At 50.8% G+C, this 40703-nt stretch carries 32 protein-coding genes and 5 pseudogenes; 19 read left to right on the forward strand and 18 right to left on the reverse strand.

All coding sequences use genetic code 11. From position 1 onward, the window contains the following. Window positions 1-75: 75 nt before the first annotated feature. Window positions 76-1035: pseudogene (locus ABZJ92_RS08465) on the reverse strand (serine hydrolase); the annotation flags it as partial. Window positions 1036-1280: 245 nt separating this feature from the next. On the opposite strand from ABZJ92_RS08465, the gene gstB reads away from it, so the two are divergent. Then, a complete protein-coding gene (gstB, locus tag ABZJ92_RS08470; protein ID WP_001295292.1) occupies window positions 1281-1907 on the forward strand; it encodes a glutathione S-transferase GstB in 627 nt (208 codons plus the stop codon). Here gstB and yliI read toward each other — a convergent pair. Both yliI and bssR read right to left on the reverse strand, forming a co-directional pair. After that, a pseudogene (gene yliI, locus ABZJ92_RS08475) lies at window positions 1904-3018 on the reverse strand (aldose sugar dehydrogenase YliI). The gene gstB and the pseudogene yliI overlap by 4 nt on opposite strands. 110 nt (window positions 3019-3128) lie before the next feature. Further along, window positions 3129-3512, reverse strand: coding sequence for a biofilm formation regulator BssR (gene bssR, locus ABZJ92_RS08480; protein WP_000497137.1), 384 nt, complete (start codon window positions 3510-3512; stop codon window positions 3129-3131). A 212-nt stretch (window positions 3513-3724) separates the two neighbouring features. On the opposite strand from bssR, the gene rimO reads away from it, so the two are divergent. Beyond that, window positions 3725-5050: a 30S ribosomal protein S12 methylthiotransferase RimO gene (gene rimO / locus ABZJ92_RS08485; RefSeq protein ID WP_000049388.1), complete on the forward strand. Its 1326-nt coding sequence runs from the start codon at window positions 3725-3727 to the stop codon at window positions 5048-5050. Window positions 5051-5096: 46 nt separating this feature from the next. Here rimO and ABZJ92_RS08490 read toward each other — a convergent pair whose 3' ends face one another. The 7 genes and pseudogenes from ABZJ92_RS08490 to iaaA form a co-directional block, all read right to left on the reverse strand. After that, window positions 5097-6425 (reverse strand): GGDEF domain-containing protein, encoded by a 1329-nt coding sequence (locus tag ABZJ92_RS08490; RefSeq protein WP_000086920.1) that lies wholly within the window; start codon window positions 6423-6425, stop codon window positions 5097-5099. Window positions 6426-6432: 7 nt separating this feature from the next. Then, window positions 6433-8775 (reverse strand): annotated as a pseudogene (locus ABZJ92_RS08495) (sensor domain-containing phosphodiesterase). 177 nt (window positions 8776-8952) lie between these two features. Continuing rightward, window positions 8953-9864, reverse strand: coding sequence for a glutathione ABC transporter permease GsiD (gene gsiD / locus ABZJ92_RS08500; protein ID WP_001236054.1), 912 nt, complete (start codon window positions 9862-9864; stop codon window positions 8953-8955). A 2-nt stretch (window positions 9865-9866) separates the two neighbouring features. Beyond that, window positions 9867-10787 (reverse strand): glutathione ABC transporter permease GsiC, encoded by a 921-nt coding sequence (gene gsiC, locus ABZJ92_RS08505; RefSeq protein ID WP_000967687.1) that lies wholly within the window; start codon window positions 10785-10787, stop codon window positions 9867-9869. 17 nt (window positions 10788-10804) lie between these two features. Further along, window positions 10805-12343 carry a glutathione ABC transporter substrate-binding protein GsiB gene (gsiB, locus tag ABZJ92_RS08510; protein WP_000090147.1) on the reverse strand — a complete coding sequence of 513 codons (1539 nt, stop codon included), beginning with the start codon at window positions 12341-12343 and terminating at the stop codon, window positions 10805-10807. Window positions 12344-12362: 19 nt separating this feature from the next. Then, window positions 12363-14234 carry a glutathione ABC transporter ATP-binding protein GsiA gene (gene gsiA, locus ABZJ92_RS08515; RefSeq protein ID WP_001120569.1) on the reverse strand — a complete coding sequence of 624 codons (1872 nt, stop codon included), beginning with the start codon at window positions 14232-14234 and terminating at the stop codon, window positions 12363-12365. Then, on the reverse strand, window positions 14221-15186 hold the full coding sequence (gene iaaA, locus ABZJ92_RS08520) for a beta-aspartyl-peptidase (protein ID WP_000513761.1): 966 nt from the start codon (window positions 15184-15186) through the stop codon (window positions 14221-14223). Before iaaA ends, gsiA begins: the two co-directional genes overlap by 14 nt. Window positions 15187-15389: 203 nt before the next feature. On the opposite strand from iaaA, the gene moeA reads away from it, so the two are divergent. Both moeA and moeB read left to right on the forward strand, forming a co-directional pair. Continuing rightward, window positions 15390-16625, forward strand: coding sequence for a molybdopterin molybdotransferase MoeA (gene moeA, locus ABZJ92_RS08525; protein ID WP_000397398.1), 1236 nt, complete (start codon window positions 15390-15392; stop codon window positions 16623-16625). Further along, on the forward strand, window positions 16625-17374 hold the full coding sequence (moeB, locus tag ABZJ92_RS08530; RefSeq protein ID WP_000829250.1) for a molybdopterin-synthase adenylyltransferase MoeB: 750 nt from the start codon (window positions 16625-16627) through the stop codon (window positions 17372-17374). Before moeA ends, moeB begins: the two co-directional genes overlap by 1 nt. A 178-nt stretch (window positions 17375-17552) precedes the next feature. Here moeB and fsa read toward each other — a convergent pair whose 3' ends face one another. After that, on the reverse strand, window positions 17553-18215 hold the full coding sequence (gene fsa / locus ABZJ92_RS08535; RefSeq protein ID WP_000424888.1) for a fructose-6-phosphate aldolase: 663 nt from the start codon (window positions 18213-18215) through the stop codon (window positions 17553-17555). 130 nt (window positions 18216-18345) lie between these two features. Between fsa and ABZJ92_RS08540 the strand changes: the two genes are divergently transcribed. The 4 genes from ABZJ92_RS08540 (at window position 18346) to ABZJ92_RS08555 (ending at window position 24061) form a co-directional block, all read left to right on the forward strand. Beyond that, entirely contained in the window at window positions 18346-19245 is a 900-nt protein-coding gene (locus ABZJ92_RS08540) for a glycyl-radical enzyme activating protein (protein WP_000576964.1), read from the forward strand. Window positions 19246-19250: 5 nt separating this feature from the next. Then, a complete protein-coding gene (locus tag ABZJ92_RS08545) occupies window positions 19251-21683 on the forward strand; it encodes a glycyl radical protein (RefSeq protein WP_000209313.1) in 2433 nt (810 codons plus the stop codon). Between the two features lie 145 nt (window positions 21684-21828). Next, window positions 21829-22644, forward strand: coding sequence for a sugar-phosphatase YbiV (gene ybiV, locus ABZJ92_RS08550; protein ID WP_000114270.1), 816 nt, complete (start codon window positions 21829-21831; stop codon window positions 22642-22644). A gap of 151 nt (window positions 22645-22795) precedes the next feature. Beyond that, on the forward strand, window positions 22796-24061 hold the full coding sequence (locus ABZJ92_RS08555; protein WP_000168813.1) for a DUF1479 domain-containing protein: 1266 nt from the start codon (window positions 22796-22798) through the stop codon (window positions 24059-24061). Window positions 24062-24301: 240 nt separating this feature from the next. On the opposite strand, the gene ABZJ92_RS08560 is transcribed toward ABZJ92_RS08555, so the two are convergent. Next, a complete protein-coding gene (locus ABZJ92_RS08560) occupies window positions 24302-25894 on the reverse strand; it encodes an ABC-F family ATPase (protein WP_000961469.1) in 1593 nt (530 codons plus the stop codon). Between the two features lie 218 nt (window positions 25895-26112). On the opposite strand from ABZJ92_RS08560, the gene ldtB reads away from it, so the two are divergent. Next, window positions 26113-27033 carry a L,D-transpeptidase gene (gene ldtB / locus ABZJ92_RS08565; RefSeq protein ID WP_001056377.1) on the forward strand — a complete coding sequence of 307 codons (921 nt, stop codon included), beginning with the start codon at window positions 26113-26115 and terminating at the stop codon, window positions 27031-27033. A 57-nt stretch (window positions 27034-27090) separates the two neighbouring features. On the opposite strand, the gene ABZJ92_RS08570 is transcribed toward ldtB, so the two are convergent. Together ABZJ92_RS08570 and mntR are read right to left on the reverse strand one after the other, a co-directional pair. Further along, window positions 27091-28209 carry an anion transporter gene (locus ABZJ92_RS08570; protein WP_000056462.1) on the reverse strand — a complete coding sequence of 373 codons (1119 nt, stop codon included), beginning with the start codon at window positions 28207-28209 and terminating at the stop codon, window positions 27091-27093. Further along, the gene (gene mntR, locus ABZJ92_RS08575) at window positions 28206-28673 is read right to left on the reverse strand and encodes a manganese-binding transcriptional regulator MntR (protein ID WP_000091007.1); all 468 of its coding nucleotides are present in this window, start codon (window positions 28671-28673) and stop codon (window positions 28206-28208) included. The genes ABZJ92_RS08570 and mntR overlap by 4 nt, the downstream gene beginning before the upstream one ends. A gap of 185 nt (window positions 28674-28858) precedes the next feature. On the opposite strand from mntR, the gene mntS reads away from it, so the two are divergent. Beyond that, window positions 28859-28987 carry a manganase accumulation protein MntS gene (gene mntS, locus ABZJ92_RS08580; protein WP_001001761.1) on the forward strand — a complete coding sequence of 43 codons (129 nt, stop codon included), beginning with the start codon at window positions 28859-28861 and terminating at the stop codon, window positions 28985-28987. Window positions 28988-29258: 271 nt separating this feature from the next. Further along, window positions 29259-30842: a phosphoethanolamine transferase gene (opgE, locus tag ABZJ92_RS08585; protein WP_001054680.1), complete on the forward strand. Its 1584-nt coding sequence runs from the start codon at window positions 29259-29261 to the stop codon at window positions 30840-30842. A gap of 47 nt (window positions 30843-30889) precedes the next feature. On the opposite strand, the gene ompX is transcribed toward opgE, so the two are convergent. Both ompX and ABZJ92_RS08595 read right to left on the reverse strand, forming a co-directional pair. Further along, a complete protein-coding gene (ompX, locus tag ABZJ92_RS08590; protein WP_001295296.1) occupies window positions 30890-31405 on the reverse strand; it encodes an outer membrane protein OmpX in 516 nt (171 codons plus the stop codon). Between the two features lie 52 nt (window positions 31406-31457). Continuing rightward, entirely contained in the window at window positions 31458-31523 is a 66-nt protein-coding gene (locus ABZJ92_RS08595) for a protein YliM (RefSeq protein WP_120795379.1), read from the reverse strand. Between the two features lie 234 nt (window positions 31524-31757). On the opposite strand from ABZJ92_RS08595, the gene rhtA reads away from it, so the two are divergent. From rhtA to ybiO, 6 genes and pseudogenes are all read left to right on the forward strand, one after another. Next, on the forward strand, window positions 31758-32645 hold the full coding sequence (gene rhtA / locus ABZJ92_RS08600) for a threonine/homoserine exporter RhtA (protein ID WP_005048475.1): 888 nt from the start codon (window positions 31758-31760) through the stop codon (window positions 32643-32645). Between the two features lie 298 nt (window positions 32646-32943). Beyond that, complete coding sequence (gene dps / locus ABZJ92_RS08605) at window positions 32944-33447, forward strand: DNA starvation/stationary phase protection protein Dps (protein WP_000100800.1); 504 nt, start codon at window positions 32944-32946, stop codon at window positions 33445-33447. A 403-nt stretch (window positions 33448-33850) separates the two neighbouring features. Next, window positions 33851-34597 (forward strand): glutamine ABC transporter substrate-binding protein GlnH, encoded by a 747-nt coding sequence (glnH, locus tag ABZJ92_RS08610; RefSeq protein WP_000843867.1) that lies wholly within the window; start codon window positions 33851-33853, stop codon window positions 34595-34597. Between the two features lie 138 nt (window positions 34598-34735). After that, a complete protein-coding gene (glnP, locus tag ABZJ92_RS08615) occupies window positions 34736-35395 on the forward strand; it encodes a glutamine ABC transporter permease GlnP (protein WP_001159065.1) in 660 nt (219 codons plus the stop codon). Beyond that, window positions 35392-36114, forward strand: coding sequence for a glutamine ABC transporter ATP-binding protein GlnQ (glnQ, locus tag ABZJ92_RS08620; protein ID WP_000569086.1), 723 nt, complete (start codon window positions 35392-35394; stop codon window positions 36112-36114). Before glnP ends, glnQ begins: the two co-directional genes overlap by 4 nt. A 260-nt stretch (window positions 36115-36374) precedes the next feature. Continuing rightward, window positions 36375-38599, forward strand: a pseudogene (gene ybiO, locus ABZJ92_RS08625) (mechanosensitive channel protein). Here ybiO and rlmF read toward each other — a convergent pair. Continuing rightward, the gene (gene rlmF / locus ABZJ92_RS08630; RefSeq protein WP_001343936.1) at window positions 38596-39522 is read right to left on the reverse strand and encodes a 23S rRNA (adenine(1618)-N(6))-methyltransferase RlmF; all 927 of its coding nucleotides are present in this window, start codon (window positions 39520-39522) and stop codon (window positions 38596-38598) included. The pseudogene ybiO and the gene rlmF overlap by 4 nt on opposite strands. A gap of 275 nt (window positions 39523-39797) precedes the next feature. Between rlmF and mcbA the strand changes: the two genes are divergently transcribed. Continuing rightward, entirely contained in the window at window positions 39798-40058 is a 261-nt protein-coding gene (gene mcbA, locus ABZJ92_RS08635) for a DUF1471 family periplasmic protein McbA (protein ID WP_000710620.1), read from the forward strand. Window positions 40059-40322: 264 nt separating this feature from the next. Continuing rightward, a pseudogene (locus ABZJ92_RS08640) lies at window positions 40323-40628 on the forward strand (TonB-dependent receptor plug domain-containing protein); the annotation flags it as partial. Window positions 40629-40640: 12 nt separating this feature from the next. On the opposite strand, the gene ABZJ92_RS22445 reads toward ABZJ92_RS08640, so the two are convergent. Then, on the reverse strand, window positions 40641-40703 hold a 63-nt coding region (locus ABZJ92_RS22445), incomplete at its 5' end, for a hypothetical protein (RefSeq protein ID WP_369812015.1).

The following is a 40703-nucleotide window of genomic DNA, read 5'->3' on the forward strand; positions in this document are numbered from 1 at the left end:
TTTTTCTGCTCATTATTAGCTCCTTCTGATGCCATTCTATTTCAGGAAGGAGTGTCCGTTAAACTCAGGCTACCTCACGGAGCCCGCTTCGCCTGCCCCGAGATTCACTTCGATCTTATCACCAAACCAGACGCGCTGAGTCACAAAGGTGGCATCAGGTTTAATTGGCGTCACAGTTTCAAAGAAGCGGAAACCCCAGGTCAATAATTTCTCAGACTCATTAAAACGGATACGGTCAGTTTTCGCCCCCAGCACTACGGAGATTAAACGCATATCACCCTGGGTAGCCGAAGCAACCAGATTATATCCCGCACCTGCCGTGGTTCCTGTCTTCATGCCATCAACATTCAGATTGCTGCTCCACAGCAGACGGTTACGGTTAGGCTGACGAATTTTGTTGAAGGTGAACTCTTTCTCTTTATGAATGGCGTACTCTTCCGGCACATCGTGGATCAATGCTTTACCCAGCAATGCCATATCGCGCGCGGTACTGAACTGCCCCGGCGCATCCAGGCCGTGCACCGTCTGGAAGGTAGTGTTGGTCAGCCCCAGTTTTTTGGCATAACCATTCATCAGACCAATAAAGGACTCCTGGCTCCCGGCAACGTAATCTGCCAGCGCAATACAGGCGTCATTACCGGACTGGATAATCACACCTTTGTTCAAGTCTGCCACCGAAACCTGATCGCCCGGTTTGAGGAACATTACCGATGAACCACGCAGTGCCGGATTTCCCGTCGCCCAGGCATCTTTACCGACCGTCACCATATCGGTGAGTTTAATCTTATCGGCCTTAAGCGCCTGCCCAACCACATAGCTGGTCATGATTTTAGTCAGGCTCGCAGGATCCAGTTTCTCATCCGCATTGCCTTCTGCCAGCACTTTACCGCTGGCGTAATCCATTAAAATCCATGCACGCGCATCCACGCTCGGCGCTTCAACGGTTTGTTCGGCCGCGAATGCCGTTGGGGCAAAAAGGAATAAAAATGCAGAACCCGCTGCAAGACCACGAAGGAGAGAGGAGTATTGCGTCATAAATGCCACCCGAGTATCCATTCAAAAAAATACGTTATATCGCCGTATGATAAGTTCGGTGATTAATAACGCACACACAAACTTAAAGAAACCGTAAGTTGGTAAAGTTTTTAAAGTTTATGCAATATCCTGCCGCTTCGCTGCTTCTGGTGTCATTTTTTTGCCAGCTGTTGCTTAAAAGTTAACTTTACTTCACCATCGGAGTCCTGTTCAGTCTGTGGCTGCCTGTCGGAAAAGGGGTGAGTATGATTACGCTGTGGGGTCGGAATAATTCAACTAACGTAAAAAAAGTATTGCTGACGCTCGAAGAACTGGAACTACCTTATGAGCAAATTCTCGCGGGCCGTGAGTTTGGGATAAATCACGATGCTGATTTTCTGGCGATGAACCCTAACGGGCTGGTGCCGTTGTTGCGTGACGACGAAAGTGATCTCATTCTTTGGGAATCAAACGCCATTGTCCGCTATCTGGCGGCACAGTACGGGCAAAAACGCCTGTGGATCGACTCACCGGCACGTCGTGCGGAAGCGGAAAAATGGATGGACTGGGCAAACCAGACGCTCAGTAATGCTCATCGCGGGATCCTGATGGGATTAGTCAGAACACCACCGGAAGAGCGCGATCAGGCCGCCATTGATGCCAGTTGCAAAGAGTGCGACGCCCTGTTTGCCCTGCTCGATGCGGAACTGGCAAAAGTAAAATGGTTCTCTGGCGACGAGTTTGGTGTGGGCGATATCGCTATCGCACCGTTCATCTACAATTTGTTTAACGTTGGCCTGACCTGGACACCGCGTCCAAATCTGCAACGCTGGTATCAGCAACTCACTGAACGCCCCGCAGTGCGCAAAGTGGTGATGATTCCCGTTAGCTAATTGCGTGGGCTAACTTTAAGTAATTCCCCACTGGACTCGTCGGTGAGAACGTATAAATAACCGTCGGGTCCAGTGCGAACATCACGAATTCGCTGCCCTCTGTCCGTTAAAATACGGCCATCTTCTGTCACTTTGTCGCCGTTGACGCTCATCACAATGACATCTTTATCTTTCAGCTCCCAATAAATAATTTTTGCTGCCACTGGGGGAATTTATCGCTGTTATAGAAGGCCATGCCGCTCACAGCGGGCGAATCTTTCCAGTAAAAAACAGGTTGCTCGGTCCCGGCGACGATCTCCCCTTTCGCTTCCGGTATCTTAAAGCCTGAATAGTTGATTCCCCAGGTTGCCAGCGGCCAGCCGTAGTTTTTGCCTTTTTGCGGGATATTAATTTCATCACCACCGCGCGGGCCATGTTCATTCAGCCACAGTGCATTACTCCACGGATTCATCGCCATTCCTTGCGGATTACGAATGCCATAAGACCAGATCTCGGCGCGCGCACCGGATTCCTTTATAAAAGGATTATCATCCGGGATTTCGCCCTGGTCGGTCAGACGCACCAGTTTGCCCTGTAATTTATCCAGATCCTGCGCCGTCGGGCGCTGATTGTTTTCGCCCAGAGCAATAAAAAGATAACCTTTACCGTCGAATACCAGCCGCCCGCCAAAATGGTTGCCGGTAGACAGTTTTGGCATCTGGCGGAAGACGGTGCGGAAGTCGGTCACTTTTGAGAGATCATCACTTAAGCGGCCATAACCCACAGCAGTTCCGGCTTTGCCATCATCGCCAACTTCGGAATAACTTAACCAGATGCGGCGAGACTGAGCAAAATCAGGCGCTAAAACCACGTCCAGCAGGCCGCCCTGCCCGTGCGCCCAAACGTCCGGAACTCCGGAAAGCGGCGCAGATAATCCTTTTCCTGCTTGCCAGTGACGCAACTCGCCGCCGCGCAGAGTGATTAACATACCGTGATTATCGGGTAAAAAGGCCAGTGCCCAGGGATGGTCGAGTTTGTCTTGCAGTACTTCGACATTTACCGTTGCAGGAGCCGCCCAGAGAGCGGAAGAAAGACAAATAAGGGGCACAAGGAAAAAGGATTGTCGATGCATAACGCCTCCGGATTGACTCTGGCTTAAAGCGTAGTCAGTGGAGGAGATAACAAATTCATTTTTACAAAAACTTAAACATGAAGGGGGAGACGCTTTCTCCCCCTTAGTTTTCAGGCCTTCTCAAGCATGGCGTGCTTCTGCAGGCTCTGGATACTCAGCGTTAAGCTCATCAGACAATTTTCAAGCTTATCGGCGTTGACGGTAATAACAGTCGGGCAATCATGGTGCCCACTCATCAAACATACTGCGGCTGTCGCTAATGCTTCTTCAGCATGATGAAGAGCACTCCACTCTTCCTGATCCAGATGAAGATTCAACCGCAGCGATTTATCGTGCAGTTCGCGATTCAGTTTAAAAAAGTTATCTCGTAGATGATTGCTTTCGCTGACGGACATGTATCCTTTTGCCTTCCTCAGTTGCACGTATGCAGCGAGGTCAACGCGTGCGTCGATCAACCGGTTCAGCAGATCGATTCGCTGTCTGTCAACGAACATACTTCGATCCTCCTCTTTCCAGCCTTGTTGCAATTAAATAGTATGGCTATTTTTTGAGCAAAATGCTGTCCAGGATCAATTCTTCACGCCGAATTAACAAAATTTACATTTCCTTCGCCTCCGCCAGCGAATGAGATTGCGATACAAATTTTATCCAGAACTCTGTAGAATCCCTGCCCTGACCTTTCCTGTAACTGAATATTTTTTAAGCTATGAGCAAAGTAACTCCCCAGCCGAAAATCGGCTTTGTTTCCCTTGGCTGTCCGAAAAACCTTGTCGATTCAGAGCGTATTCTCACCGAACTCCGCACTGAAGGTTATGACGTGGTACCGAGCTATGACGATGCGAACATGGTGATCGTCAACACCTGCGGCTTTATTGACAGCGCGGTACAAGAATCACTGGAAGCCATTGGTGAAGCGTTGAATGAAAACGGCAAGGTAATTGTGACCGGTTGTCTGGGGGCAAAAGAAGATCAGATCCGCGAAGTCCACCCGAAAGTGCTGGAAATCACCGGGCCTCATAGCTATGAGCAGGTTCTGGAGCACGTTCATCACTACGTGCCAAAACCGAAACACAACCCATTCCTGAGCCTGGTGCCAGAACAAGGTGTGAAACTGACGCCGCGTCATTATGCCTATCTGAAAATTTCGGAAGGCTGTAATCACCGCTGCACCTTCTGCATTATTCCGTCTATGCGCGGCGACCTGATGAGCCGTCCGATTGGCGAAGTGTTAAGTGAAGCGAAACGTCTGGTAGATGCGGGCGTTAAAGAGATTCTGGTGATCTCGCAGGATACTTCCGCCTATGGCGTTGATGTTAAACATCGTACTGGCTTCCACAACGGCGAGCCGGTAAAAACCAGCATGGTCAGCCTGTGCGAACAGTTATCGAAACTGGGGATCTGGACACGTCTGCACTACGTTTACCCTTATCCGCATGTGGACGACGTCATCCCACTGATGGCAGAAGGCAAAATCCTGCCGTATCTGGACATTCCGTTGCAGCACGCCAGCCCGCGCATTCTCAAACTGATGAAGCGTCCGGGTTCTGTAGATCGCCAACTGGCGCGCATCAAACAGTGGCGCGAAATCTGCCCGGAACTGACCCTACGCTCAACCTTTATTGTCGGCTTCCCTGGCGAGACGGAAGAAGATTTCCAGATGCTACTCGACTTCCTGAAAGAAGCACGTCTGGATCGCGTTGGCTGCTTTAAATACAGCCCGGTTGAAGGTGCAGACGCCAATGCCCTGCCTGACCAGGTTCCGGAAGAAGTGAAAGAAGAACGCTGGAACCGTTTCATGCAGCTGCAGCAGCAGATTTCCGCCGAGCGCCTGCAAGAGAAAGTGGGCCGTGAAATTCTGGTGATTATCGACGAAGTGGACGAAGAAGGCGCGATTGGTCGCAGCATGGCAGATGCACCGGAAATCGACGGCGCGGTTTATCTCAATGGTGAAACCAACGTTAAGCCGGGTGATATCCTGCGTGTGAAAGTCGAGCACGCCGATGAGTACGATTTGTGGGGTAGCCGGGTTTAATTAATTCAGGCCGGGCAAAATCATTTGTCCGGCCTGCGAATAATGATTACTGCCAGCTAATCTGTGCCCTGCCGTTTTTCTTACTCTTATACAGCCGCTCATCCGCCAGCATTTTCAAGCGTTCGACGGTAGTACATTCATTTGAATGCGCTACACCGATACTGGTGCTTAAATTAATGCTTCCCACCTGGAAATGAACGATTTCTTTTAGTATCGATAGCAACTCTTCCAGCGTGCCGCCAGTATAAATCACCGCAAATTCGTCACCTCCGAAGCGGTAGACTTTACCTTTATCTACCGGGATCTGTGATTTAAGGATTTTCACCACTTTCATCAACACTTCATCGCCCAGCAAATGACCGAAGGTGTCGTTAATGTTTTTGAATTTATCGACGTCAAACAGACACAAATAACCGCCTTTTTCCGGCAGCGCTTTTAAATCTTCATCAAAGGATTTTCTGCCCATTGCTTTGGTCAGGTCGTCCAGGAACGCCGAGTTATACATACTGTAGAGTTTTTTGACATCGGCAGCCGAAAAGAAAAGCCCGCCATCCAGTACGCGTTCAAAATGGTTATTAATGATGGCTTCTTTCTCCACAATACCACGATTAATCACTCTGCGTACCAGATAGAGGCAACTGGCACCCAATATCACTGCCACCAATGCGGCAAAGAAAATAATCAATGTACAAACCCGCAAATAAACATCTTTTTTATACGCAAATACGTACAATCCGGTCGGCAAATAGGCGAAGTGCTCCATCGCTTCCGAAACGGTGAAGATGGCGTTTTTAGCATTATATTCATCACCGGTCACCGGTTTACCGTTCTTAAATAGAGAGAACATCAGGTTCTCGCTGTCCATCACCAGCGATTTTGACAGTAAAGAAAAACGCTCCAGACCAAGCAAAAATATCAGACTACGATTGTGAGTTACCGGATAGAGGTAATAGACGAAGGTTTTACCGTCAAAAGAGATAAACCCTGTATTTTTGACATGTCGATACTTCACAACCTGCATAATATCTGCACAATAATTTTTCTCGAACTCCTTTACCTGAATACATTCGTCACTGGAAATCAGATAAGGACCGACATCGTACAAATAAGAGGGGGAAACCGAGTCGGCGTAAGCTGTGCGCAAACCAACCAACAGCTGTTCCTCCGTGGGATTTAGCGTGTTGATAAGATCAATTGCCACGCTACGCCGATATTCAGCAATATTTGCCACCGCAAAAGCAGTATCAATAACGGACTGTTTCAGGCTATACACCCGTTCCTTTACCATTTGAGTGTAGATCCCGCAGGCAACTGCTGAAATCATGATAAAAATCAGCAGACTGACTGTAAGTACGAACTTATTGATTCTGGACATACGTAAACTACTCTTTTACTAATTTTCCACTTTTATCCCAAGCGGAGAATGGCATGGGTTTCTGGTACAGATACCCCTGAGCCTGAACACATCCTAATTTAATTAATTCGCGCGCAACGTCTTCGCTCTCTACGCCTTCCGCAATCACCGGGATCCGGTTATAGCGTGCCAGATCGAAAATAATGCGCACAATTTTTCCCGCAGTACCGAAAATATCGCCGGTAAATTGCGAGTCCACCTTTATGCTGTCTGGATTAATTTCATAAAAACGTTTCAGGTTTGACAAACCGGTGCCAAAGTCATCAATCGATATCCGTACCCCTTGTTTACGCAGTTGTTCAATATTGAGATAAAAATGTTCATTAATTCGCTCGATCACGGTTTCAGTGATCTCAACACAGAGGCTGTTCGCCTTCAGGCCATTTTCTTTCATGATGGTGGTAAAACGCTCATGAAAGTGCGGTTCGTTTAACTGCCAGGGCGAAACATTAATATGCAGTAAGAAATCATCCTTCAGCGACGCACGTTGACTAAAATGTCTGAATTAACCCATTGCCGTTTTAATAATCTGATAACCCAGCTCATTGATAAACCCGATATCTTCAGCAATGGTAATGAACTTCAGCGGTGAAATGATCCCCCGCTCCGCAGAAACCCAACGGCACAACGCCTCCGCGCTCAGAATGGCGCGGGTGTTAATATCAACGATCGGTTGATAGACGAGGAATAGTTCGCCAATTTCCATTGCATGGCGAATATTACGCGCAATCCAGATATTCTCTTCTATTTCGTTGAGTTTCGCGTCATCACAGAAAATAAACTCGGAGAACATATGGTCACGGATACTGGAAATCGCCAGTTTCAGTTTTTCTGCGTAACTCCAGGCGTTTTCCCCCTGCAAAGGTTCACAAATGGCAGACTTATGGATGCGCAGATTGCGGTAGCCAAAGCTGCTGTCAAAATCGTTTACCATCGCTATTTTACGGGTAAATGTCTGTACATTTTCCCGACACAGAAGTAAATAGAGATCGGCATTGAATGTCACGATATCGCAGCATTGCGCATATTTCTCGGCAATTCGCTGACACAATTTCCTGACGATTTTATTGCGTTCATCAACACCAAACACCGCCTCCACGGCTTCCAGACCACACAGTTTGATGATCCCCACAGCCAGATACTGATTATTGTTGGACTCAATAATCGCCATATTTTTAATAAAACCGCTTTCCTGATCGTAAGAGATCAGTGAGAGCAATTTATTTGACCGTTCAATTTCGGCATCTTTCATTTCCGCGATCGAATTTTTGATGCTGATAATCTCTTTCGCATCGCCTTCGCGAATTTTCAGAGCCTCGATCTGATCCGTTGAGTCGGGCAAAAACGCCAGCGTATTAACCAGCTCGGTCATTTCAGAAAATTGCCGACGGAACACACGAGTGGTCATGAAATATACCACCAGCAACACGATAATAATGAACGCAAACGGTAGATAAAAAAGTTTATCTGATGCGTTCAATAAATTACCGCCAGGATAATAAAAATAGATTTCGAACAATGCATTATTTGGCACTGCTGATGTCTTTGCAATATACTCCGTATCGACAGAATCAATAATATTATAATTACCTTCGCTATTATAAATAATCAGTTTTTCACGAGCGAGTTGATTCTTGGCAATGATCTCATGACCTTGTTTCAAAAATAGAACTTCATCATTAGCGCTGATTTGATCAAGATACTCGTTCAGATACCGCCAGTTTAAATCGACATGAATTTTATCTACCGCTAACAAATCGTGATCTTTGCCGTTGATACGTAGCGTAAAAGAGATACATTTTTTACCCGGACGATCAAAGCAATTGTATGCCGGATTCCAGCTGTTGTTAGAGTCATCTGAAGCCACCGACCACGGTCGTTTCGATGGGTTAAAATCGGCAAAAATAACCCGCCCTGACTCGTCGACAAGCGGTCCATTTACTTGTTCCTGATGATAAACAACGATTTTATCATTCGCCCTCCGCGAAAAGAGATAATATTTATTATCATCAAGTACCAGTCCCACCGAGTCTAAAAATGGCATCATTTCCATTTTCAGAATCACGGCGCGTTGAATCTCCTCTGTATTTTTTAATAAATACAGTGAGTCCTTTAATGTCAGGGCCGAACGTTCAATATCTTTAAAGAAATAGCCAACGTTTTTCTGAATAAGTTCAAAGCGGCTATCGGCACGTTTTACCGCGCGTTCCGATACCAGTTGATAGTTAATCATGAAAAAAAGACCAATAAATGACAGTGCTGCCAATAAAAATAAAATTATCAGCCTTATCTTTTCGTATAAACTCAGCATGTTAATACATTTAACAAAATAACTATCTGAACGCTGTGCCGCTGCAAAAATAGTCCCTTGCTGCGGCTTTTTAACCAAATTACCCGATTCTACAAAATCAGCAGAAAGTTACAACACTTGCTTAGGGCAATAATTTCCTGTGAGGTGATTACCCTTTCAAGCAATATTCAAACGTAACTATCCTTTAATTTTCGGATCCAGCGCATCGCGTAAACCATCGCCCAACAAATTGAACGCCAGTACGGTCAGAAAAATAGCCAGGGCCGGAAAAACAGCGACATGCGGCGCGATAACCATATCCGCTCGTGCCTCATTGAGCATTGCTCCCCACTCTGGTGTCGGCGGCTGCGCACCGAGGCCGAGAAATGACAGGCTGGCGGCAGAGATAATCGAGGTGCCAATGCGCATGGTGAAAAACACCACGATAGAAGAGACGGTCCCAGGCAGGATATGACGCAATAAAATGGTCATATCGCTGGCACCAATACTGCGTGCTGACTCAATAAAGGTTTGCTGTTTCAACACCAGCGTGTTGCCGCGCACCAGGCGGGCAAACGCGGGGATGGAAAAAATGGCGACTGCGATAATCACGTTAGCAATGCCGCTTCCCAACACCGCAACAACAGCGATCGCCAGTAAAATACCCGGGAAGGCAAACAGCACATCGCAAATGCGCATGATCAGCCGATCCCACCAGCCTTCATAATATCCAGCCAACAAGCCCAGCAACGTCCCTATCGCCACACCGATAAACACGGCAAACACGCCCGCCGCCAGCGAGATTTGCGCACCAACCAGGACACGGCTGAAAATGTCGCGCCCCAGTGAATCGACGCCAAACCAGTGCTGCAAAGAAGGTCCGTTATTCAGATTGTCATAATCAAAATAATTTTCGGCGTCATAGGGAGCGATCCAGCGTGCAAAAATGGCCACCACAATCAATAAAATAACGAATAATGCGGCGGTCATCGCCATATGCTGACGGCGAAATCGTCGCCAGAATTCATGCCACGGTGTACGTACCTGGTCAGGTTTGACCAGTGGCATGGCGTTTAACACCGCCTGACGTCGCCAGTTAAATAGTCGCATCCTTACTTGTACCTGATAGCCGGGTTAATGGCGGCGTAAAGCACATCCACCACTAAGTTGATAAGAATAAATTCCAGCGAGAAAAGCAGAATTTCCGCCTGAATCACCGGGTAATCGCGCATTTCTACAGAGTCAACGAGTAAGCGTCCAAGTCCGGGCCAGTTGAAAACTTTCTCCACCACGATAGAACCACCGAGCAAAAAGCCAAACTGTAAGCCCATCATGGTCACTACCGGGATCATCGCGTTGCGTAGCCCGTGTTTGAGGACAACCCAGGTTTCGCTCACCCCTTTCGCCCTCGCGGTACGCATATAATCTTCGCTTAAAACGTCGACAAATGACGCACGGGTAAAGCGCGCCATCACGGCGGCCACTGCCGCGCCGAGCGTCAGGGAGGGTAAAATGTAGTGCTGCCAACTGTCTGCTCCCACAGTAGGCAGCCAGCCCAGTTCAACGGAGAATACCTGAATTAAAAACATCCCCAGCGCAAATGCCGGAAACGAGATCCCCGACACCGCAATGGTCATACTCAATCGATCCGGCCAACGATTACGCCAGACGGCGGCGATAATTCCCGCCGCCATACCAAATATCACCGCCCAGACCATACTGGTTATGGTCAGCCATAGCGTTGGCATAAAGCGGCTGGCAATCTCATCGGCAACCGGACGACGCGACACCATCGACAGGCCAAAATCCCCCTGCACAGCATTGCTGATATAGTGCCAGAACTGGTGATACAGCGGCTGATCCAACCCCAGCTGCTGACGCACCAGTTCTATAACCTGCGCATCAGCTTCGGGCCCGGCAATCAATCGCGCCGGATCGCCGGGCAGCATGTGGACAAATAAAAACACCAGCACCGAGACGATAAACAGCGTCGGAATCAACCCCAGTAATCGTTTGATAACGTAATAAAGCATTCCACTCCCTGCGTTGCTTATTGCAAATCCGCGTCTTCAAAGCTGAAGCCGGTATCTGGCATGATCCAAAAACCGGTCAGGTTTTTACTGTGTGCCGACACCAGTTTTTCTACCACCAGCGGGATCCACGGCGATTCTTGCCAGATGATATCCTGCGCCGCCTTATATAAGCGGGTCTTTTCCGCCGGATCATTCGTTTTCAGTGCCTGAGCCAGGAAGTCATCCACCTGTTTATTGCTGTAAAACGCGGTATTAAACAGCGTCGGTGGCCAGTTTTGCGAGGCAAACAGCGGCGATAGTGCCCAGTCGGCTTCGCCGGTTGAAGCCGACCAGCCAGTGTAGAACATCCGCACGCCACTCTCTTTTTGCCCTTTACCTTCAACTTCTGCCGCCCGCTGTCCGGCATCCATCGCGGTCACCTGGGCTTTAATCCCGACCTGCGCTAACTGCTGCTGGGTAAATTGCAGCACTTTCTGCGCGGTGCTGTGGTTATGTGACGACCACAGCGTGGTACTGAAACCGTTGGGATATCCCGCCTCTTTCAGTAATTCGCGCGCTTTCACTGGATCGTAAGGCCACGGTTTATAACTTTGCGCGTAGGCGATACTTGGCGGTACCACACCAGTAGCTGGAGTTGCATAGCCCGCAAAGGCAACTTTCACCAGCGCCGGACGGTTAATGGCGTAATTCAGCGCCTCACGGACCTTCGGGTTATCGAACGGCTTTTGCGTCACGTTCATACTGATATAACGCTGCATAATTGACGGACTGGCCATCAACTCGATATTTTTGTTTTTCTCCAGCAGTGTGGCCTGCTCGTAGGGAATGGGGAAAGCAAACTGCGCTTCACCGGTTTGCAGCATTGCCGCGCGGGTGTTGTTATCCGCCACCGGACGCCAGGTTATGCTGTCCAGTTTGGGCAATCCTGGCTGCCAGTAACCCGCGAATTTTTTCACCTTCACAAAATCGGTCTGATTCCAGGTATCCAGTTCATACGGTCCGGTTCCCACCGGATGAAAACCAATCTCCTTGCCATATTTTTCCAGCGCTGTCGGTGAAATCATCGCGGTCGCCGGATGGGCAAGAATATTAATAAACGCTGAGAACGGCTGTTTGAGGGTAATCTTTACCGTTGTCGGATCGATCGCCTCCGTTTTGGCAATATTCTTATACAGGTTATAGCGTTTAAGATGATTCGCCGGATCGCTGGCCCGGTCCAGATTCGCTTTTACCGCCACTGCGTTGAAATCGGTGCCATCCTGGAATTTAATTCCTTCCCGCAATTTCACGGTGTAAGTAATGCCGTCATCGGAAACGGTATAACTCTCCGCCAGCACGTTTTTCAGTTTCATCTCTTTATCCAGACCGAACAGCCCCTGGTAAAACGATTTCGCTACGGCCTGAGATAACGTGTCATTCGCGTCATACGGATCGAGCGTGGTGAAATTCGATCCTACCGCCACCACCACATCTTTGGCAGCGAATGCACAAGATGCCATCAACGCTGTCGCAATGCCCAGCGCCACTAACCCACTACGGTGTACAGCTCTTGCCATTTTATTCTCCGCCTGAATGTTATCTACGCATGAATGCGTATTCTGATTGTGGTTGTGCGACGTAATGCCCCGGCCCGACGCATTGCAACGAGACGGCTGCCACCTCTTCGCCACGCAGATGAATATTGCTGGGAAGATCGTCCGACAGCAGTACACGCTGCGGTCGTTGTCGGGACGGTTCAGCGACCGGAACTGCCGCCAGTAATTTACGCGTATAAGGATGCTGCGGGTTTTCGAAGACCGCGCACCGTGAACCAATTTCAACAATTTGCCCGAGATACATCACCGCCACACGATGACTAATCCGCTCTACCACAGCCATATCGTGGGAGATAAACAGATACGCAATGCCGAAATCACGCTGGAGATCGAGCAACAAGTTGATAATCTGCCCGCGAATAGAAACATCCAGCGCCGAAACGGCTTCGTCGGCAATGATCACTTTTGGATTCAATGCCAACGCGCGAGCAATGCAGATGCGCTGGCGCTGACCGCCGGAAAACTCATGCGGGTAACGCCAGGCATGTTCAGGTAACAGGCCCACGCGCTCCAGCAACCACGCAACGCGTGCAGCCGCGTCTTTACCTGGCAATAAACCGTGTACACGCAGCGGTTCGATAATCGAATCACCGATGGTCTGACGTGGGTCCAGCGAAGCGTAAGGGTCCTGAAAAATAAACTGAATATCCCGGCGCAATGCCTGAAGTTTGCCAGGTGACAAGGTATCGATTCGCTGACCGTTAAAGATAATTTCGCCGCCCTGCGATTCGACCAGGCGCAGCAACGCCCGCCCGGTAGTGGATTTACCGCTGCCAGACTCGCCCACCAGCGATAGCGTTTCGCCAGGCCAGAGATCAAAACTGACTTTCTCAACGGCATGCACTTCCCGCGTTACGCGATTCAACAAACCGCTGCGCAAAGGGAAACGGGTGACAAGATTACGCACCCGTAAAACAGGTTCGCCATCCACCACCGTTTTCTGCTCGATGGGGGGTTCCTGTTTCGCTGGATGTTCAAGCGATATCAATGGGAAACGTCGGGGATAATCTAACCCTTTCATCGCACCAAGTTGCGGAACAGCAGCTAACAGCGCACGGGTGTAAGGATGTTGCGGTGCATGAAAAATCTGTTCGACGGTACCCGTTTCCACCGCCTCGCCCTGATACATCACCAGTACCCGATCGGCAATCTCTGCCACCACGCCCATATCGTGAGTGATAAAGATAACGCCCATCGACATCTCTTTTTGCAATACTTTGATTAATTGCAGGATCTGCGCCTGAATAGTGACATCCAGCGCGGTGGTTGGCTCATCGGCAATCAGCACCGCCGGGCGGCATGACAGCGCCATCGCAATCATCACTCGCTGGCGCATCCCGCCAGAGAGTTGATGCGAATAACGTGAAAGAATGGTTTGTGCCTCCGGAATGCGTACCTGATCCAGCATCCGCTTCGCCTCGACCATCGCTTCTTCACGACTGGCGTTCTGATGCAGACGAATTGATTCGGCAATCTGTTCACCCACAGTAAATACTGGGTTCAGCGATGTCATCGGCTCCTGAAATATCATCGCCATATCCGCACCGCGCACATGGCGCATTTGTGCAGCGCTCTGCTCGCTAAGTTCAATCACATCACGACTGCGCCGCCGCAACAGCATTTTATCGCACTGTACTAAACCGCCCGCCTGTTCCAACAGACGCATCAATGCCAGCGCAGTCACTGACTTACCGGAGCCGGATTCGCCTACAATTGCCAGCGTCTCACCGCGTTGCAGACTAAAAGAGAGATTGCGGACCGCAGCTATTTTCTGCTGGTCCTGCATAAAGGCAATATTAAGATTTTCAACCGCCAGCACATTACCGGCATCAAGTTCATCACTGTGTGGCAACGGTGTCCCCTTTTTCACGGTAGATACCGGTGGTTGGCGTATCGCCTGCGTAGCCCCAGGCGCGATACATTCCTTCGGTGTTAAACGGTAGCGCGACATTCCCTTCATGGTCGATAGCGATTAAGCCACCGCTACCGCCAAGCGCAGGGAGTTTTTCCATTACTACCCGCTCGCAGGCTTCCGCGAGACTTAATCCGCCGTAATCCATTAACGCGGCGATGTCATATGCCGCCAGCGCGCGGATGAAGACTTCGCCTGTGCCGGTACAAGAAACCGCCACACTGGCGTTATTGGCGTAGCATCCGGCACCCACTAAGGGACTATCGCCAACTCGTCCGGGTAATTTATTGGTCATTCCGCCTGTGGACGTGGCTGCCGCCAGATTGCCGTCTAAATCCAACGCCACGGCCCCCACGGTGCCCATTTTCTGTTTTTCATCCAGTGGCGCACCGCTATGGTCGAGGACTGTTGCCCCTTCCTCGCGCGCTGCCAGTAGTTGTTCATAACGCAAAGGCGTGGAGAAAATCTCCGGTGAGACGCGCTCCATGCCATGAGCAAACGCAAAATTTTCTGCCCCTTCGCCAATCATCATCACATGCGGGCTTTGCTCCATCACCAGCCGGGCGGCAAGAACCGGATTACGCAGATGACTAACGCCCGCCACCGCACCGGCTTTCAGGGTGTTACCATCCATCACACAGGCGTCCAGTTCATGGGTTTCATCACGCGTAAAGACAGCGCCAATTCCGGCGTTAAACAGTGGACACTCTTCCAGCAGACGCACCGCTTCCGTCACCACATCCAGCGCACTTTCGCCGGCTTCCAGCATTTTCTGCCCGGTTTCAACAATGGCAGACAACGCCTCGATGTAGCGTAATTCCTGTTGCAGACTCATCTGCGCGCGGCTAATTGCACCTGCGCCACCATGAATTGCAATGACTGCTTTGCCCATAGTATTCGTCCATTAAGGGTGGCTCGCCACTTTTGCTATAAATATCAGAATTTTTATGAATTACTCATTCAATTTTTGAATATAGAAAGATGGATATGGCATGTAAAGGCAGGAGCCAACGCTACGCCCGAGGTGGCATACAGTCTATGGCGTTTTTCTGACATAATAGGCAAATTCGATTTTGCCTCCGCAGGAGTGTTTTCATGGAATTTACCACCGGATTGATGTCGCTCGACACCGCGCTTAATGAGATGCTTTCTCGCGTTACCCCACTGACCACCCAGGAAACGCTGCCACTGGTTCAGTGTTTTGGTCGTATTCTGGCGAGCGATGTCGTTTCGCCACTGGATGTCCCGGGGTTTGATAACTCCGCTATGGACGGCTACGCGGTGCGTTTAGCCGATATTGCCTCCGGGCAACCGCTGCCCGTTGCCGGTAAATCCTTTGCCGGTCAGCCATACCATGGTGAATGGCCTGCGGGTACCTGCATTCGTATTATGACCGGTGCGCCGGTGCCGGAAGGCTGCGAAGCGGTGGTGATGCAGGAGCAGACTGAACAAACGGACAATGGCGTGCGTTTTACTGCTGAAGTGCGTAGCGGGCAAAATATTCGCCGTCGCGGTGAAGATATCTCTGCAGGTGCGGTTGTTTTCCCGGCGGGAACTCGCCTGACTACCGCAGAGCTGCCAGTAATTGCTTCACTGGGGATTGCCGAAGTTCCGGTGATTCGTAAAGTGCGTGTAGCGCTTTTTTCTACCGGTGATGAACTCCAGTTGCCCGGTCAGCCGCTGGGCGACGGCCAAATCTACGACACCAACCGTCTCGCCGTACACCTGATGTTAGAACAGCTGGGTTGCGAGGTAATCAACTTAGGGATTATCCGCGACGATCCACATGCCCTGCGCGCCGCATTTATTGAAGCCGACAGCCAGGCGGATGTAGTGATCAGTTCCGGCGGTGTTTCAGTGGGTGAAGCGGATTACACCAAAATGATTCTTGAAGAGCTGGGGGAGATCGCCTTCTGGAAGCTGGCGATTAAACCAGGTAAACCGTTCGCGTTCGGTAAACTCAGCAATAGCTGGTTCTGCGGCCTGCCGGGCAACCCGGTTTCAGCGACGCTGACCTTCTATCAACTGGTACAGCCTTTGCTGGCAAAACTAAGCGGCAACACCGCCAGCGGCCTGCCCGCGCGCCAGCGCGTACGCACAGCGTCCCGCCTGAAAAAAACGCCAGGACGTCTTGATTTCCAGCGCGGCGTGCTGCAACGCAACGCCGACGGTGAACTTGAAGTGACGACCACCGGACATCAGGGTTCACATATATTTAGCTCCTTTAGTCTCGGCAACTGCTTTATCGTGCTGGAACGCGATCGCGGCAATGTGGACGTGCGCGAATGGGTGGAAGTAGAACCGTTTAACGCGTTGTTCGGAGGCCTGTAATGGCGGAACTCAGCGATCAGGAGATGCTGCGCTACAACCGGCAAATCATTCTGCGCGGTTTTGATTTTGACGGTCAGGAGGCGCTAAAAGATTCTCGTGTGCTGGTAGTCGGCCTCGGTGGACTCGGCTGCGCAGCTTCGCAGTATCTGGCAAGCGCCGGTGTCGGCAACCTGACGCTGCTCGACTTCGACACGGTTTCGCTCTCGAATCTGCAACGCCAGACACTGCACAGTGATGCCACGGTCGGGCAACCGAAGGTGGAATCCGCCCGTGACGCCCTGACGCGGATCAACCCACATATCGCGATTACGCCAGTCAATGCACTGCTAGATGACGCAGAACTTGCAGCATTGATTGCTGAACACGATCTGGTGCTCGACTGTACGGATAACGTTGCGGTACGTAATCAACTGAACGCAGGCTGTTTTGCCGCGAAGGTGCCGCTGGTTTCCGGCGCGGCAATTCGTATGGAAGGGCAAATCACGGTCTTCACTTATCAGGACGGCGAACCGTGCTATCGCTGCCTTAGCCGTTTGTTTGGCGAGAACGCGTTAACCTGCGTAGAAGCAGGCGTGATGGCACCGTTGATAGGCGTAATTGGTTCGTTGCAGGCAATGGAAGCGATCAAACTGCTGGCAGGTTATGGCAAACCGGCCAGCGGGAAAATCGTCATGTACGATGCGATGACCTGTCAGTTTCGCGAAATGAAACTGATGCGCAATCCGGGGTGTGAGGTGTGCGGGCAGTAATTGCCACCTCCAAGCCTGATAAGACGCGACAAGCGTCGCATCAGGCATTTGCTCCAGACGCCAGATGCGGCGTGAACGCCTTATCTGGCCTACGGTTCGGGCACAGATTTCCAAGCGCGGCAGGCATCGGTGCACTCCGCCACGTCATCAGCAATTTATGAGGATGCAGAACGTCCGGTTAAATCGACGTTCTGCCAAACGCTCCCTGCCAGTCCTGCTCAAACTTCGTCACAGCGGCTTCCACCGCCGGATAGCTAATCATCTGTTGTGCCACATCCAGTGGCAGAGTAATTGATTCACATCCGGCCAGTAAGCAGTCCAGCGCCTGACGCGGGGTTTTGAAACTCGCTGCCAGCACTTTCGCCTGCGGCGCATGCATTTTCAATAACTGGTGTAAGTCGGTCACAGTCTGAATGCCGCTACCGCCCTGAGCATCAATACGATTAACGTAAGGCGCAACATATTCCGCACCTGCCAGCGCCGACAGCAGCCCTTGTGCCGCGCCATATACCGCGGTTCCCAGCGTCGGAATCCCTTCCGCTTTTAACATCTTAATCGCTGCCAGCCCCTCGGCTGTCACCGGAACTTTCACCACGATATCCGCAATAATAGAACGCAGCTTAAGCGCGTCATTCACCATCCCTTCAGCAGTGGTAGCCATTACCTGGGCAAACAGACGCCCCTGACCGCCCATCGCTTCATGAAGTTGCGGAAGCACAACATCCAGCGGTTTTTTACCCGCGGCGATAATGCTTGGGTTAGTGGTCACACCCGCCAGCGGAAAAATACGTGACAGCGCCTTCACCGCAACAACGTCTGAAGTATCCAGATACAGTTCCATAACCATCCTCAAAATGTACTTTTTGTCTGAATGTAGACTATCACGGGAAAACTCTCTGAACAGTTGACGCACATCAATCTAACTTTCATTCGAAAGTATTTTAATGTTTGAACGAAACAGAGAGGCAACTATGATTTTCAATATTCAGCGCTACTCGACCCATGATGGCCCCGGTATCCGCACGGTCGTATTTCTTAAAGGCTGTTCGCTGGGCTGCCGCTGGTGTCAGAACCCGGAAAGCCGCGCCCGTACGCAGGATCTGCTGTATGACGCACGACTGTGTCTGGAAGGCTGCGAGCTGTGCGCTAAGGCCGCGCCGGAAGTGATTGAGCGCGCGCTGAATGGTTTGCTTATTCATCGGGAAAAGTTAACCCCGGAGCATCTGACGGCGTTAACCGACTGCTGTCCGACACAGGCGTTAACCGTGTGTGGTGAAGTGAAAAGCGTTGAGGAGATCATGGCGACCGTTCTGCGCGATAAACCGTTTTACGATCGCAGCGGCGGCGGCTTAACGCTTTCGGGTGGTGAACCCTTCATGCAGCCGGAAATGGCGACGGCGCTGCTGCAAGCCTGCCACGAGGCAGGCATTCATACTGCGGTAGAAACCTGTCTGCATGTGCCGTGGAAATATATCGCCCCTTCTCTGCCCTATATCGATCTGTTTCTTGCCGATTTAAAACACGTTGCCGACGCGCCGTTTAAACAGTGGACCGACGGTAACGCCGCCAGGGTGCTGGATAACCTGAAAAAACTCGCCGCAGCGGGCAAAAAAATCATTATCCGCGTGCCGCTGATTCAGGGCTTTAATGCCGACGAAACCTCTGTAAAAGCCATTACCGATTTTGCCGCCGACGAGCTGCACGTTGGCGAAATTCATTTTCTGCCCTACCACACGCTGGGCATCAACAAATATCACTTACTTAATCTGCCCTATGACGCCCCGGAAAAACCGCTTGATGCGCCAGAGCTGCTCGATTTTGCCCAGCAGTATGCCTGCCAGAAAGGGTTAACCGCGACCTTACGAGGATAACAACCATGACCACACTGAAACTGGACACGCTCAGCGACCGCATTAAAGCGCACAAAAATGCGCTGGTGCATATTGTGAAGCCGCCAGTCTGTACCGAGCGCGCGCAGCACTATACCGAGATGTATCAACAACATCTCGATAAGCCGATCCCGGTACGTCGCGCGCTGGCACTGGCGCATCACCTGGCGAATCGCACCATCTGGATCAAACACGATGAGTTGATCATTGGCAACCAGGCAAGCGAAGTTCGCGCCGCGCCGATCTTCCCGGAATATACTGTCTCGTGGATCGAAAAAGAGATTGATGATCTGGCAGATCGTCCCGGTGCTGGCTTTGCGGTGAGCGAAGAGAACAAACGTGTTCTGCATGAAGTGTGCCCGTGGTGGCGCGGTCAGACGGTACAGGATCGCTGCTATGGCATGTTTACCGATGAGCAAAAAGGTCTGCTGGCGACCGGCATCATTAAAGCGGAAGGCAATATGACCTCCGGCGATGCGCACCTGGCGGTCAATTTCCCGCTGCTGCTGGAAAAAGGGCTTGATGGTCTGCGTGAGAAAGTAGCGGAACGTCGCTCGCGCATCAATCTGACGGTGCTGGAAGATTTGCACGGCGAACAGTTCCTGAAAGCGATTGATATCATGCTGGTGGCAGTCAGTGAACACATTGAACGTTTCGCTGCCCTGGCGCGTGCAATGGCCGCGACCGAAACCCGCGAAAGCCGTCGCGATGAACTGCTGGCGATGGCAGAAAACTGCGATCTTATCGCCCACCAGCCGCCGCAGACTTTCTGGCAGGCGCTGCAACTGTGTTACTTCATCCAGTTGATTTTGCAGATTGAATCTAACGGTCACTCGGTGTCGTTTGGTCGTATGGATCAGTATCTCTACCCGTACTATCGCCGCGACGTTGAACTGAACCAGACGCTGGATCGCGAACACGCCATCGAATTGCTGCATAGCTGCTGGTTGAAATTGCTGGAAGTGAACAAAATCCGCTCCGGCTCCCACTCAAAAGCCTCTGCGGGAAGTCCGCTGTATCAGAACGTCACCATTGGCGGACAAAATCTGGTTGATGGTCAACCAATGGACGCGGTGAATCCACTCTCTTACGCGATCCTCGAATCCTGCGGTCGCCTGCGTTCCACTCAGCCTAACCTCAGCGTGCGTTACCATGCAGGAATGAGTAACGATTTCCTCGACGCCTGCGTACATGTGATCCGCTGCGGCTTCGGGATGCCGGCATTCAACAACGACGAAATCGTGATCCCGGAATTTATTAAACTCGGTATTGAACCGCAGGACGCTTATGACTACGCAGCGATTGGTTGTATAGAAACCGCCGTCGGTGGCAAATGGGGCTATCGCTGTACCGGCATGAGCTTTATCAACTTCGCCCGCGTGATGCTGGCGGCGCTGGAAGGCGGGCGTGATGCCACCAGCGGCAAAGTGTTCCTGCCACAAGAAAAAGCGTTGTCGGCAGGTAACTTCAACAACTTCGATGAAGTGATGGACGCGTGGGATACGCAAATCCGTTACTACACGCGTAAATCAATCGAAATCGAATATGTCGTCGACACCATGCTGGAAGAGAACGTGCACGATATTCTCTGCTCGGCGCTGGTGGATGACTGTATTGAGCGAGCGAAAAGTATCAAGCAAGGCGGCGCGAAATATGACTGGGTTTCTGGCCTGCAGGTCGGTATTGCCAACCTCGGCAACAGCCTGGCGGCAGTGAAGAAACTGGTGTTTGAACAGGGCGCGATTGGTCAGCAACAGCTGGCTGCCGCACTGGCGGATGACTTCGATGGCCTGACTCATGAGCAACTGCGTCAGCGGCTGATTAACGGTGCGCCGAAGTACGGCAACGACGATGATACCGTCGATACGCTGCTGGCTCGCGCTTATCAGACCTATATCGACGAACTGAAACAGTACCATAACCCACGCTACGGTCGTGGTCCGGTTGGCGGCAACTATTACGCGGGTACGTCGTCTATCTCCGCTAACGTACCGTTTGGCGCGCAAACTATGGCAACGCCGGACGGGCGTAAAGCCCACACCCCGCTGGCAGAAGGCGCTAGTCCGGCCTCTGGTACTGACCATCTCGGCCCTACTGCGGTCATTGGCTCAGTGGGTAAACTGCCTACGGCAGCGATTCTCGGCGGCGTGTTGCTCAACCAGAAACTGAATCCGGCAACGCTGGAGAACGAATCTGACAAGCAGAAACTGATGATCCTGCTGCGTACCTTCTTTGAAGTGCATAAAGGCTGGCATATTCAGTACAACATCGTTTCCCGCGAAACGCTGCTGGAGGCGAAAAAACATCCGGATCAGTACCGCGATCTGGTAGTGCGTGTCGCGGGTTATTCCGCCTTCTTCACCGCGCTCTCTCCAGACGCTCAGGACGATATCATCGCCCGTACTGAACATATGCTGTAATCTCTTCGGCCCGGCTGCGGCGTCGCCGGGCTAAATCATTCACATCATCAATTTCATCCTTACTTTCATTCGAAATATAATTTGTGCTCTGCGTCACATTGTTATTACACTGTTACGGTTTCATTTTCGAGCCAGGAGCACACCTATGAGCGTAAAAGTTATCGTCACAGATATGGACGGTACTTTTCTTAACGACGCCAAAACGTACAACCAACCACGTTTTATGGCGCAATATCAGGAACTGAAAAAGCGCGGCATTAAGTTCGTTGTCGCCAGCGGTAATCAGTATTACCAGCTTATTTCGTTCTTTCCTGAGCTAAAGGATGAGATCTCTTTTGTCGCGGAAAACGGCGCACTGGTTTACGAACATGGCAAGCAACTGTTCCACGGCGAACTGACCCGACATGAATCGCGGATTGTTATTGGCGAGTTGCTAAAAGATAAGCAACTCAATTTTGTCGCCTGCGGTCTGCAAAGTGCATATGTCAGCGAAAATGCCCCCGAAGCATTTGTCGCACTGATGGCAAAACACTACCATCGCCTGAAACCTGTAAAAGATTATCAGGAGATTGACGACGTACTGTTCAAGTTTTCGCTCAACCTGCCGGATGAACAAATCCCGTTAGTGATCGACAAACTACACATAGCGCTGGATGGCATTATGAAACCCGTCACCAGTGGTTTTGGCTTTATCGACCTGATTATTCCCGGTCTACATAAAGCAAACGGTATTTCGCGGTTACTGAAACGCTGGGATCTGTCACCGCAAAATGTGGTAGCGATTGGCGACAGCGGTAACGATGCGGAGATGCTGAAAATGGCGCGTTATTCCTTTGCGATGGGCAATGCTGCGGAAAACATTAAACAAATCGCCCGTTACGCTACCGATGATAATAATCATGAAGGCGCGCTGAATGTGATTCAGGCTGTGCTGGATAACACATCCCCTTTTAACAGCTGACCTCTCTACCGGAGCCATGCGCTCCGGTTTTCCCTTCTTTTTACATCCTGTACATCACATCAAATCATTAAACTTGCATTAACTTATTTATAACTTGTATTGTCACATGCAAATTAGCATAGTTTCGAATGAAAGTTAATGCAAGGTGGTTATGGCTTCTACTTTTACCAGCGACACATTGCCTGCCGATCACAAAGCAGCTATCCGTCAGATGAAGCACGCGCTGCGGGCGCAGCTTGGCGATGTCCAGCAGATCTTTAATCAGCTAAGCGATGACATTGCCACGCGAGTGGCTGAAATCAACGCACTCAAAGCACAGGGCGATGCCGTCTGGCCGGTGCTGTCTTATGCCGATATCAAAGCAGGTCATGTTACTGCAGAGCAGCGCGAACAGATTAAACGTCGCGGTTGTGCGGTGATAAAAGGCCATTTCCCCCGCGAACAAGCGCTAGGCTGGGATCAGTCGATGCTGGACTATCTGAACCGCAACCGCTTTGACGAGGTCTACAAAGGCCCCGGCGATAATTTCTTCGGGACGCTCAGCGCTTCACGTCCCGAGATTTACCCCATCTACTGGTCGCAGGCGCAAATGCAGGCCCGCCAGAGTGAAGAAATGGCGAATGCGCAGTCGTTTCTCAATCGTCTGTGGACATTTGAAAGTGATGGAAAGCAATGGTTTAACCCGGATGTGAGCGTCATCTACCCTGACCGTATCCGCCGCCTTCCGCCCGGAACGACCTCCAAAGGTCTTGGAGCGCATACCGACTCCGGGGCGCTGGAACGCTGGCTGCTTCCAGCGTATCAGCACGTTTTCGCCAACGTCTTTAATGGCAATCTGGCGAAATACGATCCCTGGCATGCGGCACATCGTACGGAAGTTGAAGAGTACACGGTGGACAACACCACCAAATGTTCCGTGTTTCGGACATTCCAGGGCTGGACTGCGCTCTCGGATATGCTGCCTGGTCAGGGGTTGCTGCACGTCGTGCCCATTCCTGAAGCCATGGCGTACGTACTGTTACGTCCGCTGCTTGATGATGTGCCGGAGGATGAACTGTGCGGCGTAGCGCCCGGAAGAGTGTTGCCGGTATCAGAGCAATGGCATCCACTGTTAATTGAGGCGTTAACCAGCATTCCAAAACTCGAGGCCGGAGACTCCGTCTGGTGGCACTGCGACGTCATCCATTCCGTTGCCCCCGTTGAAAATCAACAGGGTTGGGGCAACGTGATGTACATTCCTGCGGCACCGATGTGCGAGAAAAATCTTGCCTACGCGCACAAGGTGAAGGCCGCACTGGAAAAAGGCGCATCGCCGGGCGACTTCCCGCGCGAGGACTATGAAACAAACTGGGAAGGACGCTTTACGCTTGCCGACCTCAACATTCACGGTAAGCGAGCGTTGGGCATGGATGTTTGAGAGTTAATGGAAGTGAATTGATGTGGGATTAAGAAAATCGATTCGACGTTACTCAGATTGCTGACAAGTGCGCTTTCTTAATGCCTGATGCGGCGTTAACGCCTTATCCGGCCTACAAAGTCCTGCAGATTCAATATATTACAGGTACTGCGTAGGCCTGATAAGCGTAGCGCATCAGGCTATTTTGCATTTGTCATCAGCCGTCGTCACCCCGACAGTATCGGGGTGACGGATAATCACTTACTCGATCCCTTTACTACGCAGGTAATCTTCGTAATTACCGCTAAAGTCGATCACGCGTTCCGGGGTGATTTCCAGAATGCGGGTCGCCAGGGAGCTTACGAACTCACGGTCGTGTGAAACAAAGATCAGCGTGCCCTGATACAGTTCCAGCGCCATGTTCAGTGACTCGATGGATTCCATATCCAGGTGGTTGGTCGGTTCGTCCATGATCAGAATGTTCGGCTTCTGCATCATTAACTTACCAAACAGCATCCGCCCTTTTTCCCCACCGGAAAGCACTTTAGCTGGCTTTTTGATGTCGTCCTGGCTGAACAGCAAACGACCGAGAATGCTGCGTACCGCCTGCTCGTCATCGCCTTCCTGCTTCCACTGACTCATCCATTCGAACACGGTCAGATCATTTTCAAACTCATATTCGTGGTCCTGGGCGTAGTAACCAATGCGCGCGTTTTCAGACCATTTTACGGTGCCGCTGTCCGGTTGCAGATCGCCCACCAGCGTTTTCAGCAGCGTTGATTTACCGACGCCGTTGGTACCCAGTACCGCAAGTTTTTCACCGACCTCCAGCAGCAGGTTGAGATTTTTAAACAGTGGACCGTTATCAAACCCTTTGGTCAGACCTTCCACTTCCAGCGCGTTACGGAACAGTTTCTTATCCTGTTCAAAACGGATAAACGGGTTCTGACGGCTGGAGGCTTTCACCTCTTCCAGTTTGATTTTATCAATCTGGCGCGCGCGCGAAGTTGCCTGGCGAGATTTCGAGGCGTTGGCGCTAAAGCGGCTAACGAAAGATTGCAACTCAGCAATCTGCGCTTTCTTCTTGGCGTTATCGGCCAGCAGACGTTCACGCGCTTGGGTCGCCGCCGTCATGTACTCATCGTAGTTACCCGGATAAACGCGCAGCTCGCCGTAATCCAGATCCGCCATGTGGGTACAGACCATGTTAAGGAAGTGACGGTCGTGCGAGATGATGATCATGGTGCTGTCACGCTCGTTCAGCACCTGTTCCAGCCAGCGAATGGTGTCGATGTCGAGGTTGTTGGTCGGTTCGTCGAGCAGGAGAATATCCGGCTCAGCAAACAGCGCCTGCGCCAGAAGCACACGCAGCTTCCAGCCAGGAGCAACTTCACTCATCGGGCCGTAGTGCTGTTCCACTGGAATTCCCACGCCAAGCAACAGTTCACCGGCGCGAGCTTCCGCAGAGTAACCGTCCATTTCGCCGTATTTCACTTCCAGATCGGCCACTTTATAGCCGTCTTCTTCACTCATTTCCGGCAAAGCATAGATGCGGTCGCGCTCCTGCTTCACTTCCCACAACTCTTTATGCCCCATGATCACCGTATCCAGCACAGTGAACTCTTCAAAGGCAAACTGATCCTGACGCAGCTTACCAATGCGCTCGTTGGGATCGAGGGAAACGTTACCCAGCGTCGGCTCAAGGTCGCCGCCGAGAATCTTCATAAAGGTGGATTTACCACTACCGTTCGCGCCAATCAGGCCGTAACGGTTGCCGCCGCCGAATTTGACGGAAATGTTTTCAAACAACGGCTTACTGCCGAACTGCATGGTGACGTTACTGGAAACTAACACAGGCGTATCCTGAAAAGAGATATGACAAACCGCGCATTATGCCATAAGTCTGAAAGAAGATCCTGCTCCTCGCTTAAGGTCTACACTCAAGCCAAAGGCAAAAAATGTGATTTCGTACACATCTGATTTCACTGTGAGCTGGAATGAACTTATAATGCGCTTCCAATACTCTAATATTCTCAACCCAATGGCCTGCCAGGCACAAAATCTCGCTTAACATGAATATGAAATTGAAAACATTATTCGCAGCGGCCTTCGCTGTTGTCGGCTTTTGCAGTACCGCCTCTGCGGTAACTTATCCTCTGCCAACCGACGGGAGTCGCCTGGTTGGTCAGAATCAGGTGATCACCATTCCTGAAGGTAACACTCAGCCGCTGGAGTATTTTGCCGCGGAGTACCAGATGGGGCTTTCCAATATGATGGAAGCGAACCCGGGTGTGGATACCTTCCTGCCGAAAGGCGGTACTGTACTGAACATTCCGCAGCAGCTGATCCTGCCGGATACCGTTCATGAAGGCATCGTCATTAACAGTGCAGAGATGCGTCTGTATTACTATCCGAAAGGGACCAACACCGTTATCGTGCTGCCGATCGGCATTGGTCAGTTAGGCAAAGATACGCCTATCAACTGGACCACCAAAGTTGAGCATAAGAAAGCAGGCCCGACCTGGACGCCGACCGCCAAAATGCACGCAGAGTACCGCGCTGCGGGCGAACCGCTACCGGCTGTCGTTCCGGCAGGTCCGGATAACCCGATGGGTCTGTATGCACTCTACATCGGTCGCCTGTATGCTATCCATGGCACCAACGCCAACTTCGGTATCGGCCTGCGTGTAAGTCATGGTTGTGTGCGTCTGCGTAACGAAGACATCAAATTCCTGTTCGAGAAAGTACCGGTCGGTACCCGCGTACAGTTTATTGATGAGCCGGTAAAAGCGACCACCGAGCCAGACGGCAGCCGTTATATTGAAGTCCATAACCCGCTGTCTACCACCGAAGCCCAGTTTGAAGGTCAGGAAATCGTGCCAATTACCCTGACGAAGAGCGTGCAGACAGTGACCGGTCAGCCAGATGTTGACCAGGTTGTTCTTGATGAAGCGATCAAAAATCGTTCCGGGATGCCGGTTCGCCTGAATTAATCGTCAAAACGTAAAACAAAGGCGGACTCATAATCCGCCTTTTTTATTTGCCAGACCTTACCAGGCCGGGATCATAACTAACAAAACGTATCCCACCAGCGCCGCCCACAACAGCATCGGTATTGAATAGAGATGGAAACGCCACCAGATGCGGCGATCGTTCGCCATACGTAGCGCAATCAAATTTGCCAGCGATCCTGGTAATAAACCAAAGCCCCCCACGTTTACCGCCCATGCCAGTAATAAAGACGGAGGTACATAATTGAGCAGCAAAATGGTACTCGGCACGTTACTGATCACCTGCGATAAACCGACTGCCGTTAACCATAACCCGGGTTCAGATAAATGACTCACGTTACCCAACACGCCTTGCAACGCTGGAAGCTGGGTCAGTAAATGGACGTCGATAAACATCGCCATAAACACCAGCAGCAACGTCCAGTCCACACTCAACACCACGCGACGCGCCAGCAGCACAAAGCCCGCCGCCACAATCACCAGTCCCCACAGCTCTTGTTTGAACTCCAGCGCCGTCAGAAAGACGATATACAGCCCCAGACAATTCCACACCAGCCGCGGTTTCCACTCCGGTGTTTGCACCCCCGTATGGTATTGCAGCGCCTTTCCAGGGAAACAACACCAGCACAACAGCAGGAGTGTCAGCATCATTGCGCCAGCCATCGGTGCCATTTGGGCAATAAATCCGGCAAACGAAAGACCAGAACGTCCCCAGATAAGAATATTTTGCGGGTTGCCAATTGGCGTCAGTAGCGAACCAGCGTTGACTGCCAGCGCCTCAAAAATAATCAGCCGATTAACCGGGATCTCACACAGTCTTTTTAGCGTGATAGTCAGCGGAACAACAATAAACAGCGCGACATCGTTGGTCAGAAAGGTAGAAAGCAGCGCCGCCGCCAGCACCATAAACATCGCCAGCCGACGCTCCGTAGCAAAGCGGCGCACCATTTTGCGCCCCAGCACATCAAAATAACCGCTTAACTCCACACCTTTGGTCAGCAGCATCAGGCCGCTTAAGGTGATGATGGTGTGCCAGTCGATAGCAGCAGGCCAGGATTTCGGTGCAAAGGGCACGAAAAAGCTTAATCCGATACCAACAAGAATTAATAACTGAAAAAAACGATCGCCTTGCAGCGTGCGTAAAAAAGGCAGGCTCATTTGGCACCGTGTTTCTGGGTAAACAAACGAAAAGCGTCGAGCGTCTCTTCACTAACATGGTGCTCCATGCCTTCCGCGTCGCGACGGGCGATTTCCGGACTGACGCCCAACACCAACAAGAAATTTTCGACTATCTGATGTCGCTCGCGGCTTTCCTGCGCCAGCTTCTCTCCTTCTGCCGTTAAAAACACGCCACGCCAGGGGATCATTTCAATCAGCCCCATGGTTGCCAGCCGCTTAAGCATTTTAGCCACCGTCGGTTGCGAAACTCCCAGACGAGCAGCCATGTCCACCTGACGAGCTTCCCCCACTTCCCTGATCAAGTCAGAAATCAGCTCAACGTAATCATCAATAAGCTCGCGCCGATGCGCCTCTCTGACCTGGCGGAACCCTTCAACGTGCTCTTCCACGTTCACTAACTGCGTCACTTTTTTTGCTATTGGCGTACCTGCGCGACGACTCATTGTGCTTCCTCATTATGGTGACGCATACATAGCGTTCTCATTTCGTGCGCACATTGTAAACCAGAGTTGCGAAGGTACAAAAAATTAACGTTTTAGCAATAGCTATATAATATAGCCTGTGCTATATCTGTATGTAATGCAATCATCCCTCAAGGATCGACGGGATTAGCAAGTCAGGAGGTCTTATGAATGAGTTCAAGAGGTGTATGCGCGTGTTTAGTCATTCTCCCTTTAAAGTACGGTTAATGCTGCTCTCTATGTTGTGCGATATGGTCAACAACAAACCGCAGCAAGATAAACCTTCAGATAAATAGCGGCGTCGCGGTACGCCGCTTCACTCCTGCTTTTATGCAGGCATAACGCGTTTTGGTCTGAAAAAAACCACTTTTTGTCGGATTTGCAATCCCCTTCGCAAAAGATTTGTTCGTCAGTAGTTGACCTGAACGGCGGCTCGCTCTATCTTCTTGCAGCCCTGCGTATATTGCGGCTCGCGGATGCGGACCCCTTTCCCCTCTTCACGCACTCTTGCAGGTATTGACCCTTGACGCCAGGGTAAGCACATGGCGTTTGTTACGATAGTGGCATATGAATTTAACCCTCAAAGAATCGCTTGTTACCCGTAGCCGGGTATTTAGCCCGTGGACTGCGTTCTACTTTTTACAGTCGCTATTAATTAACCTCGGCTTAGGTTACCCCTTCAGTTTGCTCTACACCGCTGCGTTTACGGCTATTTTGCTTTTGCTATGGCGAACATTGCCTCGCGTACAAAAAGTTCTGGTCGGTGTCAGTTCGCTGGTGGCGGCTTGTTATTTCCCTTTTGCTCAGGCCTACGGCGCGCCTAATTTCAATACATTGCTGGCATTGCACTCCACCAATATGGAAGAGTCGACCGAAATCCTGACGATTTTTCCGTGGTACAGCTACCTGGTCGGCTTATTTATTTTTGCGCTCGGCGTAATAGCAATCAGGCGAAAAAAAGAGAATGAAAAAGCGCGCTGGAATACCTTCGACAGCCTGTGTCTGGTATTCAGTGTGGCGACATTTTTTGTTGCTCCCGTGCAAAACCTGGCCTGGGGTGGCGTATTTAAACTGAAAGATACTGGCTATCCGGTATTTCGTTTTGCTAAGGATGTCATCGTCAATAATAACGAGGTGATTGAAGAGCAAGAACGGATGGCAAAACTTTCCGGAATGAAAGATACCTGGACGGTCACTGCCGTTAAGCCGAAGTATCAGACCTATGTGGTAGTGATCGGTGAAAGCGCGCGTCGCGATGCCCTCGGTGCCTTTGGCGGTCACTGGGACAATACCCCGTTTGCCAGCAGCGTTAACGGTTTGATATTTGCTGACTACATTGCTGCCAGTGGCTCCACGCAGAAATCGCTTGGCTTAACGCTCAATCGCGTAGTCGATGGCAAACCACAGTTTCAGGATAACTTTGTCACCCTGGCAAATCGCGCGGGCTTCCAGACCTGGTGGTTTTCCAACCAGGGCCAAATCGGCGAATACGATACTGCTATCGCCAGCATCGCCAAACGTGCAGATGAAGTGTACTTCCTGAAAGAAGGTAATTTTGAAGCAGATAAAAACACGAAAGACGAAGCGTTACTGGATATGACCGCTCAAGTGCTGGCGCAAGAGCACTCGCAACCGCAGCTGATTGTTCTGCATCTGATGGGCTCGCATCCGCAGGCCTGCGACAGGACACAAGGCAAATACGAAACCTTTGTGCAATCGAAAGAAACGTCGTGCTATCTCTATACCATGACGCAAACGGACGATTTACTGCGCAAGCTGTACGATCAGTTACGCAACAGCGGCAGCAGCTTCTCTCTGGTTTACTTTTCTGACCACGGTCTGGCCTTTAAAGAGCGCGGCAAAGACGTGCAATACCTTGCCCATGATGATAAATATCAGCAAAATTTCCAGGTGCCTTTTATGGTCATTTCCAGCGGCGATAAAGCGCATCGGGTGATTAAAGCCCGCCGCTCAGCCAATGACTTCTTAGGCTTTTTCTCGCAGTGGACGGGAATTAAAGCGAAGGAAATAAATATCAAATACCCGTTTATATCTGAGAAGAAAGCCGGGCCGATATACATCACCAACTTCCAGTTACAGAAGGTGGATTACAACCATCTCGGAACCGATATTTTCGACCCGAAACCTTAAAAACAAAAATCCGCCCCGAGAGGCGGATTTTTATATCACCAAAGTGATTAGAAGCGGTAACCAACACCGGCAATCCAGGTGCCTACGTCAACGCTACGAATACGGCTCTGCTCGTAAGAGAAGTCCAGAGCAACGTTTTCCATCGGGTTGAACTGCAGACCAGCACCGTAGGAGAAACCGTAGTCGCTGGTGTCGTGTTTGTAGGTCGGGTATTCAGTGGTCTGGAATTTACCATAACCCACACCCACTACACCGTAGATGCTTGCCCAGTCGTTAATGCGGTAAGCCGGACCAGCAGTGATGCCGTAGTACTGGTTTTTGTTGTAGTCACCAGAGCTTGCAGTACGGCTTTTCTCGGTGTAAGTGAAAGAACCGATCACACCCAGCGGGCTGTTGTCTTCTTCATAGCGGTATTTCAGGTTGAAACCGCCCATTTTGTTCATTTGGCCCTGAGCGTCGCTCTGTGCGTAACCGCCAGTTACGGTAGAAGTCGCAGCTACGGAAGTACCTGCGGTGAAAGCCAGAACTGCGGCCAGTGCTGAAAGACATGCAATTTTTTTCATAACCACCTCAAATGTGATTCAAATAAGTCCTAAGTTTTAAATATATCAAAAATTAATGGGAAACTCTTCGCGATTTGTGATGTCTAACGGGCCATTTCATGTAACAGAACGTTTCCATACACCGCTATCCATCTAAATTTAAATCACTTTTTCAGAGAACTGCGTAAGTATTACGCATGTTTTCCCTGTCATTCATCCAGATTATTCCTAATCACCAGACTAATGATTCCATCAATCCTGGCGCATTTTAGTCAAAACGGGGGAAAATTTTTTCAACAAATGCTCAACCAGCATTGGGTATATCCAGTACACTCCACGCTTTACTTAAGTCTAGATATTTGTGGGAGAAAGGATGCCTGGTTCATTACGTAAAATGCCGGTCTGGTTACCAATAGTCATATTGCTCGTTGCCATGGCGTCTATTCAGGGTGGAGCCTCGTTAGCTAAGTCACTTTTTCCTCTGGTGAGCGCACCGGGTGTCACTGCGCTGCGTCTGGCATTAGGAACGCTGATCCTCATCGCGTTCTTTAAGCCATGGCGACTGCGCTTTGCCAAAGAGCAACGGTTACCGCTGTTGTTTTACGGCGTTTCGCTGGGTGGGATGAATTATCTTTTTTATCTTTCTATTCAGACAGTACCGCTGGGTATTGCGGTGGCGCTGGAGTTCACCGGACCACTGGCGGTGGCGCTGTTCTCTTCTCGTCGCCCGGTAGATTTCGTCTGGGTTGTGCTGGCGGTTCTTGGTCTGTGGTTCCTGCTACCGCTGGGGCAAGACGTTTCCCATGTCGATTTAACCGGCTGTGCGCTGGCACTGGGGGCCGGGGCTTGTTGGGCTATTTACATTTTAAGTGGGCAACGCGCAGGAGCGGAACATGGCCCTGCGACGGTAGCAATTGGTTCGTTGATTGCAGCGTTAATTTTCGTGCCAATTGGAGCGCTTCAGGCTGGTGAAGCACTCTGGCACTGGTCGGTTATTCCATTGGGTCTGGCTGTCGTTATTCTCTCGACCGCTCTGCCTTATTCGCTGGAAATGATTGCCCTCACCCGTTTGCCAACACGGACATTTGGTACGCTGATGAGCATGGAACCGGCGCTGGCTGCCGTTTCCGGGATGATTTTCCTCGGAGAAACACTGACACCCATACAGCTGCTGGCGCTCGGCGCTATCATCGCCGCTTCAATGGGGTCTACGCTGACAGTACGCAAAGAGAGCAAAATAAAAGAATTAGACATTAATTAAATTTACATTTCTGTATGGTTATGCATAACCATGCAGAATTTCTCGCTACTTTTCCTCTACACCGTATTTATATATCGAATTATGCAAAAGCATATTTATTCCGAAAATTCCTGGCGAGCAGATAAATAAGAATTGTTCTTATCAATATATCTAACTCATTGAATCTTTATTAGTTTTGTTTTTCATGCTTGTTACCACTATTAGTGTGATAGGAACAGCCAGAATAGCGGAACACATAGCCGGTGCTATACTTAGTCTCGTTAATTACTGGGACATAACATCAAGAGGATATGAAATTATGAGTACCGCTAAATTAGTTAAATCAAAAGCGACCAATCTGCTTTATACCCGCAACGATGTCTCCGACAGCGAGAAAAAAGCAACAGTAGAGTTGCTGAATCGCCAGGTTATCCAGTTTATTGATCTTTCTTTGATTACCAAACAAGCGCACTGGAACATGCGCGGCGCTAACTTCATTGCCGTACATGAAATGCTGGATGGCTTCCGCACCGCACTGATCGATCATCTGGATACCATGGCAGAACGTGCCGTGCAGCTGGGCGGTGTAGCTCTGGGGACCACTCAAGTTATCAACAGCAAAACCCCGCTGAAAAGTTACCCGCTGGACATCCACAACGTTCAGGATCACCTGAAAGAACTGGCTGACCGTTACGCAATCGTCGCTAATGACGTACGCAAAGCGATTGGCGAAGCGAAAGATGACGACACCGCAGATATCCTGACCGCCGCGTCTCGCGACCTGGATAAATTCCTGTGGTTTATCGAGTCTAACATCGAATAAATCCATCGCTGATGGTGCAGAACTTTAGTACCCGATAAAAGCGGCTTCCTGACAGGAGGCCGTTTTGTTTTGCAGCCCACCTCAACGCACTTATTTAGTGCATCCATCTGCTATCCCCAGCTGATTAAGTAAATTTTTTGTATCCACATCATTACACAATCGTTACATAAAGATTGTTTTTTCATCAGGTTTTACGCTAAATAATCACTGTGTTGAGTGCACAATTTTAGCGCACCAGATTGGTGCCCCAGAATGGTGCATCTTCAGGGTATTGCCCTATAAATCGTGCATCACGTTTTTGCCGCATCTCGAAAAATCAATGAGTTGCAAAATTGGCACGATTTTTTCATATATGTGAATGTCACGCAGGGGATCGTCCCGTGGATAGAAAAAAGGAAATGCTATGAAGTCTGTATTAAAAGTTTCACTGGCTGCACTGACCCTGGCTTTTGCGGTTTCTTCTCATGCCGCGGATAAAAAATTAGTTGTCGCGACGGATACCGCCTTCGTTCCGTTTGAATTTAAACAGGGCGATAAATATGTGGGCTTTGACGTTGATCTGTGGGCTGCCATCGCTAAAGAGCTGAAGCTGGATTACGAACTGAAGCCGATGGATTTCAGTGGGATCATTCCGGCACTGCAAACCAAAAACGTCGATCTGGCGCTGGCGGGCATTACCATCACCGACGAGCGTAAAAAAGCGATCGATTTCTCTGACGGCTACTACAAAAGCGGCCTGTTAGTGATGGTGAAAGCTAACAATAACGATGTGAAAAGCGTGAAAGATCTCGACGGGAAAGTGGTTGCTGTGAAGAGCGGTACTGGCTCCGTTGATTACGCGAAAGCAAACATCAAAACTAAAGATCTGCGTCAGTTCCCGAACATCGATAACGCCTATATGGAACTGGGCACCAACCGCGCAGACGCCGTTCTGCACGATACGCCAAACATTCTGTACTTCATCAAAACCGCCGGTAACGGTCAGTTCAAAGCGGTAGGTGACTCTCTGGAAGCGCAGCAATACGGTATTGCGTTCCCGAAAGGTAGCGACGAGCTGCGTGACAAAGTCAACGGCGCGTTGAAAACCCTGCGCGAGAACGGAACTTACAACGAAATCTACAAAAAATGGTTCAGTACTGAACCGAAATAATAACGCTACACCTGTAAAGCGCACTGGCAGTTCCCTCTCCCCCCTGGGGAGAGGATTAGGGTGAGGGGCGCAAACCCGCTCCGGGGCCATTAATTACCCTGAATTTGATTATTTACACCACGGTAACAGGAACAACATATGCAGTTTGACTGGAGTGCCATCTGGCCTGCCATTCCGCTTCTGATTGAAGGTGCCAAAATGACCCTGTGGATTTCGGTCCTCGGTCTGGCTGGCGGTCTGGTAATCGGATTGCTGGCAGGTTTTGCACGCACCTTCGGTGGTTGGATAGCCAACCACGTCGCGCTGGTCTTTATTGAAGTGATCCGCGGCACACCTATCGTCGTCCAGGTGATGTTTATCTATTTCGCCCTGCCGATGGCGTTTAACGACTTACGCATCGACCCATTTACTGCGGCGGTGGTCACCATCATGATCAACTCCGGCGCGTACATTGCGGAAATCACGCGTGGTGCGGTGCTGTCTATCCACAAAGGTTTTCGTGAAGCAGGACTGGCGCTCGGTCTTTCACGTTGGGAAACCATTCGCTACGTCATTTTACCGCTGGCACTGCGTCGTATGCTGCCGCCGCTGGGTAACCAGTGGATCATCAGCATTAAAGACACCTCGCTGTTTATTGTTATCGGCGTGGCGGAACTGACCCGTCAGGGGCAAGAAATTATTGCCGGTAACTTCCGCGCCCTTGAGATCTGGAGCGCCGTGGCGGTGTTCTATCTGATTATTACCCTGGTGCTGAGCTTTATTCTGCGTCGTCTGGAAAGAAGGATGAAAATCCTGTGATTGAATTTAAAAACGTCTCCAAGCACTTTGGCCCAACCCAGGTGCTGCACAATATCGATTTGAACATTGCCCAGGGCGAAGTCGTGGTGATTATCGGGCCGTCCGGTTCCGGTAAATCGACCCTGCTGCGCTGCATCAACAAACTGGAAGAAATCACCTCCGGCGATCTGATTGTCGATGGCCTGAAGGTCAACGATCCGAAAGTTGACGAGCGCCTGATTCGCCAGGAAGCAGGTATGGTGTTCCAGCAGTTTTACCTCTTCCCGCATCTGACGGCGCTGGGAAACGTCATGTTTGGTCCGCTACGCGTGCGTGGCGCGAACAAAGAAGAGGCGGAAAAACTGGCGCGTGAGCTGCTGGCGAAAGTCGGTCTGGCAGAACGTGCACATCACTACCCTTCCGAACTTTCTGGTGGTCAACAGCAGCGTGTGGCGATTGCCCGCGCGCTGGCGGTGAAGCCGAAAATGATGCTGTTTGATGAACCGACTTCCGCTCTTGACCCGGAACTGCGCCATGAAGTGCTGAAGGTTATGCAGGATCTGGCTGAAGAAGGGATGACGATGGTGATCGTGACCCACGAAATCGGTTTTGCCGAGAAAGTAGCTTCGCGGCTGATCTTTATCGACAAAGGCCGGATTGCGGAAGATGGCAATCCGCAGGTGTTGATCAAGAACCCGCCGAGCCAGCGCTTGCAGGAATTTTTGCAGCACGTCTCTTAATAAGACACATTGCCTGATGCGCTACGCTTATCAGGCCTACAGGATATCTGGCAACTTATTAAAATTGCATGAACTTGTAGGACGGATAAGGCGTTCACGCCGCATCCGGCAAAAAAGCCCGCACGTTGTCAGCAACCTGCTTAATATCCCTTCCTCCCTTTCACCCGAAAGGGAGGCACACCAGATTCCTCTCATTTAAAATCGCCCCTCCCCCAGCATCTATACTTATCTTTTTGCTCTGTTTTCTCACTGGAGGAGTCATGCGGTGGATCCTGTTCATCCTCTTCTGCCTGCTGGGCGCACCTGCCCACGCGGTATCCATACCCGGCGTTACAACCACAACGACAACGGACTCAACGACTGAACCGGCCCCGGAACCGGATATCGAACAAAAAAAGCGGCCTATGGCGCACTGGCGGATGTGCTGGATAACGACACCTCGCGTAAAGAGTTGATCGACCAGTTGCGTACTGTCGCCGCGACGCCCCCTGCGGAACCGGTCCCGAAGATCGTGCCGCCGACGCTGGTTGAAGAGCAAACCGTGCTGCAAAAGGTCACCGAAGTCAGCCGCCATTATGGTGAAGCCCTTTCCGCCCGCTTCGGGCAACTTTATCGCAATATCACCGGCTCCCCGCATAAGCCATTTAATCCACAAACCTTCAGCAATGCGCTGAGCCATTTTTCAATGTTAGCGGTATTAGTGTTTGGTTTTTACTGGCTGATTCGCCTGTGCGCACTGCCGCTATATCGCAAAATGGGTCAGTGGGCGAGGCAAAAAAATCGTGAGCGCAGCAACTGGTTGCAGCTTCCGGCGATGATTATTGGGGCGTTTATTATCGACCTGCTGTTACTGGCCCTGACATTATTTGTCGGCCAGGTATTAAGCGACAACCTGAATGCAGGCAGTCGCACCATCGCTTTCCAACAAAGTTTGTTTCTCAACGCCTTTGCCCTGATTGAATTTTTCAAAGCCGTACTACGCCTGATTTTTTGCCCAAACGTGGCGGAGCTGCGCCCGTTCACGATTCAGGACGAGAGCGCCCGTTACTGGGGTCGTCGCCTGAGCTGGTTAAGCAGCCTGATTGGCTATGGCCTGATTGTGGCCGTGCCGATTATCTCTAATCAGGTGAATGTACAGATAGGTGCGCTGGCGAACGTCATCATTATGCTGTGCATGACCGTCTGGGCGTTGTACCTGATCTTCCGAAATAAAAAAGAGATTACCCAGCATATGCTCAACTTTGCGGAGCATTCGCTGGCTTTTTTCAGCCTGTTTATCCGCGCCTTTGCGCTGGTGTGGCACTGGCTGGCAAGCGCCTATTTTATCATGCTGTTTTTCTTTTCGTTGTTCGATCCGGGCAACAGTCTGAAATTTATGATGGGTGCAACGGTGCGCAGCCTGGCGATTATTGGTATCGCAGCGTTTGTTTCCGGTATGTTTTCCCGCTGGCTGGCGAAAACCATCACCCTCTCGCCACATACTCAGCGTAACTATCCGGAGCTACAAAAACGGCTGAATGGCTGGCTTTCGGCGGCGCTGAAAACGGCGCGTATTCTGACCGTCTGCGTGGCAGTAATGTTGCTGTTGAGCGCATGGGGATTGTTCGATTTCTGGAACTGGCTGCAAAACGGCGCGGGGCAGAAAACCGTAGATATCCTGATCCGCATCGCACTCATTCTTTTCTTCTCGGCGGTTGGCTGGACGGTGCTCGCCAGTTTGATCGAAAACCGGCTGGCTTCGGATATTCATGGCCGCCCGCTACCCAGCGCCCGTACGCGTACCCTGCTGACGCTGTTCCGTAACGCGCTGGCGGTGATTATCAGTACCATCACCATCATGATTGTGTTGTCGGAAATCGGCGTCAATATCGCGCCATTGCTGGCAGGTGCCGGGGCATTAGGTCTGGCTATCTCGTTTGGTTCGCAAACGCTGGTAAAAGATATTATCACCGGGGTATTTATTCAGTTTGAAAACGGCATGAACACTGGAGATTTGGTGACTATCGGGCCGTTGACCGGCACAGTGGAACGGATGTCGATTCGCTCCGTGGGCGTGCGCCAGGATACCGGGGCGTATCACATCATTCCGTGGTCTTCGATAACCACCTTTGCTAACTTCGTCCGCGGTATTGGTTCGGTAGTGGCAAACTACGATGTTGATCGCCATGAAGATGCTGATAAAGCCAATCAGGCACTGAAAGATGCGGTAACGGAATTGATGGAAAACGAAGAAATTCGCGGGCTGATTATTGGTGAACCGAACTTTGCCGGGATTGTCGGCTTAAGCAATACCGCGTTTACACTGCGTGTTTCGTTCACCACGCTGCCACTCAAACAGTGGACGGTACGCTTTGCCCTCGACAGCCAGGTGAAAAAACATTTCGACCTGGCGGGCGTTCGCGCGCCAGTGCAGACTTATCAGGTGCTGCCTGCTCCGGGCGCGACCCCGGCTGAACCGCTGCCGCCGGGGGAGCCAACGCTTTAACGTTGGCGATTAACAAAACGGCGGCGCTGCTCGTCGTTCATAAAGGTCCAGGCAATAAAGCGACTCTGCTTTTGCCCCTGGGCCATCTCTTTTTTTACCACCTTCACCGCGCCCACGTCGGTCAGAGCACGATACAACGGCGGTAAGTTTTCACCACGAGATACCAGCGAGGTAAACCACATCACCTGCTTCGCGAAGCCTTTGCTCTCTTCAATCATCTTTTTGATAAAGTTGACTTCACCGCCTTCACACCACAACTCCTGTTGCTGACCACCAAAGTTCAGTGCATCGTCTTTGTTCAGCCCCAGGTTACGGCGTTTACGCTCACTACCTGCCCGCGCCGCAGCGGCGGAATCGTGGAATGGCGGGTTACACAAGGTCGCGTCGTATTGCTCGTTTTTGTGGATGATGCCGTTAAAAATCGCCCCACTCTCTTTTTGCCGACGCAGACGAATGGCGCGGTTAAGCCCCGGATTAGCACTGATAATCGCCTGCGCACTGCTTAACGCCTGGCTGCTGGTTTCACTACCGGTAAAACGCCAGCCATATTCATGTACGCCAATCAGCGGATAAATACAGTTCGCACCAACGCCGATATCCAGAATGCTGGCATTCGCTGGAATTGTTCCGCTTGCTTCAGCCAGTAAATCGGCAAGGTGATGAATATAATCCGCCCGGCCCGGTACTGGTGGGCAGAGAAAACCGTCGGGGATATCCCAGTTCGCTACGGCGTAAAAATGGGCCAGCAACGCCTTATTGAGCGCCTTCACCGCCAGCGGATTGGCAAAGTCTACGCTTTGCTCCCCTGCGGGTGTAAGCGTGAGGAATTGCCTGAGTTCAGGATTGACCTGACAAAGCGTGGCGAGATCGTAGCGGCTGTGATGACGGTTGCGCGGATGCAACCCCGGTTTCTGGGCGGACATAGCATTCTCCTTTAAGCAGCGGCGTAAGATACCCGCATAACGCGACAGGGTAAATATCTGGCTGCGTTTATCATTCCCCAAAACCTTAACATGGCTATGGTTTATGGCAATTCATCATAAAAATCAGCATTATGCATGTCATTGATTTGTCTTATTTTGTAAAAATATATCGTTCAAAAAATAAGCATTTCTCTGTCAATTTTTTGCGTCATTTGCATCGCGCAGGCGACCTACACTTATCAGGCACTACCCGTTGTATTTATGAGGATGTCATTATGAAAAAGTGCCTCACACTACTGATTGCCACCGTCCTGAGCGGAATCTCTCTCACGGCTTATGCCGCGCAACCGATGAGTAACCTGGACAGCGGTCAGCTACGGCCCGCCGGTACCGTTTCGGCAACTGGCGCATCAAACCTAAGCGATCTGGAGGATAAACTGGCAGAAAAAGCGCGCGAACAAGGCGCGAAAGGTTATGTCATTAATTCCGCAGGCGGAAATGACCAGATGTTAGGTACTGCAACCATCTACAAATAACCCCACCAACGTAACTGCATTCGCCTCTGGATGCAGTTTTCGCCTGTTTTGTAATCAAAAAACATCAAATATGAACGCAATGTAAATAAATGTATTTCTTTTTCGCGCAATGGGTGATAGAAAATCGCATCAAGTGATAATGCTTATCAAAATTATTATCACTTGCACGAACACTATCACGGGATTAACAGTGGCATCGCATCCGCAGAGATGCTTTCTCGTGGCAGTGAAAATTTCAACATATAAGAAAAAGTCACCTGCAAAATGGAAAACAATCGCAATTTCCCTGCCAGACAATTTCATTCGCTCACGTTCTTTGCCGGTCTTTGTATTGGTATTACGCCTGTGGCACAGGCACTCGCCGCCGAAGGGCAAGCTAACGCGGATGACACGCTGGTTGTCGAAGCATCAACGCCTTCGCTTTATGCGCCACAACAATCTGCCGATCCGAAATTCTCGCGTCCGGTAGCGGATACTACCCGCACGATGACGGTGATTTCTGAACAAGTGATTAAAGATCAGGGCGCAACCAACCTTACCGACGCGCTCAAAAACGTCCCCGGCGTGGGTAATGCCAGTCAGTTAAGCAACTGACTGGCTCTTTTTCGGGGCTGTGGGGTATTTCCAGGGCCTCTCCTTTACCAC

Source organism: Shigella sp. FJ200513 (assembly GCF_040495915.1).
Taxonomy (GTDB): Bacteria; Pseudomonadota; Gammaproteobacteria; order Enterobacterales; family Enterobacteriaceae; genus ECMA0423.

Bases quoted from the DNA above. Each gene is read 5' to 3' on its own strand.
- ABZJ92_RS08555 (WP_000168813.1), top strand. From the start codon at position 22,796: ATGGCTTCTACTTTTACCAGCGACACATTGCCTGCCGATCACAAAGCA.
- opgE (WP_001054680.1), top strand. From the start codon at position 29,259: ATGAATTTAACCCTCAAAGAATCGCTTGTTACCCGTAGCCGGGTATTT.
- glnH (WP_000843867.1), top strand. From the start codon at position 33,851: ATGAAGTCTGTATTAAAAGTTTCACTGGCTGCACTGACCCTGGCTTTT.
- ybiV (WP_000114270.1), top strand. From the start codon at position 21,829: ATGAGCGTAAAAGTTATCGTCACAGATATGGACGGTACTTTTCTTAAC.
- bssR (WP_000497137.1), bottom strand. From the start codon at position 3,512: ATGTTCGTTGACAGACAGCGAATCGATCTGCTGAACCGGTTGATCGAC.
- ABZJ92_RS08570 (WP_000056462.1), bottom strand. From the start codon at position 28,209: ATGAGCCTGCCTTTTTTACGCACGCTGCAAGGCGATCGTTTTTTTCAG.
- ABZJ92_RS08490 (WP_000086920.1), bottom strand. From the start codon at position 6,425: ATGTCCAGAATCAATAAGTTCGTACTTACAGTCAGTCTGCTGATTTTT.
- rhtA (WP_005048475.1), top strand. From the start codon at position 31,758: ATGCCTGGTTCATTACGTAAAATGCCGGTCTGGTTACCAATAGTCATA.
- iaaA (WP_000513761.1), bottom strand. From the start codon at position 15,186: ATGGGCAAAGCAGTCATTGCAATTCATGGTGGCGCAGGTGCAATTAGC.
- dps (WP_000100800.1), top strand. From the start codon at position 32,944: ATGAGTACCGCTAAATTAGTTAAATCAAAAGCGACCAATCTGCTTTAT.
- gsiD (WP_001236054.1), bottom strand. From the start codon at position 9,864: ATGCGACTATTTAACTGGCGACGTCAGGCGGTGTTAAACGCCATGCCA.
- rimO (WP_000049388.1), top strand. From the start codon at position 3,725: ATGAGCAAAGTAACTCCCCAGCCGAAAATCGGCTTTGTTTCCCTTGGC.
- moeB (WP_000829250.1), top strand. From the start codon at position 16,625: ATGGCGGAACTCAGCGATCAGGAGATGCTGCGCTACAACCGGCAAATC.
- ldtB (WP_001056377.1), top strand. From the start codon at position 26,113: ATGAATATGAAATTGAAAACATTATTCGCAGCGGCCTTCGCTGTTGTC.
- mntS (WP_001001761.1), top strand. From the start codon at position 28,859: ATGAATGAGTTCAAGAGGTGTATGCGCGTGTTTAGTCATTCTCCCTTT.
- ABZJ92_RS08545 (WP_000209313.1), top strand. From the start codon at position 19,251: ATGACCACACTGAAACTGGACACGCTCAGCGACCGCATTAAAGCGCAC.
- mntR (WP_000091007.1), bottom strand. From the start codon at position 28,673: ATGAGTCGTCGCGCAGGTACGCCAATAGCAAAAAAAGTGACGCAGTTA.
- gsiB (WP_000090147.1), bottom strand. From the start codon at position 12,343: ATGGCAAGAGCTGTACACCGTAGTGGGTTAGTGGCGCTGGGCATTGCG.
- gsiC (WP_000967687.1), bottom strand. From the start codon at position 10,787: ATGCTTTATTACGTTATCAAACGATTACTGGGGTTGATTCCGACGCTG.
- glnP (WP_001159065.1), top strand. From the start codon at position 34,736: ATGCAGTTTGACTGGAGTGCCATCTGGCCTGCCATTCCGCTTCTGATT.
- mcbA (WP_000710620.1), top strand. From the start codon at position 39,798: ATGAAAAAGTGCCTCACACTACTGATTGCCACCGTCCTGAGCGGAATC.
- rlmF (WP_001343936.1), bottom strand. From the start codon at position 39,522: ATGTCCGCCCAGAAACCGGGGTTGCATCCGCGCAACCGTCATCACAGC.
- ompX (WP_001295296.1), bottom strand. From the start codon at position 31,405: ATGAAAAAAATTGCATGTCTTTCAGCACTGGCCGCAGTTCTGGCTTTC.
- gstB (WP_001295292.1), top strand. From the start codon at position 1,281: ATGATTACGCTGTGGGGTCGGAATAATTCAACTAACGTAAAAAAAGTA.
- fsa (WP_000424888.1), bottom strand. From the start codon at position 18,215: ATGGAACTGTATCTGGATACTTCAGACGTTGTTGCGGTGAAGGCGCTG.
- ABZJ92_RS08540 (WP_000576964.1), top strand. From the start codon at position 18,346: ATGATTTTCAATATTCAGCGCTACTCGACCCATGATGGCCCCGGTATC.
- moeA (WP_000397398.1), top strand. From the start codon at position 15,390: ATGGAATTTACCACCGGATTGATGTCGCTCGACACCGCGCTTAATGAG.